General features: G+C 72.5%; 43 protein-coding genes. 17 read left to right on the top strand and 26 right to left on the bottom strand.

Annotation, left to right across the window (positions count from 1 at the left end; translation table 11 throughout):
* The first annotated feature begins 348 nt into the window (after nucleotides 1-348).
* Nucleotides 349-1,557 carry a type ISP restriction/modification enzyme gene (locus KN815_RS04015; protein WP_216340221.1) on the top strand — a complete coding sequence of 403 codons (1,209 nt, stop codon included), beginning with the start codon at nucleotides 349-351 and terminating at the stop codon, nucleotides 1,555-1,557.
* Between the two features lie 246 nt (nucleotides 1,558-1,803).
* On the opposite strand, the gene KN815_RS04010 is transcribed toward KN815_RS04015, so the two are convergent.
* Nucleotides 1,804-2,067, bottom strand: coding sequence for a hypothetical protein (locus tag KN815_RS04010; protein WP_216340220.1), 264 nt, complete (start codon nucleotides 2,065-2,067; stop codon nucleotides 1,804-1,806).
* 222 nt (nucleotides 2,068-2,289) lie between these two features.
* Between KN815_RS04010 and KN815_RS04005 the strand changes: the two genes are divergently transcribed.
* From KN815_RS04005 to KN815_RS03995, 3 genes are read left to right on the top strand one after another with little or no spacing between them, the layout of a single operon-like run.
* Nucleotides 2,290-4,005, top strand: coding sequence for a DUF4331 domain-containing protein (locus tag KN815_RS04005; protein ID WP_253208741.1), 1,716 nt, complete (start codon nucleotides 2,290-2,292; stop codon nucleotides 4,003-4,005).
* Nucleotides 3,978-5,294: a tetratricopeptide repeat protein gene (locus tag KN815_RS04000; RefSeq protein WP_216340218.1), complete on the top strand. Its 1,317-nt coding sequence runs from the start codon at nucleotides 3,978-3,980 to the stop codon at nucleotides 5,292-5,294. Before KN815_RS04005 ends, KN815_RS04000 begins: the two co-directional genes overlap by 28 nt.
* Entirely contained in the window at nucleotides 5,291-6,934 is a 1,644-nt protein-coding gene (locus tag KN815_RS03995) for a HoxN/HupN/NixA family nickel/cobalt transporter (protein ID WP_253208740.1), read from the top strand. Before KN815_RS04000 ends, KN815_RS03995 begins: the two co-directional genes overlap by 4 nt.
* 93 nt (nucleotides 6,935-7,027) lie before the next feature.
* Here KN815_RS03995 and KN815_RS03990 read toward each other — a convergent pair whose 3' ends face one another.
* Complete coding sequence (locus KN815_RS03990) at nucleotides 7,028-7,834, bottom strand: SGNH/GDSL hydrolase family protein (RefSeq protein ID WP_216340216.1); 807 nt, start codon at nucleotides 7,832-7,834, stop codon at nucleotides 7,028-7,030.
* Between the two features lie 426 nt (nucleotides 7,835-8,260).
* Here KN815_RS03990 and KN815_RS03985 point away from each other — a divergent pair, with 426 nt between their 5' ends.
* The gene (locus tag KN815_RS03985) at nucleotides 8,261-8,593 is read left to right on the top strand and encodes a hypothetical protein (RefSeq protein ID WP_216340214.1); all 333 of its coding nucleotides are present in this window, start codon (nucleotides 8,261-8,263) and stop codon (nucleotides 8,591-8,593) included.
* A 70-nt stretch (nucleotides 8,594-8,663) separates the two neighbouring features.
* Here the strand turns inward: KN815_RS03985 and KN815_RS03980 are convergent, their stop codons facing one another.
* Nucleotides 8,664-8,936: a hypothetical protein gene (locus tag KN815_RS03980; protein ID WP_372458246.1), complete on the bottom strand. Its 273-nt coding sequence runs from the start codon at nucleotides 8,934-8,936 to the stop codon at nucleotides 8,664-8,666.
* 369 nt (nucleotides 8,937-9,305) lie between these two features.
* On the opposite strand from KN815_RS03980, the gene KN815_RS03975 reads away from it, so the two are divergent.
* Nucleotides 9,306-10,418, top strand: a complete 1,113-nt coding sequence (locus KN815_RS03975) for a DUF5925 domain-containing protein (protein ID WP_216340258.1) — start codon at nucleotides 9,306-9,308, stop codon at nucleotides 10,416-10,418.
* A 42-nt stretch (nucleotides 10,419-10,460) separates the two neighbouring features.
* On the opposite strand, the gene ddaH is transcribed toward KN815_RS03975, so the two are convergent.
* The 4 genes from ddaH to KN815_RS03955 all read right to left on the bottom strand — a co-directional run bounded on the left by ddaH (nucleotide 10,461) and on the right by KN815_RS03955 (nucleotide 13,540).
* Entirely contained in the window at nucleotides 10,461-11,237 is a 777-nt protein-coding gene (ddaH, locus tag KN815_RS03970; protein ID WP_216340212.1) for a dimethylargininase, read from the bottom strand.
* A gap of 13 nt (nucleotides 11,238-11,250) precedes the next feature.
* A complete protein-coding gene (locus tag KN815_RS03965) occupies nucleotides 11,251-11,655 on the bottom strand; it encodes a GntR family transcriptional regulator (RefSeq protein ID WP_216340210.1) in 405 nt (134 codons plus the stop codon).
* Nucleotides 11,656-11,783: 128 nt separating this feature from the next.
* The gene (locus KN815_RS03960; RefSeq protein WP_216340208.1) at nucleotides 11,784-12,374 is read right to left on the bottom strand and encodes a TetR/AcrR family transcriptional regulator; all 591 of its coding nucleotides are present in this window, start codon (nucleotides 12,372-12,374) and stop codon (nucleotides 11,784-11,786) included.
* Between the two features lie 62 nt (nucleotides 12,375-12,436).
* Entirely contained in the window at nucleotides 12,437-13,540 is a 1,104-nt protein-coding gene (locus tag KN815_RS03955) for a methyltransferase domain-containing protein (protein ID WP_216340206.1), read from the bottom strand.
* 74 nt (nucleotides 13,541-13,614) lie between these two features.
* On the opposite strand from KN815_RS03955, the gene KN815_RS03950 reads away from it, so the two are divergent.
* Together KN815_RS03950 and KN815_RS03945 are read left to right on the top strand one after the other, a co-directional pair.
* Nucleotides 13,615-13,989, top strand: a complete 375-nt coding sequence (locus tag KN815_RS03950) for a type II toxin-antitoxin system RelE/ParE family toxin (RefSeq protein WP_216340204.1) — start codon at nucleotides 13,615-13,617, stop codon at nucleotides 13,987-13,989.
* Nucleotides 13,989-14,324: a helix-turn-helix domain-containing protein gene (locus KN815_RS03945; protein WP_216340201.1), complete on the top strand. Its 336-nt coding sequence runs from the start codon at nucleotides 13,989-13,991 to the stop codon at nucleotides 14,322-14,324. The genes KN815_RS03950 and KN815_RS03945 overlap by 1 nt, the downstream gene beginning before the upstream one ends.
* 19 nt (nucleotides 14,325-14,343) lie before the next feature.
* Here the strand turns inward: KN815_RS03945 and KN815_RS03940 are convergent, their stop codons facing one another.
* A complete protein-coding gene (locus tag KN815_RS03940; RefSeq protein WP_216340199.1) occupies nucleotides 14,344-15,090 on the bottom strand; it encodes an SAM-dependent methyltransferase in 747 nt (248 codons plus the stop codon).
* A gap of 236 nt (nucleotides 15,091-15,326) precedes the next feature.
* Here KN815_RS03940 and KN815_RS03935 point away from each other — a divergent pair, with 236 nt between their 5' ends.
* From KN815_RS03935 to KN815_RS03925, 3 genes are all read left to right on the top strand, one after another.
* Nucleotides 15,327-16,517, top strand: a complete 1,191-nt coding sequence (locus tag KN815_RS03935) for an MFS transporter (RefSeq protein WP_253208744.1) — start codon at nucleotides 15,327-15,329, stop codon at nucleotides 16,515-16,517.
* 218 nt (nucleotides 16,518-16,735) lie between these two features.
* Nucleotides 16,736-18,172, top strand: a complete 1,437-nt coding sequence (locus KN815_RS03930; RefSeq protein WP_216340256.1) for an MFS transporter — start codon at nucleotides 16,736-16,738, stop codon at nucleotides 18,170-18,172.
* Nucleotides 18,169-19,392 (top strand): FAD-dependent monooxygenase, encoded by a 1,224-nt coding sequence (locus KN815_RS03925; protein ID WP_216340196.1) that lies wholly within the window; start codon nucleotides 18,169-18,171, stop codon nucleotides 19,390-19,392. The genes KN815_RS03930 and KN815_RS03925 overlap by 4 nt, the downstream gene beginning before the upstream one ends.
* 7 nt (nucleotides 19,393-19,399) lie before the next feature.
* On the opposite strand, the gene KN815_RS03920 is transcribed toward KN815_RS03925, so the two are convergent.
* The 4 genes from KN815_RS03920 to KN815_RS03905 all read right to left on the bottom strand — a co-directional run bounded on the left by KN815_RS03920 (nucleotide 19,400) and on the right by KN815_RS03905 (nucleotide 37,700).
* Nucleotides 19,400-20,095, bottom strand: a complete 696-nt coding sequence (locus KN815_RS03920) for a response regulator transcription factor (protein ID WP_216340194.1) — start codon at nucleotides 20,093-20,095, stop codon at nucleotides 19,400-19,402.
* Nucleotides 20,092-21,447 (bottom strand): sensor histidine kinase, encoded by a 1,356-nt coding sequence (locus tag KN815_RS03915; protein ID WP_216340192.1) that lies wholly within the window; start codon nucleotides 21,445-21,447, stop codon nucleotides 20,092-20,094. Before KN815_RS03915 ends, KN815_RS03920 begins: the two co-directional genes overlap by 4 nt.
* Before the next feature lie 7 nt (nucleotides 21,448-21,454).
* Nucleotides 21,455-23,713 carry an MMPL family transporter gene (locus KN815_RS03910; RefSeq protein WP_216340190.1) on the bottom strand — a complete coding sequence of 753 codons (2,259 nt, stop codon included), beginning with the start codon at nucleotides 23,711-23,713 and terminating at the stop codon, nucleotides 21,455-21,457.
* A gap of 205 nt (nucleotides 23,714-23,918) precedes the next feature.
* Nucleotides 23,919-37,700 (bottom strand): type I polyketide synthase, encoded by a 13,782-nt coding sequence (locus KN815_RS03905; RefSeq protein WP_216340188.1) that lies wholly within the window; start codon nucleotides 37,698-37,700, stop codon nucleotides 23,919-23,921.
* A gap of 426 nt (nucleotides 37,701-38,126) precedes the next feature.
* Between KN815_RS03905 and KN815_RS03900 the strand changes: the two genes are divergently transcribed.
* A complete protein-coding gene (locus KN815_RS03900; RefSeq protein ID WP_216340186.1) occupies nucleotides 38,127-39,419 on the top strand; it encodes a carboxymuconolactone decarboxylase family protein in 1,293 nt (430 codons plus the stop codon).
* Nucleotides 39,420-39,501: 82 nt separating this feature from the next.
* On the opposite strand, the gene KN815_RS03895 is transcribed toward KN815_RS03900, so the two are convergent.
* The 5 genes from KN815_RS03895 to KN815_RS03875 form a co-directional block, all read right to left on the bottom strand.
* Nucleotides 39,502-40,179, bottom strand: coding sequence for an O-methyltransferase (locus KN815_RS03895; RefSeq protein ID WP_216340184.1), 678 nt, complete (start codon nucleotides 40,177-40,179; stop codon nucleotides 39,502-39,504).
* Nucleotides 40,180-40,250: 71 nt separating this feature from the next.
* On the bottom strand, nucleotides 40,251-41,327 hold the full coding sequence (locus tag KN815_RS03890; RefSeq protein ID WP_216340182.1) for an HAD-IIIC family phosphatase: 1,077 nt from the start codon (nucleotides 41,325-41,327) through the stop codon (nucleotides 40,251-40,253).
* Between the two features lie 27 nt (nucleotides 41,328-41,354).
* Nucleotides 41,355-42,464 (bottom strand): acyl-CoA dehydrogenase family protein, encoded by a 1,110-nt coding sequence (locus KN815_RS03885; RefSeq protein ID WP_216340180.1) that lies wholly within the window; start codon nucleotides 42,462-42,464, stop codon nucleotides 41,355-41,357.
* On the bottom strand, nucleotides 42,457-42,729 hold the full coding sequence (locus tag KN815_RS03880; protein WP_216340178.1) for an acyl carrier protein: 273 nt from the start codon (nucleotides 42,727-42,729) through the stop codon (nucleotides 42,457-42,459). Before KN815_RS03880 ends, KN815_RS03885 begins: the two co-directional genes overlap by 8 nt.
* Before the next feature lie 2 nt (nucleotides 42,730-42,731).
* Nucleotides 42,732-43,595, bottom strand: a complete 864-nt coding sequence (locus KN815_RS03875; RefSeq protein WP_216340176.1) for a 3-hydroxyacyl-CoA dehydrogenase family protein — start codon at nucleotides 43,593-43,595, stop codon at nucleotides 42,732-42,734.
* 343 nt (nucleotides 43,596-43,938) lie between these two features.
* On the opposite strand from KN815_RS03875, the gene KN815_RS03870 reads away from it, so the two are divergent.
* Nucleotides 43,939-44,931 carry a LacI family DNA-binding transcriptional regulator gene (locus tag KN815_RS03870; protein WP_253208739.1) on the top strand — a complete coding sequence of 331 codons (993 nt, stop codon included), beginning with the start codon at nucleotides 43,939-43,941 and terminating at the stop codon, nucleotides 44,929-44,931.
* Between the two features lie 8 nt (nucleotides 44,932-44,939).
* Here the strand turns inward: KN815_RS03870 and KN815_RS03865 are convergent, their stop codons facing one another.
* Genes KN815_RS03865 through KN815_RS03855 form a run of 3 tightly spaced genes read right to left on the bottom strand, consistent with a single transcriptional unit; the run spans nucleotide 44,940 to nucleotide 45,786 of the window.
* Nucleotides 44,940-45,359, bottom strand: coding sequence for a type II toxin-antitoxin system VapC family toxin (locus tag KN815_RS03865; RefSeq protein WP_216340172.1), 420 nt, complete (start codon nucleotides 45,357-45,359; stop codon nucleotides 44,940-44,942).
* Nucleotides 45,356-45,586 carry a FitA-like ribbon-helix-helix domain-containing protein gene (locus KN815_RS03860; protein ID WP_216340170.1) on the bottom strand — a complete coding sequence of 77 codons (231 nt, stop codon included), beginning with the start codon at nucleotides 45,584-45,586 and terminating at the stop codon, nucleotides 45,356-45,358. Before KN815_RS03860 ends, KN815_RS03865 begins: the two co-directional genes overlap by 4 nt.
* 41 nt (nucleotides 45,587-45,627) lie before the next feature.
* The gene (locus tag KN815_RS03855) at nucleotides 45,628-45,786 is read right to left on the bottom strand and encodes a hypothetical protein (RefSeq protein WP_167543243.1); all 159 of its coding nucleotides are present in this window, start codon (nucleotides 45,784-45,786) and stop codon (nucleotides 45,628-45,630) included.
* A gap of 154 nt (nucleotides 45,787-45,940) precedes the next feature.
* Between KN815_RS03855 and KN815_RS03850 the strand changes: the two genes are divergently transcribed.
* Both KN815_RS03850 and KN815_RS03845 read left to right on the top strand, forming a co-directional pair.
* A complete protein-coding gene (locus tag KN815_RS03850) occupies nucleotides 45,941-46,807 on the top strand; it encodes a helix-turn-helix domain-containing protein (RefSeq protein ID WP_216340168.1) in 867 nt (288 codons plus the stop codon).
* Complete coding sequence (locus KN815_RS03845; RefSeq protein WP_216340166.1) at nucleotides 46,767-46,979, top strand: DUF397 domain-containing protein; 213 nt, start codon at nucleotides 46,767-46,769, stop codon at nucleotides 46,977-46,979. Before KN815_RS03850 ends, KN815_RS03845 begins: the two co-directional genes overlap by 41 nt.
* On the opposite strand, the gene KN815_RS03840 is transcribed toward KN815_RS03845, so the two are convergent.
* Complete coding sequence (locus KN815_RS03840; protein WP_216340164.1) at nucleotides 46,961-47,728, bottom strand: sulfite exporter TauE/SafE family protein; 768 nt, start codon at nucleotides 47,726-47,728, stop codon at nucleotides 46,961-46,963. The genes KN815_RS03845 and KN815_RS03840 overlap by 19 nt on opposite strands.
* 297 nt (nucleotides 47,729-48,025) lie before the next feature.
* Between KN815_RS03840 and KN815_RS03835 the strand changes: the two genes are divergently transcribed.
* Nucleotides 48,026-48,904: a helix-turn-helix domain-containing protein gene (locus tag KN815_RS03835; protein ID WP_216340162.1), complete on the top strand. Its 879-nt coding sequence runs from the start codon at nucleotides 48,026-48,028 to the stop codon at nucleotides 48,902-48,904.
* A gap of 5 nt (nucleotides 48,905-48,909) precedes the next feature.
* Nucleotides 48,910-49,350, top strand: coding sequence for a VOC family protein (locus KN815_RS03830; protein ID WP_216340159.1), 441 nt, complete (start codon nucleotides 48,910-48,912; stop codon nucleotides 49,348-49,350).
* 13 nt (nucleotides 49,351-49,363) lie between these two features.
* Here the strand turns inward: KN815_RS03830 and KN815_RS03825 are convergent, their stop codons facing one another.
* From KN815_RS03825 to KN815_RS03805, 5 genes are all read right to left on the bottom strand, one after another.
* Nucleotides 49,364-50,575 carry a type III PLP-dependent enzyme gene (locus tag KN815_RS03825; protein ID WP_216340157.1) on the bottom strand — a complete coding sequence of 404 codons (1,212 nt, stop codon included), beginning with the start codon at nucleotides 50,573-50,575 and terminating at the stop codon, nucleotides 49,364-49,366.
* Complete coding sequence (locus KN815_RS03820; RefSeq protein ID WP_216340155.1) at nucleotides 50,572-52,446, bottom strand: IucA/IucC family protein; 1,875 nt, start codon at nucleotides 52,444-52,446, stop codon at nucleotides 50,572-50,574. The genes KN815_RS03825 and KN815_RS03820 overlap by 4 nt, the downstream gene beginning before the upstream one ends.
* A gap of 107 nt (nucleotides 52,447-52,553) precedes the next feature.
* Entirely contained in the window at nucleotides 52,554-54,380 is a 1,827-nt protein-coding gene (locus tag KN815_RS03815; protein ID WP_372458248.1) for an IucA/IucC family protein, read from the bottom strand.
* Nucleotides 54,381-55,105: 725 nt separating this feature from the next.
* Complete coding sequence (locus KN815_RS03810) at nucleotides 55,106-56,389, bottom strand: ATP-grasp domain-containing protein (protein ID WP_216340253.1); 1,284 nt, start codon at nucleotides 56,387-56,389, stop codon at nucleotides 55,106-55,108.
* 241 nt (nucleotides 56,390-56,630) lie between these two features.
* A partial coding sequence (locus KN815_RS03805) for a carboxyl transferase domain-containing protein (protein WP_301184545.1) occupies nucleotides 56,631-57,671 on the bottom strand: 1,041 nt, incomplete at its 5' end.

The raw sequence follows: 57,671 nt of genomic DNA, 5'->3' as shown, positions 1-57,671 counted from the left end.
ATTGAGGAGCGGGGTCCAGGGGCAGAGCCCCGGCGGGGTCCGGGGCCGGGCCCCGGTTGTGGGAAGGGGCGGGGAGGGGAAAAATCCGCCGGACACCCGGTACCGGCCCGCACCGCCCCAGGTGCCGTGACCGCCCGTGCCCGCGCCCCCCCCCCCCCCCCCCCCGGGGTCCGGGGCCGGGCCCCGGGTGTGGGAAGGGGCGGGGAGGGGAAAAATCCGCCGGACACCCGGTACCGGCCCGCACCGCCCCAGGTGCCGTGACCGCCCGTGCCCGCGCCCACCCCGCCCGCCCCCGGATGCGCCGTCCCGGCAGGCGGACCCCTGAAGCACCGGGCCGGGATCGATAGCATGCCGACCGTGGGAGAACGTGAGGCACCGCCGCTACGGGATCTGATGCCCTGGGCCGTAGGACCGCTACGGCTCGGGCGGGCATGGGTCATGGCACCGGACGCCACCTCGCTCCAAGCCCGATGGGAACGGCTGACGGGGGCCGAGGACGAGCCCGCGCGGGCCGCCCTGTTCCGGCCGACCCGCGCCCGCACGCTGCACAGCTCCGTACCCCAGTTGCCCGGCCAGCCCACCTCCACCGCCCGCCTGGCCCGCGAGGACGGCCCGTGCCCCGAACCGGTGCGGATCGCACACGGCCCCTTCGACCAGCTCTGGCTGATACCGGATCACCGCCTGCTCGACGCCGCCCGCCCCGAGCTGTGGCGAGTGGCGGACGACCGCCAGATCCATGTCATCGAGGCCGCCGGACCGGACCCGGACCCGGTGCTCGGCTTCTCCGCGCTGCTGCCGGACGGCCACTCCCCCGCGGGCCGCCCCGGCCGTATCCGTCCGCTCTACCGCCGCCCCGGCGGCCAGGAGCCCAATCTCGCTCCGGGGCTGCTGGACCACCTCACCACGCGGCTCGGCCGCCCGGTGACCGCCGAGGACTTCCTGGCGTGGACGGCGGCCACGGCGCGCGGAGCCCCATGCGCCGTACCTCTGACCGCCGACCCCGAGGCGTGGGAGTCGGGCGTGGAGCTGGGCCGCCGTGCGCTGTGGCTCCATACGCGCGGGGCGCACAGTGGTGAACGCCCGCGTATGCCAGGTGGCCAGCGCCCCTACGTTCGTGCCGCGCTTGCGTCGAGCGGGCTGCCGGACTCCCTGGACTACGACCCGGACGAGGCGGCCCTGCTGCTGGGCGCGGGCCGTATCTCGCCGGTGCCACGGGCGGCATGGGAGTTCCAGGCGGGCGGGGTGCGGGTGCTGGAGACGTGGTTCGAGCAGCGCACCGCCGCGCGGGAGCCGGGCACGCTGGAGGCGATCGGCCCGGCGGGCTGGCCGCCCGCGTGGACCTCGGAGCTGCTGGAGCTGATCACCGTGCTGGCGCTGCTCGCCGAGCTGCGCCCGGAGCTACGGGCCCTCACCGACCGGCTGGCGGACGGCGCGCTGATCGACGCGGCGGAGCTGCGGGCGGCGGGGGTGCTGCCGGTGCCCGGAGCGGCCCGGCGCCCGGCGTCCGTACTGGACCACCAAGAGGAGGGCCCGGAGGGCCAGTTCGCCCTCCTCTGAGCCCACTGAGCCCACTGAGTCCGCCGAGCCCACTGAGTCCGCTGAGCCCGCACATACGAAAGGCGCGCCCGTCTCCGGACGCGCCTCCCACTGTCCATGGCCGTACGGCCGGCCTGGCCTCTCGTCGGCATCCCACGGCAACATCGGCGTGGGGTGGATCACAGCACGGACTCACCGGCTGGAGCGAACCGGTTGCCCCCGTGCCTGCCCGGGATGACGAACGAAGACGCCTACGGGCCGGCCGGGTCAGCCGTGGTTGCCGAACAACGTGCGGCGCAACCGGCGCAGCGGCGCGAACAGCGACACCCGCGCACCCCGGTTGTTCCTCGCACGCGTGTGATCGCGCGCGGTCAGCTCCTGCATCAGCACCGTCGCGCCCTCCGCCTCCCGCTGGGGGACGGCAGGGCCGCCCATCACCGCGAGGTGGCGCTCGAGCCGCGCGCTGGACGCACCGCTTCCGCAGTTGATCGCAGGCACTCGTGGCCTGCTTCGTACCGTTATCTGCTCCATGACACTCCCCACCCGTACGAGGGCACCCGCCCCGGGCAGAGTAACCCTACCTCCCCGAGCCGTCACCCACGCATCCCATGTTCCGGATTCACCACCGAGTCAAGGGTGTTGACGATACCTATCACCCGCAAACAAATTCCCGGGCCGACCAATCCATCCGTTCGCCGGGCCCGAACAGCCGCTTGAAGGACTGCTCCGACAAGCGTGCGAAGGACCTACAGGATGACCGCAACCACCAAGAGCATGGCCGTGCTGGTGAGCGCCGCACTGGCCGCCGGCGGGCTCACGGCCGCCGGTGTGGCCGTACTTCGGCCCGGGACGGCGCAGGCTTCGAGCCACCGCGAGGCGCCGCTGATCTCCGGTCAGCCGCAGTACGACGCCACGGACGTCTACGCGTTCGTCAGCCCGGACAAGCCGGACACGACCACCATGGTCGTCAATGTGCTGCCGTTCCAGGACCCGGCGGGCGGCCCCAACTTCTACAAGTTCGCCCATGACGCCCGCTACGACCTGCATGTCGACAACAACGGCGACGGCCAGGGCGATCTGCTGTTCCGGTGGACCTTCAAGGACCACCTCAAGAACGGCGACACGTTCCTCTACAACACCGGCCCGGTCAACTCGCTCGAGGACGCGACCCTCAACTTCACCCAGACATACGACCTCGAAGTCATCAAGCTCAAGCATCAGAAGGCCGTCGCCCGTGCCAGGCTCGGCAGCGATCTGCCGGTCGCCCCCTCGAACGTCGGCAAGGCGTCCATGCCCGACTACCAGAAGCTCCGCGATCAGGCGGTGCGGAAGATCGGCTACAGCGGGGGCTCGACCGCCTTCGCGGGCCAGGCCGACGACCCGTTCTTCCTCGATCTGCGCGTCTTCGACCTGCTGTACGGCGGCGACATGTCCGAGGTCGGCAATGACACCCTCAAGGGCTACAACGTCCAGTCGATGTCCCTCCAGGTCCCGACGTCGGCGCTGACCGAGTCCAAGGACCAGCCCGTGATCGGCGTATGGGCCACCACCCACCGCCAGACCGCCGACGGCGACTGGACGCAGGTCTCCCGGCTCGGCAGCCCGCTGGTCAACGAGGTGGTCATCCCGCGCAAGGACAAGGACAAGTTCAACGCCTCCGCGCCGTGGGACGACGGGCAGTTCCTGAAGTTCGTCCAGGAACCCGAACTCCCCAAGCTGGTGGAGCAGATCTACAAGATCAAGGCCCCGGACACCCCGCGCGACGACCTGGTGCAGGCGTTCCTCACCGGGGTGCCGGGGCTCAACCAGCCGCCGAACGTCCGCCCCGCCGAGGAGCTACGGCTCAACACCTCCATCCCGCCCACGGGCAGCCCCAAGCGGCTGGGCGTCCTGGACGGTGACAACGCGGGCTTCCCCAACGGCCGCAGGCTCTCCGACGACGTCCTGGACATCGCGCTCCAGGCCATGGAGGGCGAGCTGCTCGGCAAGAAGAACGACCTGGGCGACGCGGTGGACGCGAACGACCAGAAGTTCGGCGGCTCCTTCCCGTATCTGGCACTGCCCAGCTCCGGCTCGGACGCCAAGGCGGTCCAGAAGAGCGCCGGGCAGTCGCTGCTGAACGGCGGTTCGGGCATCGGCTCCTCCTCCGACGACAACATGGTGCTGGCCGGGTCCGCGGCGGCCGGTGGCGGGGCCGTGCTGCTGCTGGGCCTCGGATTCCTCTGGATGCGGTCGCGCCGGCGGGCTCCCGCATGCGCCGGCACTGAACCACGGGCGCCCTCGGGCCCGTATCACCGGGCGCCGCCCCGCCGACACCCGCGCGGCGGCCGCGCCCACGCCCACCACCCCTTCCGTCCCATCGCGCGTTGGCGCTCATGCGAAAGGCAGCTTTCACCATGGCTCTTCGGCCATTCCTTCCCCATACGGCCAGGACCGCGGCCGTGGTGTTCGCGCTCGCGGCCGGGCTGACCGCCACCTCGGTCGTGATCGGCGCCTCGGCCGGGCCGGGCGGGTCCGGCGGCGGCCAGGACGCCGCCCGCGGGGTGCGCCCGGCCGCCGCGCGGTACGAGCAGCTCAGCGGCGACGGCCTGGCCCGGCAGATCGGCGCCATGCAGACCCATCTGCGCGGCGAGCCGAAGGACGCGGAAAGCTGGGCCGGTCTCGGCGCGGCCTATGTCGAGCAGGCCAGGACCAGCGGCGACCCCACCCGCTATCCGCAGGCCGAGAGGGCGTTCGCCCGGTCCCTGTCCCTCCAGCCGCGCGACAACGACGTGGCGCTCGCCGGGCGCGCCTCGCTCGCCGCCGCCCGCCATGACTTCCGGGGCGCGCTGCGCGACGCCGACCAGGCCCTGAAGGTGAACTCCTACAGCCAGGGGGCGCTGGCCGTCCGGGTGGACGCCCTCGTCGAGCTGGGCCGCTACCAGGACGCGTACCAGGCCGCCAGGAAGGCCGACTCGCTGCGCCCCGGCATCCCCGTCTTCACCCGCCTCGGCTACGTCCTCGAACTGCGCGGCGACCCGGCCGGGGCGCGCCGGGTGCTGCTGCGCGCACAGGACTGCGCGACCTCGCCCAGCGATATCGCCTACGTCTCGACGGCGCTCGGCCAACTCGCCTGGAACCAGGGCGAGTACGACACCGCGCGGCGCGCGTACGCCACCGCGCTGCGCGCCGTGCCCGGCTATCTCCCGGCGCTGGAGGGCCGCGGCCGCACCTCGGTCGCGGACGGCCGCCAGAAGGCGGGGATCCGCGATCTGGCGGCGGTCGTACGGCGTTATCCGCTGCCCGCGGAGCTGGCGGCGCTGGGCGAGGCGTACGAGGCGCGGGGCGACCGCTCCCTGGCGCGGCGGCAGTACTCGGTGGTCGGCACCTGGATCACGCTCGCGCGGGCCAACGGTGTGGCGACCGACCTGGACAGCGCGCTGGTGGCGGCCGACCACGGCGAGGTGAAGGAGGCGCTGAAGGCGGCCCGCGCCGAATGGGCCCGGCGGCGGACCGTGCATACGGCGGACGCGCTGGCCTGGGCCCTGCACCGCGACGGCGAGGACGAGAGGGCCCTGGAGTACGCCGAGCGCGCCGCCGGGCCCGGCTATCGCAACGCGGCGTTCCTCTACCACCGGGGCGTCATCGAGAAGTCCCTCGGCGACGACACGTCGGCGCGCCGCCACCTGAAGGCCGCGCTCGACCTCAACCCGGGCTTCTCCCCGACCGGCGCGCGGGCGGCGAAGGCCGCGCTGAAGGCGCTGGGGGGTGCCCGATGACCCTTGCGCACCCCGCCCCGTCCCGAGCCGCCGCCCGCCCCCGAACCTTCGCGGGGGAAACCCGGGGCACGCCCCCGAGGCGGCGCACCCGTTGGCGGCTGACGGCCGCCGGTGTGCTGATGGCGGCCGTCGCGCTGGTGGTGCTGCCCACCGGGAGCGCGGAGGCGCATCCGCTCGGCAACTTCACCGTCAACCGTTACGACGGGCTGGTGGTCACCCCCGGGACGCTGCGGGTCGACCATGTCGAGGACCTCGCCGAGATCCCCTCCGCGCAGGCGAAGCCGGAGATCGACCGTGACGGCGACGACGCCCTGTCCGGGCGGGAGTTGGACGCATGGGCGGCCCGGCGGTGCGCGAGGGCGGCGGAGGGGGCGCGGCTGACCGTGGACGGGCGCCGGGTGCCCGTACGCGACGGGCACGCCCGGGCCCGCCGGCGCCCCGGCCAGGCCGGGCTGCCGACCCTGCGGGTGGAGTGCGGGCTGACGTCCGCGCTGGGGCACGGCGAACGGACGGCCGTCGCGTACCGCCCACAGGACATCGGTACGGGCCCCGGCTGGCGGGAGGTGACCGCGCAGGGCGACCGTATGACACTCACCGACGCCGACGTCCCCAAGACCTCCGCCTCCCACCGGCTGACCCGCTATCCGGCGGGGCAGCTCTCCTCGCCGCCCGATCAGCGGTCGGCCGCGCTGCGCGTCACAGCGGGCGGGCCCGCGCTCGCCGCCACGGCGGAGTCCGTCCGGGACGACGCGATCGGCTCGTCGGTGCTGCCGCGCGGTGTGGACCGCTGGACGCAGGCGCTCACCTCCATGGTGGCGCGCCATGACATCACCCTCGGCTTCGCCCTTACGGCCTTCGCCACCGCCGTACTGCTGGGGGCGATGCACGCCCTGGCCCCCGGCCACGGCAAGACGATGATGGCGGCGGCGGCCGCGGCGGGCGGGCGCGGCGCGCTGCGCGATGTGCTGGCGCTGGGCGCGTCGGTGACGGTTACGCACACCTTGGGGGTGTTCGCGCTGGGGCTGCTGGTCACGGCGGGGTCGGCGGCGGCCCCATCGGTGATCTCATGGCTGGGCATCGCGAGCGGTGTGCTGGTGGCGGTGGCCGGGGCGGGGCTGCTCCGCAAGGCACTGCGCCGCCACCGGCAGGCGCGCGCCCATCACCACGGCCACGAGCACGGTCATGACCACACGCACGACCACGACCACGACCACGCACACGACCATGCACACGGTCACACGCATTCGCACGACCACGGCGACGGTCACACCCACACCCATGAGGTGCGGCCCACTCTGCGCGGCACGCTGCTGCTCGGCTTCGCCGGGGGCATGGTGCCCAGTCCCTCCGCCGTCATCGTGCTCGTCGGCGCGGCCGCGCTGGGCCAGGCGTGGTTCGGCTTCGTCCTGGTGGTGGCGTACGGGCTCGGGCTGGCGCTGACGCTCACGCTGGCCGGGTTCGCCGCGGTGCGGCTGGGCGTGCGGGCCACGGAGCGGCTGGCGGCCCGTAAGGCGTCGGGGGGCCGGATCGACCGGCTGCTGGGGGCGGTGCGCCGGGCCTCGCCCGTCGGAACTGCCGCCGTCGTACTCGCGCTCGGGTGTGGACTGGTGCTGAGGGGGGCGGCGACCACGCTCGGCTGAGGTGGATCCGGCCCGGGTCGCCCGGTGACCACGGCCCGCGAGGAGGCCCCGACGGCCGGGGCCTCCTCCTGTGCGTGTGGTGGCGGGCGACGGTCAGGCGGCCGAGCTGAAGACCGGGAGGTAGCCACCGGACTGGCCGGCGGGGGTGGGGTGGTAGGACTCGTCGATGGGGAAGGTGACGCTGTTCAGCCAGGCGTTGCCGGAGCAGATCTCATGTCCGGCGAAGGTCGTGGTGACGTCGCCGAAGCTGAAGCCGTGGTCGGCGGCGCGCTTGGCGGTGACGGAGTTGAGCAGATCGGCACCGCTGTTGATCGCGGCGCGCTCGGTCTCGGTGAGGCCCACGATGCAGGAGCCGCCCAGCTTGTAGAACCGCGGGTAGCCGAGGACGACGACATGCGCCGAGGGGGCCTTGGCGCTGATGGCGTTGTAGACCTGGTCCAGCTTGCCGGGCAGGGTGTTCTGGACGAACGTCTTGGCGCTGTTGACCGCGTTGACGCAGGTGGACTCGGACTGGAGCACACAGGTGGTCATGATGTCGGCGAAGCCGGCGTCATTGCCGCCGATGGAGATGGAGACGAGACCGGTGCCGGAGCCCAGCGGGCCGAGCTGATTGTTCAGCACATCGCCGGTCTTGGCGCCGGAGCAGGCGGTGAAGTTGAAGCTCGAGGGGGCGTGCGCGGCGGCCCAGAGCGCGGGGTACGCCTTGCTGCTGCGCTTACAGCTACCGCTGGCGCTGTCGTAGCTGCCCGAGCCGAGGCCGGATGAGTAGGAGTCGCCCAGCGCCACATAGGCGGGGCCCGCACTGTTCTCGGTGGCATGGGCTGCGCCGGCCCCGGTGAGGGCGAGGACGGCACCGACGACGAACGCACCCATCGTCGCCGTGAGTCTGGACAGTTTCATTCGATCTCCCTAGCAGGATCACTGCTGTGCCGATATGAGGCGCGATGACCCGGTAAAGGGCAATCGCGTTCGAAACCGTCAGCCACGCCGCCAGGGATCGTTTCAGCGGTGTGACATGGCTATGTCATCCCGCGCAAACGGCCGATCTATGCGGGTAGTTGGCAAAAATCTTTCGGTACCGGGCCGATACGTCCCCAGGCCGGACGGAATGACGTCCATAGGCCGGATGGAATGCGGATGAGTCACCACGCCCCACCCCAACTCCTCCGGCGCACGACCGGCGCATAGGGCGCGACCAGCACTGATGGGCACTCAACCCGGCGCCCGCGGGTGGACCGTTCGCACGCTTTCTCCGCCTTGACGGCATCTGGCGACTGCGCGACATCGAGGCCCGGCATCCGGCGCTTTGGGGGGCAAAGAACGCCAATGCATACCATCACTGACAAGAGACCGGCGGGTGGGGACTGGCTGCCGGTGATCGCGGGGGCCGCGGTCGGCATCGCGGGCATCGGGGCGGCACTCGCGCTGACCGACATCCACTCACCGCTGCGGGCACCGTTCACGCTGTTCTTCCTGCTCGCCGCGCCCGCGCTGGCCATCGGCAGCGCACTGCGCGGACTGGACGCGCTGCTCCGCCCGGTGCCGGCGGTGGCGGGCGCGCTCGCGCTGGATCTGCTGGTGGCGCAGGCGATGCTCGCGCTGCGGCTGCTGGTCGTGGTGGTGGCGGCGCTGGCGCAGCGCTTTGTGACGATGGCGTAGCGAGCACCATGGCGTGACGAGGGCGTGGCCACCGAGGCGCACGGTGGCCACGCCCTCGTCCGGCACCGGCTCACCGCTTGAGCCAGCGCACCTCGTATCCGCCCATCCCGAACGACCGGCCGTCGACCTTCGCCTCGATCGGCCGGTCGAGGGAGTTGACGACCAGCACCGCGTCATCGTCGGCGAGCACCTGGACGTTGGGCCGGCCGTCGGCGGCGATGTCCACAGAACGGAAGGCGGTGCCGGGCGGGAACTCCCGGGCGAACCGGCCGAGCAGCGTCATCATGGGCAGCTCACGGCCGCCGCCCTTCATCCAGTCGGGCGCACAGCACAGGGTGAGCACGGGCGCGGTGCCGGTCCCGCGCGGCGCCGGTCTTCCCGCGCGCCGGCTCCGATCCGTTCCGCCCCTCGCCCGCGCCGGGCCCGCCGGAACAGGTGGCCGCCGGCAGCGCCGGCGTGACCATGCCGACGCCGAGCAGAGCGCCGGTCCGCCGGCGCCTCATTTGCCATAACCTGGGCAACCCGCCCCGTTCTCTTCCCTGACGCCCCGCAACGGGTAAGAGTATCCATGAACGCCCCCATTCCAGTGGGGTTCCGTGGAACAGCTCGGTAAACGGCCACAAACCTTGGTGCGCCCTCGCCCCCGGTCCTGGATCATGGGGCCGGGTGCGCTGACCGACGCACCGGCCCCCCCGTTCTCAGGAGGCAGACCCTGCCTACGACACCCGCCGAAGAGTCCCTTCCCATCCGGCTCAACGTTGACGACAGCGATTCGCCGTCCGATGTCGTCGACGCGCTCTTCCTGGGGCGCTTCGCGACCGGCGAGCAGCCGTACGCCCGCAGTCACTCCGTCGACCGGGTGCGGTCGGGCGTGACGCTGCTGCCGCCGTCCGCGACCGTGCTGCGCGCGGCCTGCGACGACGACCGCAGCGCGACGCTCGCCGAGGGCGACGGCTGGACCCTGCTGATCTCCCGGTGGAACCGAGGGGCCGATGTGACCGTGACCGCCGTGGACGACGCCCTGGCCGAGAAGGTGCTCCACCAGGCAGTCGACGGCGCGGAGGACGAGCCGGAACCCCAGCCGGAGAACGTGTCGATGGGCTTTTGGTACGTCTCGCCGCGCCGCGGACCGCATCGCACCTCGCGGCAGATCTCGGCCGGGACCTGGGAGGAGATCCGCGGCAACTACACGGCGCCGGTCGCGGAGGCCATGGACGGGCTGATGAAGGTCACCCCGGACGACATCGCCGGCCGCCTCCTGCTGCTGCACGGCCCGCCCGGCACCGGCAAGACCTCGGCGCTGCGCACGCTGGCCCGGTCCTGGCGGGAGTGGTGCCAGGTGGACTGTGTCCTGGACCCGGAGCGGCTCTTCACCGACGTCGGCTATCTGATGGACATCGCCATCGGCGAGGACGACGGCACGGCCAAGGGCCGCTGGCGGCTGCTGCTCCTGGAGGACTGCGACGAGCTGATCCGCGGCGAGGCCAAGCACACCGCGGGCCAGGCGCTGTCCCGGCTGCTGAACCTGACGGACGGTCTGCTCGGCCAGGGGCGCAATGTGCTGGTCGGGGTGACCACCAACGAGGACCTGGAGCGGCTCCATCCGGCGGTGGTCCGCCCCGGCCGGTGTCTGGCCCGGATCGAGGTCGGCAAGCTGACCCGGACGGAGGCGGTCGGCTGGCTCGGCGGGGAGGTGGACGACCGGGACGGTGTGATCGGACGGGACGGGGCGACGCTCGCGGAGCTGTACGCGCTGCGGCGCGGCACCCGGCCGCCTGCCGTGCCCTCGCAGCCGGGGGACGCGAACGCGGGGCTCTATCTGTGAACCGGGGCCTGAGAGCCGGGCCCCCGGGTCCCGGCTCCCAGGTCAGGCGTAAAGCTCCCGCAGCCGCACCGACAGGCAGGTCACACAGCCCTCCAGCTTCTCGAACTCGCTGATGTCCACCGGCACCGGTTCATAGCCGAGGTCGGCGAACAGCTCGGCACTGCGCGGCGCGCTCCGAGCCATCAGCAGCTTGCCGCCGCCGAGCAGCACCACATGGGCGCCGGACTCCTCGGGGACGGGGAGGAAGCGGTCGAACGCGTCGGGGTCGTCGACCAGCGGCGGATAGCCGATGACGGTGCCGTCCGGCAGCGCGGTGACCGCCGACTTGAGGTGGAGCACCTTGCTGACCGGTACGGCCACCACCCGTGTGCCCAGCGGCTCCAGCGCGGCGCGCAACTGGCGGATACCCTCGCCGTTGGTGCGTCCGCCGCGTCCCACGTAGACGGTGTCGCCGATCTTCAGGACGTCGCCGCCCTCCAGCGTGCCCGGCTCGCGGATCCGGTTCAGCGAGCAGCCGAGCCCGGTCACGGCCTCCTCGGTCGTCGCCGTCTCGGGCCTGCGGGACTCGGCTCCGGGGCGGGCGATCACCGCGACGTTCCGGTGGACGACCATGGTGTCCTCCACGAACACCCCGTCCGGGCAGTCGTCCAGCGGCGGCAGCTCCACCGTCTCCCAGCCGTGCGCACGCAGCGCCACGACATAGACCTCCCACTGCCGCAGCGCCAGCGCGGCGTCGACCGGCGTGCGGTCGATATGGGTGACAAGCCCCTCGGCGAGGCGGGGGCTGGGGCGTCGGACGAGGGCTTTGCGGCTGGTCATGGGGGACAGCATGTCAGGCGGAGCCGGCGGCGGAACTCGCAGTGGGGTCTCCGTAGGCGGCGCGCAGGGCGTCCTCGACGGCGGCGAGGGCGGCGGCGCGGTCCAGACCCAGGCGGCGTGCCCGCTGGACATAGGTCTGGGCGGCCTCGGCGGCCTGGCGCCGGGCCGCGTCGCCCGCCGCCGCGATGAAGGTGCCGTGGCGGCCACGGGTCTCGATCACACCGTCCGCCTCCAGCGCCCGGTACGCCTTGGCGACGGTGTTCGCCGCCAGCCCCAGCTCCTCGGCGAAGCCGCGTACGGTCGGCAGTTTGTAGCCCACGGGAAGCGCGCCGGAGCGGGCCAGCTCGGCGATCTGCGCACGGATCTGCTCGAAGGGGGCGGTCGCCGCGTCCTGGTCGACGGTGATCTGCAAGGCCACGTTGGGGCTCCTGGGGCGTGGGCGGGGTGGTTTGTGGCCCCCATTGTGTGCCAGGGCGGGCACTGCCCGGCCGATGGCCGATCGCCGATGACCTTATGGCCGATGACCTTATGGCTGATCGCCGATGGTCAGTGCGGTCGGCGCAGTCCCGCGATGAGCAGCTCGACCAGATGGCGTGTGTTGTAGCGGGGGTCGGCGCCGGCCCCGGCGCAGAGGCTGCCGACGCCGCGCATCAGCTCGTAGGCGTCCTGGCCGGTGCGGATCTCGCCCGCGGCGACCGCGGCGTCCAGGAGCTGGGTGCATACGGGCAGGAGCCGGTCGAGGAAGTAGGAGTGCAGGGGGTCGAAGCAGGGGTCGTCGGACTGGAGCACGGCCGCGAGCCCGTGCTTGGTGACCAGGAAGTCGACAAAGAGATCGATCCAGCGCCCCAGGGCGGCGTGCGGAGTCTCGCTGGTCGCGCGCAGGGCCGGACCGGCCTCGGCGAGGGCCTCGACCTGGTGCCGGTAGACGGCGACGATCAGATCCGCCCGCGTCGGGAAGTGACGGTAGATCGTGGCCGTGCCGACCCCGGCCTTGGCCGCGATATCGCGTATCGGCGCTTCCACGCCCGAGGCGACGAAGACCGCCGCGGCCGCTTCGAGCAGGGCCTGCTCATTGCGCCGCGCGTCCGCCCGCTTGGGCCGGGCCGCGCGCCCCGCGTCTCGATCGTTGTCGTTCACCGCACCCTTCCCTTCGCCGCCGAGTCTAACTAAACGGGACAGCGTCCCGTAACCTCTGATCGTCAGAGCGGGGTCAGCCGGCCGGGACCCTGCGGGGCATACGCGATCGGGTCGTCCGGCTCATGCCAGTGGACGGCGAAGCGGTGGCCCGCGCGATACGCCTCGAGGCCCGCGCGGCAGTACGCCACCATGTCGTCCGGCAGCGCGTCCAGCGGGAACCAGCCGAGCTCGGAGCACTTCTCCGGCTCCCGATTGACGGGCTCCTGCCCGCCCTCCCCCAGCTCCGCCTCGAAGAACCACCCCGTACGGGCCGCCCCCGTGGGCGCCTTGTGCTGGAGCACGAGGACCGCCCGCACCGCGTCCGGGCCCAGGGTGAGGCCGATCTCCTCGGCCGTCTCGCGGAGCATCGCGGTGCGGACGTCCTCGCCGTCCTCGACATGCCCGGACGGGGCGTGCAGCAGCCCATCCGCATAGCCGGTGTTGGCACGGCGGGCGAGCAGGACCTCATCCCCGCGACGCAGGATCAGATGGACGTCCACGATCTCGGTATGGCGCCGGGCCGGTGCCAGGTCGGCCACCAGGGCATACCGCTCGTCGTGCACGGCCCGCCCCCACAGCGCCGCATCCGGCGCGAGCTGCTCGACCGACAGCCGCTCCGTCAGCGGCCCGACCAGCGCGGACAGCTCGGCGGCGGGCAGCCCGACGGGATCGGACTCGCCCCACCGCCCCTCGATCAGCACCAGCCGCCCACCCGGCCGCAGCAGCCGGACCAGGCGGCGCAGCACCGCCTCCCGGTCCGGCAGCATCCACAGCAGATGCCGGACCAGGACGACATCGAAGCTCCCCTCTCCCACGGGCGGCTCCGCCGCGTCCCCGACCAGCACGGTGGCCCCCGTCCCGGCCAGCTTCGCCCGCGCCAGCTCGACCATCCGCGGCGAGCGATCGATCCCCGTCACCCGGTGCCCCCGCTCGGCCGCGAGCAGCGCGAGGCTCCCCGTGCCACATCCGAGATCGAGCACATCCCCGGCCCGCCCGGGCAGCCACCCCGACAACCGCGCGGCCCACGCCTCCCGCACGGCCGGATCCCGCAGCCCATGATCCGGCTCGTCGTCGAAGTCCGCTGCGGCGGCGTCCCAGTAAGCGGTGGTCGAGCTGTCGGCGCACATGCCGCGATGGTCGCACCCCCCACTGACAACGCCCCGCGTTGCTCATGTCGTGTACGACATATATCGTGCACGACATGAACGACGCGTTGTACGTCATCGAGGTCGAGCCCGAGGTCAGGGCCTGGCTTGAGCTCTTACCTGGCAGGCTCTACCGCAAGGTCGAGGCCTACGCCGAATTGCTGGCCGAGCTGGGACCGCAGACCCCGATGCCATATGCCCGCCGACTGCGCGAGGGGGTGGCGGAATTGCGCCCCAGCCTCGACGGCATCCAGACGCGAGTGACCTACTGGATCACGAATGACCGCCGTGTCGTACTGCTGACCGTGTTCCACAAGACCAGGGCGCATGAGGAAGCCCAGATCAACAGGGCTGTATTGGCGAAGAAGGAGTGCGAGGCCGAACACGGCCCGGCGCATACTGATTTCACTCGCGGAAAAGGGGAGCAGTGATGGAGCACAGCCGCTGGAAGCGGGCGGGCGAACGTAAGCTCGCGGAGGGGTACCAGGAGTCCGCCGAGATCGAGCAGGAGCGCCAGGAGCACCGTCTGTCCATGGCGCTGGCCAAGGTCGTCTACGACCGCCGCACGGAGCTGGGCCTGTCCCAGACCGAACTGGCCGCCCGGTCCGGGCTGACCCAGGCCAAGATCTCCCGGATCGAGGGTTCCGACTCCGTGCCCACGCTGCCTCTCCTCGCGAAGCTGGCCAAGGGGCTGAACGCGTCGCTGAACATCGCCATCGACGAGGCCGACGCACATGTGACACTCACCGCCCACGAAGCCGCCTAGGCCGGCGTCACCGTGGGGCTCAGGGGCTCTGCCGCAGGACGAGGGTGACGAAGCCGAGGGTGCCGCGGTAGCCGTTCAGCCACTGGGAGCGGTGTTCGGCGGCGACCTTGTGGGTGTCCAGGGCGTCGGGTTCGTCGGGGTGGTCCAGGGCCCAGCGGGACAGTGAGCCGGTCCAGGACCACTCGTAGTCGTCCCACTCCCCCGCCGTGCTGACGTGGCCGTAGACGGGTGTCCAGCCGTCGGCGGTGACGCGGTCCACGGTGGTGGCGAGGTCGGCGTAGTCGTCCCAGGTGGCGCCCAGGGCGGAGAGGGCGGCGGCGTCGGGTTCGCGCTCCCAGAAGCCGTCGCCCACCAGGACGTGGCCGTCCGGGGTGAGGAGTTCACGCGCCGCCGCGAGGGTGGGCAGCAGCCCGCCGAAGGCGTGCGCGGCGCCGACACTCAGCACCAGGTCGAAGCGGTGCGCCGAGGCGAAGACCGAGGCGTCCATGTCATGGAGGACCAGCCGGTCCGCGACGCCGGCTTCCTCCGCGCCCTCGCGTGCCTGCTCCAGGGCCGCGGTGTGGATGTCCACCCCCTCGGCCCGCATCCACGGATAGCGGACCAGGAGCCGCCGCAGCCAGGCGCCGCCTCCACAGCCGAGGTCGAGGGCGCGGTCGGCCTCGTCCGACACCGCCCGGTCGAGCAGTCGGGCCACCGACTCGTCGGCGAGCGGGGCGGCGATCGGGTGGTCGGCGTGCGCGAGGTGGGATCTGCGTTGACGGTCCATCCGGCACAGCCTGGCAAGGTCCGGCCCGAAGCGCACGGGATTTTGTTCGAAGTGCGATGCGCCGCCGAGGCACCGAGGCGCCGAGCACAGTGGTCGACGGTGGCCAAACTCCCTTGACGGTCCCGATGTTAGCGGTAACACTCCTCTTCGTGGACGCCGTGGAAAAGCCATCGAGCACCTCGTCGAGCACCCCTCCTCCTCCGCACCGCCCTCCTCAACTCCCCTCCCCCGCACCCCTGTTCAGCCGCGCCGCCGTGGCCGCCTCCTGTGTCGGCTTCGTTCTCATCGGCGCGTTGCAGGCGCTCTACGGGCCGTCGATCCCCGCCCTGCGCGACACCTACGGGCTTTCGCCCTCGGCCGCCGGGCTCGGCCTGAGCGCGCATTTCATCGGCGGCGTCGCGGGGGTGCTCGTCTTCGACCGGCTCTTCGGCCGGATCGGCAACCGACGGCTGCTGGGCTGGTCCTACCTGCTGATGGCGGGTGGCGCGGCCGGGTTCGCGCTCGCGCCCGCCTGGCCGCTCGCCCTGGTCATGGCGCTCCTGGCGGGGCTGGGCTTCGGCGGGATCGACTACGGGCTGAACCAGTTGTTCGCCGTCGGCTTCGGACGCAGCGGCGCCGCCATGCTCAACATCCTCAACGCCCACTTCGGCATCGGCGCCGTCCTCGGCCCGGCCCTCATCGGCCTGGTCGGGGCCGCGCACTACCCCGCCGTCTTCCTCGGCTTCGCCGCGCTCACGCTCCCGCTGGTGCTGTGTCTGGCCGGGGTGCGCGACGAGGCCCCGGCGCGCGGCGGCGACGCCGGGGCGGAAGGGGGCGCGGGGGCGGGAGAGGACGCCTGCGACGACACGGGCGCGCGCGGGCGGGTCCGCGCCCGCGGCCTGGCCACCGTGCTGGGCGCTTTCGTCGTCCTGTACGTCCTCCACGTCGCCATCGAGTCCGGCGTCGGCGGCTGGGAGCCGACCCATCTGGAGACCATCGGTTACGGGGCGACCGCCGCCGCCTCCGCGACCTCCGCCTTCTGGCTGATGATGACGGTCGGCCGCTTCCTGGTCGCCCCGCTCGCCCTGCGCTGGTCCGCTCCGGCGATCATCCTGGTGAGCTGCGCGGGGATGACCGGGTGTCTGCTGCTGGCCGGGATCCCGGCCGCGGCCCCGTACGCGTACGCGGGTGCCGGGCTGTTCATCGCGCCGATCTTCCCCACCGGACTGCCCTGGCTGCTCCGGACGGCGCCGCGCGCCCACCGGGCCGGAGCACTGGTCATGGCGGCCTCGATGGTCGGCGGGGTCGCCGCACCGCCCGCGCTCGGCATGGCGCTCGAACTCGCGGGCGTCCGCGCCGTACCGCTGATCCTCTGTGCCATCTCCACGGTGTGCCTGCTCACCACCGGGTGGTTGATCCGCGCGACCCGCCCCTTAGGGCCCTTCTGACGGATCTCCGCCAGAAGGACCCTTGGGGCCGCGGCCGAGCGCGACAACCCGCGTCGGTCTGTGGTGCGTAGGCACCAGGACGGGTGAGTGGCTGGTCCGGGTGCACCAGGGGAAGACGGCGGCGGGAGACGATGCCCTGCGGGGCGCCGGAAGGGAGGGTTGGAATGCGCGTGAATCTCGCGCATCCCCCCTGTCCGACGGTGTCTGGAAGGACGTCCATGTCCCTAGCTGTAGCTTCCCCGGTTCGCATCGGGAAGCTGTCGATCGGCGCCCTCGGCGTCTTGGCGCTCGCCCTCGGCACTCTCCAGTCAGTGGTGGAGCCCGCGCTCCCGCAGTTGCAACGTGAGCTGGGGGTCAGCCCATCCGAAGGGGCGTTGATCGGCAACACCCTGCTCATCACCGGCGCGGTCATCACACCCGTCGCGGGCAAACTCGGCGACCGCTTCGGCGGCAAGCGGGTGCTGGTCTGGCTGATGGCCGTGGTCTCGGCCGGTGGTCTGCTGGCGAGCCTGGCCCCGGATCTACCGGTGTTGTTGCTCGGTCAGATTTTGCAGGGCGTCATGGTGGGCGCGCTGCCCCTCTCCTTCATCCTGGTGCGCAAAAACCTCCCCGCGCGCGAGTCACAGGTGGCGATCGGGGTGGTCATGGCGCTGTTCACGGGCGGCGGCATGGTGGGAACGCTGATCGCCGGGCCGCTCTCGGAAAAGCTGTCCTGGCATTGGATGTTCGCGCTGCCGACGATCGCGATCATCGCCACGACGTTGGTCCTGATGCGGCTGATGCCGCATGATCCGCCGATCGCGTCGGACAGGATCGACTGGCCGGGCGTGGCGCTGCTGAGCGGCACGTTGCTCGTGTTCATGATCGGGCTCGTCAGGGTGATGGGCGATGGTCTGCCGCCCCTCGCGGTCGTTGCCCTCATCCTTCTCGTGGCCGCCCTCGCGACCGCGTGGGTCACCGTCGAGCGCCGGGCGGCCTCGCCGATGGTCGATCTGCGCATGCTGGCCAAGCCCGCGATGTGGCATTCGTCCGTGCTCACCTTGATCGTCACCACCAGCTTCGGGATGGTGGCCTTTCTGCTGCCGCAGATGTTCGCGATACCGGCCGACGGATACGGCTTCGGGCTCAGCACCACCGACATCGGACTGCTCCTGCTGCCCGGCGCCATCGCCGGGGCGGTGAGCGACTCGGTGGGCGGGGTCGTGGCGCGGCGTTTCGGTCTGCGTGCCGTGCTCGTCGGGGGTGCCGTCGTCACGACGGCCACGGCGATCGCCCTGGCGTCGCTGCACACCGCGGAATGGCAGCTCGTCGTCGCGAAGGCGCTGGCCGCGATCGCCGCGGGCGTCGCCAGTACGGCGTTGCTCACCCGCGCAGCCGCCGCCGTCGACACCGGGGACACCGGCATCGCCACCAGCCTGCTCGTGGTGACACGCGTGATCGGCGTCGCCCTGGGCTCTCAGGTCGGCGGCGCGATCCTCGACTCCGGGGCCGACTCGAGGACGGGCCTGCCGACCGAATCGGCCTTCGTCACAGGTTTCGTCACCGCCGGTCTCGTCGCCGCGTTGGCACTGCTCATTGTCCCCATCACGAAGATCCGCAGCACGCAGATCCGTAACACGCAGATCCGTAACACGCAGAATGGAGTCCAGGCATGACATCCACCGGTCCGTCGATGGACGTACGTACCACCGCGAAGCGCACCGTTCTGATCTCCGGGGCCAGTATCGCCGGGCCCGCGCTGGCGTACTGGCTGCACCGGTCCGGATGCGCGGTCACCGTCGTGGAGAAGGCAGGCGCACTGCGCGCCGGTGGCTACCCGATCGACATCCGCGGTACCGCGATCGAGGTGGTCCGGCGGATGGGGATACTGCCGCGGCTGCGGGACGCGCATATCGACTCGCGCCGCTGCACCTTCCTCGACGCCGATGGCGGCGAAGTGGCCTCGCTCAACCCGAGCGCCGTTGCCGGCGGTGTCGAGGGGCAGGACCTGGAAGTGCGTCGTGGGGATCTGGCGGCGAGCCTGTACGCGCTCGTCCGCGACGATGTGGAATTCCTGTTCGGCGACTCCATCGACACCCTCGACGAGTCCGGACAAGGGGTCGACGTCACGTTCCGCAGTGGGCAACGGCGCACGTTCGACCTGGTGGTCGGCGCCGACGGGATGCACTCGGCCACCCGGGAGGCCCTGTTCGGCCCCGAGGAACAGTTCCACCGCTACCTCGGCTACTGCTTCGCCATCTTCACCATGCCGAACACCTTCGGGCTCTCCCGCGAGGTCATGATGTGGAACACCCCGGGGAAGGCCGCGGCCCTCTACGCCGTCGGGGACGACGACGAGGTGCACGCCTTCCTCAACTTTCACCAGCCGGAACCGCCGCTGGACGCCCTCCGGAGCCCCGACGCCCAGCGGGACCTGGTGGCCACGGTCTTCGCGGGCGCGGGCTGGGAGGTCCCTCGTATGGTCGAGGCCCTGCGCGACGCGGATGACCTGTTCTTCGACACGGTCGGTCAGATCCGCATGCCCCACTGGTCCCGCGGCCGGGTCGCGCTCGTCGGCGACGCCGCGTACGCACCCTCGTTCCTCACCGGACAAGGGTCGAGCCTCGCGCTGGTCGGTGCCTATATGCTCGCGGGCACCCTGGCCACGCACCGGGATCACACCGCGGCGTTCGCCGCCTACGAACGCGACGTTCACGACTTCGTCGCCATGAATCAGGCACTGGTCGACACCGGTGGGGCCACGCTCTTCCCCACCACCGCGCAGGCGCTGGAGCAGCGCAACACCAGGCTGCGTGGCCTCGCCACCCTGCCCTCCGCGCCGCCGCGTCCGGCCCATTCGGCCCTTACGCTGCCCGCGTTCGCCACGATGCCGTGACCTCGGACTACGACAGGGGGTCGGCCCCGTCGCCGTCGGGGGCGGCGTGGGCCAGGCCCGTCCGGTAGGCGATGACGACGAGTTGGGCCCGGTCGCGGGCCTCCAGCTTCGTCATGGCGCGCTGCACATGGGCGCGGACGGTGAAGGGGCTGAGGAACATCTGCTCGGCGATCTCCTGGTTGGACAGGCCGGTGGCCACCAGCGCCACCATCTCGCGTTCGCGCGGGGTGAGCACGGCGAGCCGTTCGGCGTGGCGCGGCGGGGCGTCGGCCGGTGTGGCCAGGAAACGGGCGACCAGGGAGCGGGTCGCGGCGGGGGACAGCAGCGTGTCGCCGTCGGCGATCGTCCGCACGGCGGCCAGCAGATCCTCGGCCCCGATGCCCTTGCCGATGAAGCCGCCGGCCCCCGCGCGCAGCGCCTGCGCCACGTACTCGTCGGTCTCGTAGGTGGTGAGGATGAGGATGCGGCTGGCGCGCAGTTCCGGGTCCGCGCAGATCTCCGTGGTGGCGGCGAGACCGTCCACCTCGGGCATGCGGATGTCCATGAGCACCACGTCCGGGCGCAGTTGCCGGGTGAGTCTGACCGCCTCCCTGCCGTCGGCGGCCTCGCCGATCACGGTGATGTCGTCGGCGGAGTCGAGAAGCAGCCGGAAGGCCCCGCGCAGCAGGGCCTGATCGTCGGCGAGCAGCACTCGGAGCGTCACGGCGCATTCCCCGCCTCTCCGTAGCCGGTCCGTACGTCGTCTGTCCGCACGTCGCCGGTGCGTCCGTCGTCTGTCGCCGCGTCGGCCATCCGTCCCTCGATGGTGGTCGCTCCGTCCGTCGTCCGCGTCGGGTCCTTGGCGGGCGGGAGGGGCAGCTCGGTGGAGACGAGGAACCCGCCCTCCGGGCGCTTGCCCGCGAAGAGGTGTCCCCCGACCGCGGTGGCGCGCTCCCGCATCCCGATCAGACCGTAACCGGGCGGACGCTCCGGCATCGCGGGCACACCTCGTCCCGTGACCGCGTTCGGTCCCGTACGGGCGTCCCTTCCGTCATCGGCGACGGTGATGGTCACGCGATCGCGGTTCCAGGCCAGGCCCACCCGGGCGCTGCCGCTACCGGCGTGCTTGGTCACGTTGGTCAACGCCTCCTGGACGATGCGGTAGGCGGTGAGGTCCACTCCCGGCGACAGCGGCCTGGCCGTGCCCTCCTGGTGCACCGACACCTCCAGACCCGCGCGGCGGAAGGACTCGAGGAGGGTGGGAAGCCGGGACAGCCCGGGCGCCGGGTCGCCGGGCGTGGGCGCGTCCCCGGACTGGCGCAACAGGCCGACCGTGGCCCGCAGTTCGTCCAGTGCGTGGCCGGTGGTCTCGACGAGCTCCGTCAGGCTCTTACGGGTCTGCTCCGGGCGGGCGTCGAAGAGGTGGGCGGCGACCGATGCCTGCGCGTTGGCCAGGGTGATCTGATGGGCCACCAGGTCGTGCAGTTCCCGGGCGATGCGCACCCGCTCGTCGGCCACTCTCCGGCGCGCCTCGCTCTCCCGGCTCTTCTCGGCCCGCTGGGCCCGCTCCTCCATGGCCGCCAGATAGGCCCGCCGGCTGTACACCGCGTGCCCGAGTACGGCGGCCACCAGCGGGAACGCCGCCACCGCCGCCACCCTGCTCGCGTCCTTCCACGAGAGGGCCCCGAACAGAGGGACGGAGGCGACCAGCAGCGCCAGGGAGGTGAGCGACACCGCGCTCGTCGCGTGCCGTTCGGTGCGCGCGGTGAGCGAGTAGGCGGTGATCACGGCGGGGGCCACGATGAGCGGGCTCAGCAGCAGGCCCGAGAACGGCACCAGCACACCGCTCGCGGTGGTGACCGCCATGGCGGCCAGGGGCGCCCGGTGCCGCACCGGCAGCACGGCACAGGACACCACGGCGATGAGATAGGCGGCGGCGGGCGGCAGTGACAGCGTGCTGCCGTCTTCCTTCAGCGCGCCGCCGAGCAGACAGAGCGCGAACGCCGCCGCGGTGATCGCTCCCTCCCGCCACCACATGCCGCGTGATCGCGGGCCACCGCCACCTGTGTTCGTCATGGCCGGCTCAGCCCTGGTACCGGCCGGCGGGGAGCGGCGGAACCGCTGTGTCCGGCACGGTCGCGGAGGCCGGGACATGCTTGGTCAGGGCCTCACCCTCGATATCCACATTCGGCAGCACACGGTCGAGGATACGGGGCAGCCACCAGGCCCGGTGGCCGAGCAGTGCCAGAACCGCGGGCACGATCGCCATCCGGACCACGAAGGCGTCGAAGAGGACGGCGGCGGCCAGGCCGACGCCCATCGTCTGGATGGTCGGGCTGCTCATCCCGACGAATCCGGCGAACACGCTGATCATGATGATCGCCGCCGCGGCCACCACCCGTCCGCTGTGCCGGAAACCGCCCACGATCGCCTCGCCGGGGGACGCGCCATGGACATGCGCCTCCCGCATCCGGGTGAGGAGGAAGACCTCGTAGTCCATGGCGAGGCCGAACACGATGCCGATGATGAGGATCGGCATCAGCGACATGACCGGTCCGGTCTGCTCGATGCCGAGCAGGTCCGCCGCCCAGCCCCACTGGAAGACGGCGACGAGGACACCGAAGGCGGCACCCACCGACAGCAGGAAGCCGAGCGCGGCCTTGACCGGGACCAGGACCGAGCGGAAGACCACCAGCAGCAGAAGCACCGCCAGGCCGATGACCACGGTCAGATAGGGGATGAGGGCGTCGGACATGGCTTCGGAGATGTCGATGTTCATCGCGGTGTTGCCGGTCACCAGGATGGTGGCGCCCGTGTCCGCCTCGACGCCGGAGACCGCGCCCCGGATCGCGTTCACCAGATCCTTGGTCTCGCCGCTGTTCGGCGCGGTCTTGGGGACGGCGGTGAGGACGGCGGTGTCCTTGGTCCGGCTGAGCACCGGATCACCGACCGAGGCGACCCCGTCCAGTCCCCGTACGGTCTTGACGACCTGGTTGGTGACGGCCCGGGTGTCCGCGGACTTCGAGGTGTCCACGACCACGGTCAACGGGCCGTTGAAGCCGGGGCCGAAGCCTTCCGACAGCAGGTCGTAGGCGCGGCGCTGGGTGGTCTCCACCGACTTGGACTCGTCTCCGGGCAGCCCGAGTTCGAGGCTCAGGGCCGGCAGGGCGACGGCGCCGAGCCCGAGTCCGGCGACCATCAGCACGGCCACCGGCCGGCGCAGTACGAACCGCGCCCAGCGGGTGCTGAGCCCGGCCCGGCCGGCCGCGGTGGGCGCCGCGTGCTGGCGCTCGCTTCCCGACCAGCGATCCGAGGTGGCCTTGCGCAGGGCGCGGGGCAGGATCCGGCGGCCGAAGAGGCCGAACAGCGCGGGGACCAGGGTCAGTGCGACGAGTACGGCCAGGGCCACGGCGCCCGCGCCGCCCATGCCCATCTTGGTGAGTTCGGGGATTCCGACGACCCCCAGCCCGACCAGGGCGATGAAGACGGTCGCCCCGGCGAAGACGACGGCGGATCCGGCCGTGCCCACCGCCCGGCCGGCGGCCTCCTCCGGCTCGCTGCCCTGGGCGCATTCGTCGCGGAAGCGGGAGGTGATGAAGAGTGCGTAGTCGATGCCGACCGCCAGGCCCAGCATCAGCGCCAGGATGGCGACGGTGGACGTCAGGCCCAGCGGCGCGGCCAGCGCGGAGACCAGTCCGAAGGCGATGGCCACGCCCAAGAGGGCGGTCAGCAGCGAGAGTCCGGCCGCGACCAGCGACCCGAGGGCGAGGACCAGCACCACGGCCGCCACCGCCACGCCGATGAGTTCCGTCGTACCGCCCGGTTCCTCTTCCGAGTCCAGGGCCGAGCCGCCGACCTCGACGGTCAGCCCGGCGTCCCGGGCCTTGTCCGCGGCGTCCTCGAGGGCGCTCTTGGTCGACTCGGTCAGGTCGACTGCGCCCTCGGTGTAGGTGATCGTGGAGAAGGCGATGGTGCCGTCCTCGCTGACCTCGCCGCTCTCAAAGGGGTCGGTGGCCGAGGCGACCTGGTCGCCCCCGTCCAGCGAGCCGAGCGTGTCCTGGACGGCCGCCTTGTTCTCCCTGGCCGTCACCCGCTGCCCGTCCGGGGCCCGGAAGACCAAACGGGCCTCGGCGCCCTGGGAGTTGCTCTCCGGGAAGCGCTCGTCCAGCAGGTCGAACGCCTTCTGTGATTCGGTGCCGGGCATGGAGAGGTCCTCTTCCTCCCCTTCCGGTGCCATCGCGGCGGCGGCCAGGGCCAGCACCAGGGCGCCCAGCCACAGACCGCCTACGAGCCGGCGCCGCCGGAAGGCCCACCGTCCGATCCGGTAAAGAAATGTCGCCACCTGTAGATCACTCCAGACACCGTCAGGCAAGGGGAATGCGCGGGATTCGCGCGCATTCCAACCCTCCCTTCCGGCGCCCCGCCGGGCATCGTCTCCCGCCGCCGTCTTCGCCTGGTGCACCCGGACCAGCCACGCGCCTGTCCTGGTGCGTACGCACCACAGGCGGGGACGGGGGCCGGCCCCCGTCCCCGCCCGGAGAGGCCGTTCACCCCAGTTCGGTGAGCCAGTCGGTGATGTGGCCCGCGGCTGTGGGTGCGTGCTGGTTGACGAGGGTGAAGTGATTGCCCTCAGTGGTGCGGGTGGTGGTGATGTGGGGAAGGTCCGTCTGCCAGTCGGGCGGCACCGGGTCCGCCCCGGGCGCCGCGGTGAGCGGGTCCGAGGCGCGCAGCAGCAGGGTCGGGAAGGGCGTGGGCGCGGGGGTCCAGGTGTGGATGAGCCGTTCCGTCCAGGCGTAGGCGGACAGGTCGGTGGCGGTGAAGCCGTCGGTGTGCTGCTCGCGCTCGTACAGGCCGTGCCACAGGTGGGGTTGGAGGGCGAGGGCGGCGGGGGATTCCAGGATGTAGGTGTCCAGGAGGATGACGGCCCGTACGGGCACCCCCTGGTCCGCGAGACGGCGGGCGGTCTCATGAGCGAGGATGCCGCCGGATGAGGTGCCCAGGAGAATCAGGGGGTCGGTGGTGCTCGCGGTCACCGCTTGGGCCAGCCCTTCGACGAGGGCATCGCGGGTGGCGGGCAGTGGCTCGTCGGTGCCGAAGCCGGGTGGCGTCAGGCAGGAGACGTCCCAGGTGTCGGGGAGCGCCCCGGCCAGGGCGAAGTAGGTGTCGGGCCCGGTCAGGGGCACGATGGGGGCCACGCACACCAGACGCGTGCCCGAGGTGCCGGTGGTGAGCCGGTCCAGGGTGGACGGCATGGGCCCGGTGCTCTTGGGCCGGAGGGCGGCGAGGTCGAGGAGCAGGGTTTCGGCCTCGTTCCTACGGCCCGTCCGCACGGCGTCGCGGTGGAGGCGGGTGACCAGGTCGGTCGTCGGGGCCGCGCCGGTGTCATGGTCCCGCGTCGGCGCCGCGGCGAGGTGGTCGAGGAGATGACCGGCCAGGTCGGCGGGGGTGGGATGGGTGAGGACGACGGTGCTGGGCAGTGTCGTGCCCAGCGCGGCGGCGAGCCGGTTGCGCAGGTCGATGGCGGCGAGCGAGTCCATGCCGTGGTCGCGGAAGGCGGAGTGTTCCTCGATGGCCTCGCCGGATGAGTGGCCGAGGGCCACCGCGGCCTCGCCGCGCACCAGGTCGAGGAGGAGCCGCCGCGCTTCCGCGGGCGGCAGGCTCCGCAGCCGTGCGGTGAAGTCGCCGGGTCCGCCGGTGGGTTCGGGCTCGGTGAGCCCCGCCGCCTCCGGCAGCTCGCTGAAGAACGGGCGGGGGGCGGCCTCGGTGATGACGGGGAGATAGCGGTCCCAGTCGATGTCGGCGACCGTCAGCGCGGTCTCCTGTTCATGCAGCGCCTGGGCGAGCCCGGCCAGGGCCAGGTCGCCGTCGAGGAAGGACATTCCGCTGCGCAGGAGTTGCTCGCGGTCGTGCTCGCTCATCGGCCCGCGCGCCTCCTCCCAGGGGCTGAAGGCGATCGCGGTCGCGTGGGCGCCCCGGGCGCGGCGCTGGGATGCCAGCGCTTCCGGATACGCGTTGGCCGCCGCCTGTGCCGCGTGCCGGCCGATGCCCCAGACGCCGGAGATCGAGGAGAACAGCACAAAGGCGTCCAGGCCGGTGTCGTCGAGCAGTTGGTCGAGGTGTGCGGCACCCACCACCTTCGTACGCAGCGCCTCGGCGAAGTGGTCGGGGCTCGCCGTGTCGAGCGGGCCCAGCGGGCTCGTCCCGGCCGTGTGCACCACCGCGCGCACCGGATGGCCGTCCGCCGAGAGCCGGTCGAGTACGTCGGCCACGGCCGCCCTGTCGGTCAGCTCGCACCCCACCACCTCGACGGTCGTCCCCCGGGCGGTCAGCTCCGCCACCAGTTCGGCCGCGCCCGGTGCCTCGAGGCCACGCCGGTTCATCAGCACCAGGTGCTCGGCGCCCTGGCGGGCCAGCCATCGGGCGACCCGGCTGCCCAGCGCGCCGGTGCCGCCGGTGATCAGGGTCGTGCCGCGGGGCGCCCAGGTGCCGGGCGAGTCGGCTCGGGCCGGTGCCCGCACCAGTCGCCGGACGAGAACGCCCGAGGGGCGCACCGCCGCCTGGTCCTCCCCCGGTTCCGCCGCAAGCAGCGCGGCGAACCGCCCTGCCGTCTCGGGGTCGAGGCGCTCCGGGAGGTCGGCCAGGCCGCCGCGCAGCGACGGTGCCTCCAGGGCCGCGGTCGTGGCGAGTCCGAGGACCATCGCCTGCCGCGGATTACGGACCGGGTCGGCCGGGCCGGTGGAGACCGCGCCGCGGGTCACCGTCCACAGCGGCACCTCGGCCCCGGCCGCCATCAGCGCCTGGACCAGCGACACGCTGAGGGCCAGACCGGCGGGCAGCGCGGGTTCGCCGCACTCCGTGTCCTCGGCCGCCGCGAGCAGCGACACCACTGCGGCCACCCGGTCGAGGCCGACGTCGGCGAGCTGTGCGGCCATCGCCTCCGGGCCGGTAAGGGTCCCGTCGAGGACCACACGGCGCGCCTGGGCGCCGTGTGCGGTCAGCGCGGCCACCACATCCGTGTCGTCGATGGAGCCGGTGGTGAGGACCAGCCAGGTTCCGGTCAGTGCGGGGCCGGTGGGAACGCGCAGGGGTGTCCAGACCGTCCGGTAGCGCCGCCGGCCGGCCAGCGTGTGCTCGTCCTGCCGCCTGCGCCACGCCGACAGCGCGGGGAGCACCGAGTCGAGCGCGCCCTTGCTCTCGGGTTCGAGGCCGATCAGCGTGGCGACGGCGGCGCTGTCCCCCTGGTCCACGGCGGTCCACAGCGGCTCGTCGGCCGCTGCGGCGGTGCCGGTCGGCGAGGTGGCGGGGGCGGGCGGGGCGATCCAGTACGACTCGTGCTGGAAGGCGTAGGTGGGCAGGTCCACCGTACGGCCGCCGGGCAGCGCCCTGGTCCAGTCGACGGGCACGCCGTGGGCGTGCGCCTCCCCGAGCGAGCGCAGGACCCGGTCCCAGCCGCCGTCGTCCCGGCGCAGGGTGCCCAGGGTGACCGCCGGGCTGCCCGCGGTCTCGATGAGTTCGCTGGTGCCGACGGCGAGCACCGGATGGGGGCCGACCTCGATCATGACGCCGTAGCCCTCGCGCAGGAGACCGGTCATCGTCTCGGCGTAGGACACGGTCTGCCGCAGGTTCCGGCACCAGTACTCGGCGTCCAGCTTCTCGGTGTCGAGGCGGCCCCCGGTCACCGTGGAGTAGAACGGCACCTCCGACGGCCGGGGCCGCACCGGAGCCAGCAGCTCCAGCAACTCGGCCTCGATCTCGTCGATATGCGCCGAGTGGGCGGCGAAGTCCACCCCGGCCAGCCGCCAGCGCATGATCCTGGCGGCGGACAGACCGCGCTCGACCTGGTCGAGGGCGGCCGGATCGCCGGAGAGCGTCACCGTCTTCGGTCCGTTGACCGCCGCGATGGACACCGCGCCGGACACCTCGTCCAGCAACTCCCGGATCCGTTCCGGCGATGCCATCGCCGACATCATCGCGCCGCGTCCGGACAGCCGCTCATGGATGAGCCGGCTGCGCAGCGCCACCACGCGGGCGCCGTCGTCCAGCGACAGGCCGCCGCTGACGCAGGCGGCGGCCACCTCGCCCTGGGAGTGGCCGACGACGGCGGCGGGTTCGACGCCGAACGAGCGCCACAGCGCGGCGAGCGAGACCATGACCGTCCACAGCACGGGCTGGAGCACATCGGGGCGCCGCTCGATCGGCGGCGCGCCGGGCTCACCGCGGAGCACATCGGTGGGCGACCAGTCGAGATACGGGGCCAGGGCCGCCTCGCAGTCGGCGACGCGCGCGGCGAAGACGGGCGAGACATCGAGCAGTTCGGCCGCCATCCGGGCCCATGCCGCGTCCTGTCCGGGAAAGACGAAGACCACCGGGCCGCGCTCGGGCGCCGTGCCGCGCACCGCCGCGGGATCCGAGCTGCCCTCGGCCAGGGCCGCCAGGCCGCCGCGCAGTGCCACGGGGTCCTGGCCGACCAGCACCGCCCGATGCTCGAAGGCGGCACGGGTCGTGGCCAGGGAATGCCCGATGTCCACCGGGCGCGCCCCCGGGTGGGCGTCCAGATGTGCGAGCAGTTTCGCGGCCTGGGCGCGCAGCGCCGCGGCCGACTTGCCCGCCAGCGGCCAGGCCACCGGCCCGTCCCACTCCGGATCCGGGACCGGGGAGGTCACCGGGTCCGGGACCGGGGAGGTCACCGGGTCCGGGACCGGGGAGGTCACCGGATCCGGGACCGGACCGGTGGGCGCCGGGGCCTGCTCCAGTACGGCGTGGGCGTTGGTCCCGCTCATGCCGAACGCGGAGACCGCGGCCCGCCGCGGACGGCCGAGCTCGGGCCACGGTGCCGCCTCGGTCAGCAGCTCGACCGCGCCCGAGTCCCAGGCGATACGGGAGGACGGCTCGGCGGCGTGCAGGGTCTTCGGCAGTTGGCCGTGGCGCAGCGCCATCACCATCTTGATGACGCCCGCGACACCGGCGGCCACCTGTGTGTGCCCGATGTTGGACTTGACCGAGCCGACCAGCAGCGGCGGGCTGTCGCCCCGGTCCTGGCCGTAGGTGGCCAGCAGCGCGTGTGCTTCGATCGGATCGCCCAGTGCGGTGCCGGTGCCGTGTGCCTCGACCACGTCGACGTCGGACGCCGCGAGACCGCTGTTGGCCAGGGCCTGCCGGATGACCCGCTGCTGCGCGGGCCCGCTCGGCGCGGTGAGCCCGTTGGAGGCGCCGTCGGAGTTCACCGCCGACCCGCGGACGACCGCCAGCACCTGGTGGCCGTTGCGGACCGCGTCCGAGAGCCGCTCCAGCACGAGGAGACCGGCGCCCTCCGCGATGCCCATGCCGTCCGCCGACTCGGCGAACGCCTTGCTCCGCCCATCGGGCGCCATCACCCGGTGCCTGCTCAGCGAGACCAGCAGGTCCGGGCCGGTCAGCACGGTGGCACCACCCGCCAGGGCCAGGGTGCTCTCCCCCGAGCGCAGCGACTGGCACGCCATATGCAGCGCGACCAGGGACGCCGAACAGGCGGTGTCCACCGTCACGGTCGGCCCGTGGAGGTCGAACAGATAGGCCAGACGGCCCGAGAGCACGCTGGGGAGCGTGCCGGTGAGCTGGTAGCCGTCGGAGTCCGCCGACACCCCCGTGCCGTAACTCTGGGCGGTCGCCGAGACGAACGTGCCGGTCATGCTGGACCGCAGGGACGCGGGGTCGATCCCGGCGCGTTCGAACGCCTCCCAGGTCAGCTCCAGCAGCATCCGCTGCTGCGGGTCCATCGAGACCGCCTCACGCGGGGAGATGCCGAAGAACGCCGCGTCGAACTCGCCCACGCCGTCGACAAAGCCACCCGCCGCCGAGTACGTCGTGCCCGTCCGCTCCGGGTCGGGGTGGTACGCGCCCGCGTCCCAGCCACGGTCGGCGGGCAGCGGGGAGATGGCGTCCGTGCCCTCGGTCAGCAACTCCCACAGTTGCTCGGGCGAACGCACCCCGCCGGGAAAACGGCAGCTCATTCCGATGATCGCGATCGGCTCCGGATCGCCCATCCCGGCTGCCGGACCGCCCGCCGTGATCGCGGCCGGTGCGGCGCTCCCCCGCCGCTCGTCGGCCTCGCCGCCCAGCTCGGCCCACAGATGACCGGCGAGGGCCTCCGGTGTCGGATGGTCGTAGATCAGGGTCGAGGGCAGGCTCAGGCCGGTCCGCTTGCGCAGGCTGTTGCGCAACTGACCGGCGGTCAGGGAATCGAAGCCCATGTCCTTGAACGTCCGCCCGCCCCCGGCCGCCGCCGGACCCGCGAGCCCGAGCACCGCACCCACCTGCTCACGGACGAGCTGGAGCAGGGTGTCCCGGGCCCGGTCGGCCGTCAGCCCGGTCAGCGGACCGGCCGTCGGACCGGAGCCGCCACCGGTGGCGGCGGCCCGGCGGACGGCGCCGACCGGGACCAGGCCGCGCAGGACGGCGGGCACGGTGTCACGCGCCCGCAGGGCGGCCCGGTCGACGCGGGTGGCGACGAGGGACGCCTCGCCCACCGCAGCCGCGGCATCGAAGCAGGCCAGCCCCTCCTCGACGGTGAGCGTCGGCAGCCCGGCCGCGGCGATCCTGCGAAGCTGCGCGGCGCTCAGCCCGGCGGACATACCGCCGCTCCGCGGCCAGAGCCCCCAGCCGATGGACAGACCCGCGAGCCCCTCCGCGGTCCGCCGCCGCGCCAGCGCGTCCAGGAACGCGTTGGCGGCGGTGTAGGCGGCCTGGCCCGCGTTGCCGAGGACGCCGAACACCGAGGAGAACACCACGAAGGCGGTCAGGCCGTGGTCACGCGTCAGCTCATGCAGATGCCAGGCGCCGTCCAGTTTCGGGCGGAACACCGTGTCCAGCCGGTCCGGGGTCAGCGCCCCGATCAACCCGTCGTCCAGCACACCGGCGGCGTGCACCACACCGGTCAGCGGGTGTTCGGCCGGGATCGCCGCCAGCAGGGCGGCCACGGCCGCGCGGTCGGAGACATCGCAGGCGGCGGCGGTCACCCGCGCGCCCTGCCCGGTCAGCTCGGCCACCAGCGCGTCCGCGCCCTCGGTGTCGGCGCCGCGACGACCGGCCAGCACCAGATGGCGCACCCCGTGCGCGGCGACCAGGTGCCGGGCCATCAGCGCGCCGAGACCGCCCAGACCGCCGGTGATCAGCACGGTGCCGTCACCGCCCCATACGGTGCCCGGCGCGGACGGGTCCGGGGCGCCGACGGAAGCCAGCCGAGGGATCAGCAACTCCCCGGCGCGCACGGCCAGTTCGGGCTCGTCGCAGTCCAGCGCCGCGCGGAGGGTCCCGGCGGCGGCCGACACCGGATCCCCGGTCTCCGCGGGGTCCAGATCGAGCAGGACGAACCGGTCGGGGCTCTCCTGCCGGGCCGACCGCACCAGCCCCCACACCGCGGCCGCCACCGCGTCAGGGGCCGTGTCGGGGGTCGTGGCCACCGCGCCACGGGTCACGAACACCACCCGGGCGGGCCGACTCCCGCCGGTCCCATCCGTGTCGTCGTCGTTCAGGTGGTGCCGCAGCGTGTCGAGCACGGACGCGGTGACGATACGGACCGCCTCCGGCACCGGCACACCGTCCGGCGCGGCGACCGCGACCAGCAGCGCCTCCCCGGCGCTCACGGGGTCGCCGTGCCCACTGGTGTCCGGCACCGGGGCGGGCAGCCAGTCCAGGCGCAGCAGTGGCCGCGACGCCATGGCCTCCGAGGTGTGGACGTCCGGCGTACGCAGCGTCAGCGTGCGCGCCGACACCACCGGATGGCCCTCGGTGTCCACCGCGCCGAGTGTGACCGTGTCCTCGCCCGTGGCGCGCAGCCGCACCCGCAGCACCGACGCGCCCACGGCGTGCAGGGACACCCCGGACCAGGTCGACACCTCCGAGCGAGCGGGCGCCGACCGCCCGTCGTCCGGCCCTGCCGACGACGCGATGTGCAGCGCGGCGTCCAGCAGCGCGGGATGGAGGCGGAAGGCATCGGCCTCGTCGGCGAGGTGCTCGGGGAGGACGACCTCGGCCAGCACCTCGTCCCCGGCCCGCCAGACCGCCCGGACGGCCCGGAACGACGGCCCGTGGGCGAGCCCGGCCTCGCGCCGCCGCTCGTGGAAGTCATCGAGGTCGACGGGTACGGCGTCGGCGGGCGGCCACGCCGACGCGGCACCGACATCGGCACCGGTACCGGGCGTGCCCGGCGCGAGTGTGCCGGTGGCGTGCCGCGTCCAGGGCGCGTCCGGCGTGTCGGCGGGCCGCGCGTAGATGGCCAGGGTGCGCCGGCCGCCGTCGCCGGGGCCGCCGAGCGCGACCTGGATCCGTACGCCGTCGTCGTCCTGCCCGGGCAGCACCAGCGGCGCGTCCAGGGTGAGTTCCTCGATGAGACCACAGCCGACCTCGTCGCCCGCGCGCACCGCCAGCTCGATGAATCCGGCGCCGGGGAAGGTCACGCGCCCGGCCACCACATGGTCGGCCAGCCACGGCTGCGCCGCCACCGACAGCAGACCGGTGCACAGCAGACCACCGGTCTCGGGCAGCTCCACGACCGCGCCGAGCAGCGGATGGTCCACGCCGCCGAGCCCGGCCGGGACCGCGCCCGCCGAGGTGTTGCCGATGGGCGCGGTCCAGTACCGCTCCCGCTGGAACGCGTAGGTGGGCAGCGCGACCCGGCGCGCGCCGGTCCCGGTGAACAGTTCGGCCCACCGGACCGGTACGCCCCGCACATACAGCCGGGCCGCCGCCGCAAGCGCGGTGGATTCCTCGCCGCGGTCCTTGCCCAGCAGCGGCACGGCCTCCACACCTACCGCATCGGGCAGGGCGTCCTGCGCCAGCACCGACAGGGTGGCGTCCGGGCCCAGTTCGAGGAAGGTGTGCGCACCGGCCCGCGCCGCGGCGCCGACCGCGTCGGCGAACCGCACCGTCATCCTGACGTGCCGCACCCAGTAGTCGGGGGTACGGATCCGCTCCGCGGCGATCCGCTCGCCGGTGACGGTCGAGACGATCGGGATGCGCGGCTCGCCGAAGGCCAAGCCCTCCACGACCGCGCGGAAGCCGTCCAGCATCGGTGCCATCAGCGGGGAGTGGAAGGCGTGGCTGACCCGCAGCCGGGTGGCCTTGCGGCCGTCGGCCGCGAACCGGTCCGCGATGGCCTCGACCGCGTCGGCCGCCCCGGACACCACCACCGCCTCGGGGCCGTTGACCGCGGCGAGGCCCACGCGGTCCTCGGCGCCGGTGAGCAGCGCCGCCACCTCGTCCTCGGTGGCCCGCAGCGCGACCATGGCGCCGCCCTCGGGCAGCGCCTGCATCAGCCGGCCGCGGGCGGCGACGAGGGTGCACGCGTCGGGCAGGGACAGCACTCCGGCCACATGGGCCGCCGCGATCTCGCCGACCGAATGCCCGAGCAGCAGATCCGGTGCCGTCCCCCATGACTCCACCAGCCGGTAGAGGGCCACTTCCAGGGCGAACAGCGCGGGCTGGGCGTACTCGGTGCGGTTCAGCAGCTCCGCGTCGTCGCCGAACACCGCCTCGCGCAGCGGCCGTTCCAGCTCGCCGTCCAGCAGCGCGCAGATCTCGTCCCACGCCGCCGCGAACACCGGGAACCGGCCGTGCAGTTCGCGTCCCATGCCCAGCCGCTGGGCGCCCTGACCGGCGAAGAGCAGCGCCAGCGGGCCGGGGTCGCCCGCCATGCCCTCGGCCACCTTCACGGGCCGCGCGTCGGGCCGCGCGTCGCCGTCTGATGTACGGTCCGTGGCGGCCAGGAGGACCGCTCGATGCTCCAGCTCGGAGCGGGTCGTCGCCAGCGAGTAGCCGATGTCGGCCGCCGCCGCGCCGGTGTCGGCCACGAACGCGGCCAGCCGCTCCAGTTGCGCCTCAAGCGCCGCCTCGCCACGAGCCGACACCGGCCATGGCACCACCTCCGGCACCACGTCCGGCCCGGTCTGCGACCGCGGCCCGGCCTGCGACGGCGGCGCGCCCGAGGGCCGCTCGGCGGTCTCCTCGGTACGGTCCCGCGGTGGCTGCTCGATGATCACATGCGCGTTGGTGCCGCTGATCCCGAACGATGACACGCCCGCGCGGCGGGGCCGCTCGGCCGGTGGCCACAGGGTGGGCCCGGTGAGCAGCTCCACCGCCCCGGCCGACCAGTCCACCTGCGACGACGGCGCGTCGACATGCAAGGTGCGCGGCAGTACACCGTGCCGTATCGCCAGGATCATCTTGATGACGCCCGCGACACCGGCGGCGGCCTGCGTATGCCCGATGTTGGACTTGAGCGACCCCAGCAGCAGCGGGCGGTCCGGGTCCCGGTCCTGTCCGTAGGCGGCGAGCAGCGCCTGGGCCTCGATCGGGTCGCCCAGCCGGGTGCCGGTGCCGTGCCCCTCCACCGCGTCCACGTCCGACGGGGTCAGTCCGGCGCCGGCCAGGGCCTGGCCGATCACCTGCCGCTGCGCGATTCCGCTGGGCGCGGTCAGACCGTTCGACGCGCCGTCGGAGTTGACCGCGGAGCCGCGCAGGACGGCCAGCACCCGGTGACCGGCCCGGGTCGCGTCCGAGAGCCGTTCCAGCACCAGGACGCCCACGCCCTCGGACCAGCCGGTGCCGTCCGCCGCCTCCGCGTACGCCTTGCAGCGGCCGTCGGGCGACAGGCCGCCCTGCCGGGCGAACTCCACGAAGATGCCGGGCTCCGACATGACGGTGACACCACCGGCGAGCGCCAGAGCGCACTCGCCATTGCGCAGCGCCTGCGCCGCCAGGTGCATCGCCACCAGCGACGACGAGCACGCCGTGTCGACGGTCAGCGCGGGTCCGCGCAGCCCCAGGGCGTAGGCGATCCGGCCGGACAGCACGCTCGGCGAGGTGCCGGTGAGCAGATATCCCTCCGCGGCGCCGGAGCCGTCCTTGAGCCGCGGACCGTAGTCCTGGGCCATCGCGCCCATGAACACGCCGGTGCGGCTGCCGTGCAGGGACGACGGGGCGATCTCGGCCCGTTCGACCGCCTCCCAGCTCATCTCCAGCGCCAGCCGCTGCTGGGGGTCCATGGCTGCCGCCTCACGCGGCGAGATCCCGAACAGCGTCGCGTCGAAACGGTCCGCGTCGTAGAGGAATCCGCCCGCCCTGCCGGTGGCCGCCGGCTCGGGCGCCCATCCCCGGTCGGCGGGCAGGTCGGAGACGGCGTCGACTTCGCCCGACACCAGGTCCCACAGTCCCTCGGGCGAGTTCACGCCGCCCGGGTAGCGGCAGGCCATGCCCACGATGACCACCGGGTCGTCCGCCGGGACGGCGTGGGGCGCCGGGGACGCGTCGCCGGTCGGCGGGGTGGTGAGTTCCGTGGCCAGATGGTCGGCGCAGGCGTCGGGCGTGGGATGGTCGAACAGCACGGTGTTGGGCACCCGCAGCCCGGTCGCGGCCTTCAGCCGGGTCGCCAGTTCCACCGTCATCGCCGAGTCGAAGCCCAGCTCCTTGAACGACCGGGCCGGGTTCACCCGCTCCGCGGAGGCGAATCCCAGCACGACCGCGGTCTCCGTGCGCACCAGGCGTCCCAGGTCGGGGCGGGTCCACGAGGCGCCGGATTCCGCACGCTCCGGCTCGGGTTCCGACTCCGGTTCCGGGTCGGTGACGTGTTCCGCTACGGCCGCCGGAACGGCATCCGGCACCGCGCCGCCCCCGGCGGGCTCCGGCAGCCAGTACCGCTCCCGCTGGAATCCATACGTCGGCAGGGCCACCCGACGGGCGTCGGCCCCGGCGAACGACCGCGCCCAGTCGACCGGCACCCCGCGCACGTACGCCTCGGCCAGACAGCTCAGGAACCGGTCCATCCCGCCCAGTTCGCGCCGCAGTGTGCCGACGGCGAGCGCCCGGACGTCGGCCGCGTCGATGGCCTCCTGCACCGCGGAGGTCAGCACCGGGTGGGAGCTGACCTCGACGAACGCCCGGTGACCCTGGCCGAGCAGCGCCCGGACGGCCGGTTCGAAGGCGACGGTCTGCCGCAGATTGCGGTACCAGTACCCGGCGTCCATGCCGGTGGTGTCCAGCCACTCGCCGGTCACCGTGGAGAAGAACGGCACGTCGGCCCGGCGCGGGGCGATGCCCTCCAACGCGGCCGACAGCTCCTCACGCACCCGCTCCACCTGCGCCGAGTGCGACGCGTAGTCCACCGCGATCCGCCGCACCCGCACATCCGCGCCCGCGAGTTCCTTCAGCAGCTCGTCCAGCGCCGCCAGTTCGCCGGAGACCACCACCGAGCCGGGCCCGTTCACCGCCGCGATCGACACCCGGCCGTCCCAGCGGCCCAGCCGTGCCTCGGCCTCGGCGCGCGGCAGCGCCACCGACAGCATGCCGCCCGCCCCCGAGAGGCGGCGCGCGATGGCCTGGCTGCGCAGCGCCACCACGCGGGCCGCGTCCTCGAGCGACAGCGCACCGGCCACGCACGCCGCCGCGATCTCGCCCTGCGAATGGCCCAGCACCGCGTCCGGGACCACCCCGTGCGCCCGCCACACCGCCGCGAGAGAGACCATCACCGCCCAGGAGGCGGGCTGGACCACATCGACCCGTTCCAGCGACGGGGCGCCCTCGGCCTGTCGCAGCACGTCGGCCAGCGACCAGTCCACATGGGGCGCGAGCGCGGCGGCGCATTCGGCCAACCGCTCGGCGAAGACCGGGGACTCGGCCATCAACCGGACGCCCATGCCCGCCCATTGGGAACCCTGGCCGGGGAAGACGAACACCGTCCGGCCCTCGACGTCGGCCACTCCCCGCACCACGCCCGGTGCGGACTCGCCGTCGGCCAGTGCCGCCAGCGCGCCCAGGGCCTTAGGCCGGTCCGGTGCGAGGACGACGGCACGGTGGTCGAACGCGGTTCGGGTGGTGGCCAGGGAGAAGCCCACGCCCACCGGATCGAGCCGCTCGTGCTCCGTCAGATGGGCGGCGAGGCGGGCGGCCTGCGCGCGCAGCGCGTCCCGGGTCCGGCCCGACAGCGGCCACGGCACGGCGCCACCCGCCACCGGAGAGCCGTCCGCCGCTTCCGAACCCATGTCGGCCGGCTCGGTGGCGGACACCACCAGATGGCAGTTGGTGCCGCCCATGCCGAACGACGACACTCCGGCCAGGGCGCGGCCGTCGCGGTAGGGCCATGGGCGGGTCGCCGAGACCACGTCCAGATGCCACTCGTCGAAGCGGATCCGCGGATTGGGGTGTTCGAAGTTCAGGCTGGCCGGAAGCTCGCCGTTCCGCAGCGACAGCACGACCTTCAGGAGGCCCACGATGCCCGCGGCGCCCTCCAGATGGCCCACGTTGGTCTTCGCCGAGCCGACCAGCAGGGGGCTGTCCGCGGCACGGTCGGCTCCGTACACCGCGCCGAGCGCCGCCGCCTCCACCGGATCGCCCACCCGGGTGCCGGTCCCGTGCAGCTCCACATACTGGACCGCCGCCGGGTCGACGCCCGCACGTCGGCACGCCGCCGCCAGCACCGCGCCCTGCCCCTCGGGATCGGGGGTGGTCAGGGCCGCGCCCGGGCCGTCGTTGCCCACCGCACTGCCCTCGATGACGCAAATGATCTCGTCCCCGTCGGCCAGCGCGCTCGCCAGTGGCTTGAGCAGCACCATCCCCGCGCCCTCGCCACGGACGTATCCGTTGGCGCGCTCGTCGAAGGTGAAGCAGCGGCCGTCCGGGGACAGTGCGCCGAGCCGGGCCGCCGCCAGCGCGCTGTCGCGCACCAGGTTGAGCTGGACACCGCCGGCCAGTGCCGTGGCCGACTCCCCGCGCCGCAGGCTCTCGCAGGCCAGATGCACCGCGACCAGCGACGACGACTGTCCGGTGTCCACCACCAGGCTCGGCCCGCGCAGGCCCAGGAAGTAGGACACCCGGTTCGCGATCACACTGCGGTTCAGTCCGGTCAGGGTGTGATGCGCGATGGCCGCGGGTCCCCTGCGCCGGTCCAGTACGCCGTAGTCGTCCGCGGTCACACCGATGAACACGCCGGTGTCCTGGCCACGTACCTCGGCCGGCAGGACGCCCGCGTCCTCCAGGACCTCCCAGCCCAGCTCCAGCGCGAGCCGCTGCTGTGGGTCCATCGCCCGCGCCTCACGCGGCGAGATCCCGAAGAACTCGGGGTCGAAACGGTCGACTTCGTCCAGGAAGGCGCCCCACCCGGTCTCGCCGGAGTCCGCCGCCCCGTCGTCGCTCCAGCGGCCCGGCGGCACCTGTGACACCGCGCTCTGCCCGCCGGTCAGCAACTGCCAGAAGCGCGCGGGATCCTGCGCGGACGGCAGTCGGCAGGACACCCCCACTACCGCGATGGCCGCGTCCCGCGGCTGGATTCGGCCGGCGGATATGGACTCAGGTCGGCTCACTGTGCGCTCCCCCACTCGTCGTCCTCACGGGCTCGGCAGGAGAGGCAAGTGCTGGCACACGCCGGGTCTCCGCGAATCCGGCGGCACCGGACTGCCGTTCAAGTCGTGATCAACAATGTGCGAAATAGTACATGTATGGTCGGCAGAAATCCCTGCGGCTCCGGCGCACGGTGTCACTCTCTTTGGGCTATTCGTCGCACTTTTTCCCTGCCATGGATGCATTCCGTGTCATTGCCACCACCTTAGGCATGCGAAGGTTGCTGGAAATTCACCTAGAGCTCCGGTGTTTGAAAGTCCGTACGATCGCCTATCGTTGGGCGGGGTCGGCCGAAAAGAGCTGCCGAACGTCAAGCTGCCCGCTGCCCGACAGCCGACAGCGCGTCCGTCGAGACGCCGACGTGACAACACAAGCGCGAGGGTGAGGAAATGCGGCCCAGGATCGATCCGCAGGACGCGGACGACTTCGCCGTCACACCGGCCGGCCAGGTCTACCTCCAGGAGGTCAGCCGGTCATTGAACGGGATCCTCGCGGACCGGCCGCCGCCGAACGTCCACCGGACCATCGCCAACCACCCGACGCTGCTGCCCGCGATGCAGCCGCTGATGTCTCATGTGGCGGGCGACATCCTCCCGCCGCGCGAGCGCGAGCTGGTCATCCTGCGGACGGCCTGGCGTTCACAGGCCACGTACGTCTGGGCGCATCACCATGCCGCGGGGCTCTTCGTCGGGCTGACCGAGACGGAGATCGCCCGCGCCGCCTCGGAGGACGCCACCGGCTGGACGCCCTTCGAGGCCGCCCTCCTCGCGGCGGTCGACGAGCTGCACACCAAGTCGGCGATCTCGGACAGCACTTGGAAGCAGCTCGCCGAGCAGTACAGCGAGGAGCAGATCCTCGAACTGCTGGCGCTGGCCGGAACCTACAAAACCCTGGCCTTCATCCTCAATTCCTGCCTGGTCCCGGTCGACAACTGGATGGAGCGTCCGGCGCTGCTGCCGGTGGACCCGGGGCAACTGTCCTCCGGCAGGCACGCCCGCCCGCGCGAGTCGCTTCCGGGATCGGGCGCCGAGACCTGGAACCGGCGCATCGTGCTCCAGAACGACAGCGGGCTCTCGCAGCTCACGCCCTCGGCGGCCCACCCGGAGCCGCCACTTCATGAGATCCTCGTCCGCTATCCGGACCTGATGTCCACGGCCGCGCAGGCCCGCGAGTCCGGCTCGCCGCTCCTGCTGATCCGCCGGAACTCCTCGGACATCATGCCGGACACGGACGGCTACTCCTTCAGCGCCACCCATCTGTTCGCCGATTCCACGGGTGTGCCGATTCTCGCCGAAGTGGTGGAACCGCACGACACCTGGAACGCGCACAGCGCCCTGTCGAAAATTCTCGACTACGCGGGCAGCGGGGCCCGGCACTGGCCGCTCCACATACTCCAGCGCTCGCTCGACTACACCGCGCAATTGCAGGACACCGACGCGGATGGTTTGCTGGCGGAGATGGGCTATCCGATCGACCAGGGCTCGTTCCTGCGTACGATCGAGGGGAATCTGGCCCTGGGCAGGCTCCGTATGGTCATTGTGGCCAGTCAATTCCCGCCCGAATTCAACCGGGTCATCTCGTTTCTCGGCCAGCAGCTCCGCCCCGCCGAGGTGTACGGCGTCGAACTGCGCCGCTTCTCCGACGGGGCCCACGCGGCGTACATACCGAGGGTGGTCACCTGAGCGGGCCTGAGCGGGAAAGCCGCCGCCGACGGCTGAGGCGGACCGGAGCCGATGCCCCGGCCCGCCTCAGCCGTCGCTCCGCTCACGCACCCGCGGGCGATTTCTTGCGGATCAGCGTGATGCCGTCCGCCATCGGGACCAGCGACATCTCCACCCGCGGATCGTCATGGACCAGCTTGTTGAACGCCCGGATCCCGGCGGTGTCGACGTCCTGTGCCTCGGGATCCACCACCTTGCCGAAGAACAGGGTGTTGTCGACCACGATCAGGCCGCGGTCGCCGAGGAGCGTCAGCGCCATCTCGTAGTAGTGCGGATAGCCCTGCTTGTCGGCGTCGATGAACACGAAGTCGAAGGTGCCGGGGCCCTCCTCCGCGAGGATGGCCTCGAGGGTGTCGGTCGCGTCACCGACCCGCAGGTCGATCCGCCCCTCGACGCCCGCCCTGGCCCAGTAGTCGGCGCCGATGCTCGCCCAGCGGTCGGTGATGTCACAGGTGATGAGCCGTCCGCCGGGCGCGAGGGCACGGGCCAGGCACAGGGTGCTGTACCCGGTGAACGTGCCGATCTCCAGGATCCTGTTCGCCGGGGTGAGTCCGGCCAGCAGTGTCAGAAGCTGGCCCTCCTCGGCCATGACCTGCATCGCGGTGCCCGCGGGAAGCTGCGCCGTCGTCTCGCGCAGCTCCCGCAGGACCGCGTCCTCCCGCAGGGAGACCTCCCGGATGTACTCCGAGAGCGCGGCCGGGAGACCTACCTGGTTCGCCATGCGTCATCCATCTTCTCTGGTCTTCTCACATCGGAACCGGCCGGGAGGCGGGCCTCCCGGCCGGTGCGGGCTCAGACGTCCTGGAGGCTGACGGCGTGCAGCTCCATCGTGGGCGGCGGGTCGGAGGGCGCCGGGGACAGATGCAGCCGCTGGATCTCCTCCTGTGCGGGCGCGGGTAGTTCGGCCCGGCAGTCGCACGGCTCGTCGGTGAAACCGGCGAAGCGGTAGGCGATCTCCATCATCCGGTTGCGCTCGGTCTGCCGGAAGTCGGCGGCCAGATGGACCCCCGCCCGGGCGGCCTGGTCGCCGAGCCAGCGCAGGATCGCCGAACCGGCGCCGAACGACACCACCCGGCACGAGGTGGCCAGCAGCTTGAGATGCCAGACGCCTTCGTGCTTCTCCAGCAGTTGGAGACCGACCGCGCCATGCGGCCCGAACCGGTCGGTGAGCGTGGTCACCAGCACCTCATGGCGCGGATCGGCCAGCAGCGCCCGCAGATCGGTGATGGAGTAGTGCACACCGGTGGCGTTCATCTGGCTGGTGCGCAGGGTCAGCTCCTCGACCCGGGACAGCTCCTCCTCGGTGGCGCGGCCGATGCGCATCACGAGTTCCAGCGAGCGCAGGAAGTCCTCGCTCGGCCCCTGGAACTCCGCCTCGGCCGCCTTCCGTTCGAATCCGGCCTGGTACATCTGGCGACGGCGGCGCGCGTCCACGGTCACCGTCGCCGGGTTGAACTCCGGGAGGGCGGACAGCTCGGACAGTTGCCCGGCGTCATAGCAGCGGACCTCGGGCAGATGGAACTGGACCTCCGCCCGCTCGGTCGGCTGGTCGTCGATGAAGGCGATCGTGCCGAGCGCGAAGTTCAGCTCGGTGGCGATCTCCCGTACCGAATCGGACTTCGGACCCCAGCCGATGCGCGGCAGTACGAAGTACTCGGCGACGCCCAGCGCCGCCAACTGCTTCCAGGCCAGGTCGTGGTCGTTCTTGCTGGCCACCGACTGGAGGATGCCGCGGCTGTCCAATTCGACGATGAGTTCTCTGACCGGTGCGGGGAGCGTCACCGCCCCGTCCTCCAGCAACGTGCCCTGCCACAGGGTGTTGTCGAGGTCCCACACCAGACACTTCACGATCGCGGTCTGTTCAGCCACGGCTCTTCCTTGTCTCGGTTCGCCGACTCATGTCGCGGGCATCGATACGGCGTGGTCGGCGAGGATCAGCTCACAGATCTCCGTACTGCCCTCGATGAGTTCCATGAGTTTCGCGTCGCGGTACGCGCGCTCGACCACATGGCCCTCGTGGGCCGCCGCCGAGCCCAGCACCTGCACCGCCGTGGCGGCGCCCTGCGCGGCCTGGACCGCGCCCACCTGCTTGGCGAGCACGGTGGCCACGACCATCTCGGGAGAGCCCTGGTCCCAGCACCGGCTGGCGTGTTCGCACACCCGGGTGGCGATCTGCTCGGAGGTCAGCAGATTCGCCAGATGGCGGGCGACGAGCTGGTGGTCCGCGAGCCGCTTTCCGAACTGGGTCCGGGTGCGGGCATGGCCGCGGGCGGCGTCGAGGCAGGCCCGGAGGATGCCGACGCAGCCCCAGGCGACCGAGATCCGCCCGTACGCCAGCGCGGTGGTCACCAGGAGCATCAGCGGCTGTCCACCGCCGAGCACGGCGGTGGCGGGCAGCCGCACCTCGTCCAGCGTCACGTTCGCATGACCCGCGGCCCGGCAGCCGGACGGCTGCGCCACCCTGGTCACGGTGACGCCCGGAGCCGAGGCGGGCACCACGACGGCGGCCGCCCCGGAGCCATAGCGGCCGACGACCACGATCATGTCGGCGTAGTGGGCCGCGGTCGTCCAGACCTTCTGGCCGCGGACGACGACGGTGTCGTCGTCCTGCTCGATGGTCGTGGTCATCGCCGACAGATCGCTGCCCGCCTCCGGCTCGCTGAACGCGACGGCGGCGAGCTGACCCCCGGCCAGTTTCGGCAGGTACTCGGCGTGCTGCTGTGCGCTGCCCAGGCGCTGGATGGTCCACGCGGCCATGCCCTGCGAGGTCATCACGCTCCGCAGGGAGCTGCACCGGCTGCCCACGAACGCGGTGAACTCGCCGTTCGCCGCGCTGCTCGCGCCGAGTCCGCCGGACGCCTCCGGCACCCCGGCGCACAGCAGACCGCGCGCGGACAGCGTGCGCAGTACGTCGTCGGGGATCAGCCCGGTGCGGTCCCACTCCGCGGCCCGGTCGCCGACGAGGTCGTCGACGATCTCACGGGCGCCGGCGAGCGGCTCAGACATCGGCGGGCTTCTCGCCGCCGCGCAACCGCACCACCAGAGCGGTCATGGCCGCGATGGTGCGGAAGTTGTCCCGCTTGAGGTCGTCCCCCAGGATCTGCACGGAGAATGCCTGTTCCAGATGGACGACGAGCTCCATCGCGAACATCGACGACACCAGCCCGGACCCGAAGAGGTCCTGGTCGGCGGGGACCTCCGCCTTCACCCGCTCCGAGACGAACGCCGTGATCGCCTGCTCGGTCGCCTCGGCGGTGACTGCCTGGTCCATACTCACGAAAGCACCTCTCCATAGTTGTAGAACCCGCGCCCTGTCTTACGCCCCAGATCACCGGCGCGCACCTTCTCCAGCAGAAGTTCACAGGGCTCGAAGGCGGAATTTCCGGTCCGCTCGGCGAGTAGCCGAAGAGCGTCCGCGAGATTGTCGAGTCCGATCAGATCGGCGGTGCGCAGCGGGCCGGTCGGATGGCCGAGGCAGCCGTGCATGAGCTGGTCCACGGCCTCGACGCTCGCGGTGCCCTCGGCCACGATGCGCGCCGCCTCATTGATCATGGGGTGCAGCAGCCTGCTGGTGACGAACCCCGGCGCGTCCCGCACGACGACGGTCTTCCGCCCCAGCTTGCCCAGCAGGGCCAGGATCGCGGCCATGGCGTCCTCGCCGGTCTGCGGGCCGCGCACCACTTCCACCATCTCGATGAGATAGGACGGATTCATGAAGTGCACCCCGGCCAGTTCGGCGGGCCGCCGCACCGACTTCGCCAGTTCGGCGATGGGAATTCCCGAGGTGTTGGTGATCAGCGGGACCCCGGCGGGGACCGTGCCGGAGAGCTCCGCCATGACCCGCGCCTTGAGCGCGGCGTCCTCGGTGATCGCCTCGATCACCACATCCGCGCCCGCGACATCGCCGCTGGAGAGCGTGGTGGTGAGGGTCCCGGTGGCCTGGGAGTCGGGGAAGGCGCCCATGAACTGCCCGTGCCGCAGCAGTTGGGCGATTTCCGCCCGGGCGCTCTCCAGCACCTCATCCGAGACATCGACCAGCACGACATCGGCCCCACGGCCCAGCGCGAGTGCGGTGATGTTGCGTCCCATTACCCCGGCGCCGACGACAGCGATCGTGTCCGATGCGGAACCCGCCATCCCCTGCCTCCAATCGTCACTCAGATGAGCGCACCCCCGGTAGGGCACACAACAAGTGAATGCCAACAGGAACGGCAGGCCCCTGTCTCTATGGCACTTTCAGGTAAAAATACTAGGAGAACGCGGCCGGTGTCGATGGGGCGCAACCACCGCCGCCACCTCGGCGTCTGTCCATTAATCGATGATGAGTTGTGCCGGGATGCGGCGAGACGTACAAGACGTGGGAGCACCAGGACATAAGGGTAAGAGGAGGAAGCGCATCCGCATGGGCGAACCGGAGGATGATACGGGCGGGCCCCAGCGGGTCCGGCGGCGCCGGGCCACGGCGGGTGGCGGACCGGTGATGGCCGACGTCGCCCGGCGCGCCGGGGTCTCCGGGCAGACGGTCTCCCGCGTCCTCAACGACCACCCCCGGGTACGGCCCGAGACCCGGGAGCGGGTCCGGGAGGCCATGCGGGAGCTGGGCTACCGCCCGACCGCCAGCGCCCGCACCCTGGCCAGCGGCCGCAGCCGGACGCTCGGCGTGATCTCCTTCGACGCGGCCCGCTTCGGCCCGGCCGCCACACTGGCAGGCATCAACGAGGCCGCGCAGGAGGCGGGTTACCTCGTCAGCACGATCGCGCTCACCGCCACCGACCAGAAGGCGGTACGGGGCGCCGTCGACCGGCTGCTCGGCCAGGGCGCGGACGGCATCATCGCCATCGCCCCGCAGCGCTCGGTGGGCGAGGCCCTGGTCGAGGCGGACCACGGCATGCCCATGGTTACGCTGGACAAGAGCTTCGGCGCCCGCTTCCCGGTGGTCGCGGGCGACTCCGCGTCCGGCGCCCGCCAGGCCACGGAACACCTGCTGCGCCTCGGCCACCGCACCGTCCGCCATATCGCGGGCCCGGTGGGCTGGATTGCCGCCGAGGCGCGGCTGGACGGCTGGCGGGCCGCTCTGGAGGACGCGGGGGCGCAGGCGCACGAGCCGCTGTACGGCGACTGGAGCGCGGACTCGGGCCATGAACTGGGCCGCGGAATCGCCGACGACCCCGATGTCACGGCGGTGTTCGTCTCCAACGACCAGATGGCGGTGGGCGTCCTCCGCGCCCTGCACGAGGCGGGCCGCCGGGTCCCCGAGGACGTCAGCGTGATCGGCTACGACGACATCCCGGAGGCGGCCCATCTGCTCCCGCCGCTCACCACGGTCCGTACGGACTTCACGGAGATCGGCCGCCGTTGCCTGAGCCTGATGCTGGACCAGTTGGAACGCACCCCCGAGCCGGGGGTGCGAGTGATCATCCCCACGGAGCTGGTCGTCCGCGCGAGCTGTGGCCCCGCCCCAGGGTTTCGATGACCCCGTGGTCAGGAACACGCGTCGAACGTCTCGATCTCACAGCGCGCCGCCCCGGCCTTGCCGATCTTGGCATCGCTGGTGATCAACGGCATGCCCAGGCTTTCAGCAAGCGCGACGTACTGGGCGTCATAGGCGGACAGGTTGCTCGACAGGCCCTTGACCCGCTCCCACAGGATCAGCGTTTCATGCCGGTCGATCGCCAGGTCGCGATACCTCGCCACGGCCTTTCGTAGCTGCTTATCGCTCAACTTGGGATCGCCACCACGTCGCCCACGCGCCAGGCCGAGCAATGCCGACATGATCTCGTAATCGAGCAGATGAGGTGCGGCGAGCCGATCCTCCTTCGCGACACGTTGACGTACCCCATGCCCTGTGGGGCCCTCGTCCGTCAAGAAGAAGACGAGCGCGGAGCAATCAATGACGATCAACGGCCCGCCCTTGCGTCGTGGATCGCGGCCAGCACGTCCGATGTACTCAGGCTCGCGCTGGCCTCGGCTTCCGCACGGGCTGCGACCTCGGCAAGCGTGGGCCTGGACGCCTCACCGACGAGTACGTCCAGCGCATACGCCTGAAGCGACTTGCCGGCCCGCGCGGCGCGGGCCTTCAGCGTGGCGAGGGCGTCATCCGGTACGTCGCGAATGGTCAGAGCAGTCATGAGCTGCATTTTAGCAGCATCGCATGCATAATGCAGCTTCATCACAGGTCCGCACGGTCGCGGTGGCGCGGGCAGCGGCAGGGCGGGAACTGGCTGGACCGCAAGGGTTCGAGCTTGTCCTTGACCACCACGACGACCCTGCCCAGCTCCTGCGTCACGACCGCGCCGTCCGGCGAGACGCGGTAGACGCGCATCGTCATCCGTGGAGCGTTGGATTCGGGGTGTGAGAACACGTTGACCTGTCTTTCCGGTTCGGCCAATTACGTTGTGTGCACACACCGTTGCGTTCTGGCGCGTAGGCTGGAAAGAGGCGACAAGTCCCAGCCAAGATCGCGGGACAAGAGGGGATGCACCATGCCGTTCCAGCCACGCGAACTCTTTCCCGACCGCTCCGCACGCGACCTCTTCGGCGCGGAGATCCGCCGCCACCGCGAGAAGGCGGACATGTCGTTACGGCGGCTGTCCGAGGTGCTGAACTACAGCAAATCGCATCTGGCCCGGATCGAGGCGGCGGAGTCCCTGCCGTACGACGACCTTCCGGCGAAGTTGGACGCGTGCTTCGGGACGGACGGGATGTTCGCGCGCATCTATGCGCTGGCGAAGAACGAGCCGTTTCCGGGGAAGTACCGGCGGGTCACTGAGGTCGAGAGCCGGGCGATGGTGATCGAGGAGTACTCGTGCGCCACCATCCCCGGGCTGCTCCAGACCGCCGAACTCGCGAGGGAGTCACTGCGGATCGGACACCGCCACGCTCCGGACGCGGAAATCGAGGCACTGCTCAAGGCTCGGCTCGACCGACAGGCACGGCTGGACCAGCCTCATCCGCCGGAGTGCTGGTTCATCGTGGATGAAGCAGCGTTGCGCCGCCCGGCGGGAGGGCCGGAGGTGATGCAGCGCCAGATGGAGTCCCTGCTTGAGCACGGGACACATCCATACGTGACCCTTCAGGTGCTGCCGTTCAGCGCGGGCCACCATGTGGAAGCGGGCAACTCCCTCGTGCTCTACACGGTGCCGGACGCGCCGATGCTGGCCTACAAGGAAGGCAGTCGCTTCGGGACGATCATCGAAGATAAGGACGTAGTCGCAAAGCTCCGGAAGAACTACGATCTGCTCCGGGCCATGGCCCTCTCACCCCGGGACTCCGAGGCGATGATCCGAGCTGCGATGAAGGACTGGACTCATGACGACGACACCGGGCCTGACCACCGCCGCCTGGCGTAAGAGCAGCTACAGCAACAACGACGGCGGAATATGCGTCGAGGTCGCCGACAACCTCCCCGGCATCGTCCCCGTCCGCGACTCCAAGGACCCCGACGGGCCCGTCCTCATATTCCCCAACGGCTCGTGGAGCGCCTTCATATCGAGCCTGAAGGATCAGCGCAGCAGCAACTGAAGTCCACCCAGCACCGTAGCCCCGATGACCAGGCGCTCGAAGAGCCGCTGATTGATCCGGTCCACGCACGCCTTACCGATGTACGCACCCGGCAGGACGAAAAGCGCGAGCAGCGCGTCCAGGAGCAGGGAGCGGGCGTCGATCAGGCCGAGGCCGACGCTGAAGGGCACCTTGGCGACGTTCACGATGAGGAAGAACCAGGCCGAGGTGCCCAGGAAACCCAGCTTCCGGAAGCCGGCGGAGAGCAGATAGAGCGACATCACGGGGCCGCCCGCATTGGCCACCATCGTGGTGAAGCCGCCGAGCACTCCGTACGAACCGGCCTTGAGCCGGGCGCCCGCCCCGTCCGCGTCGGGCGTCGTCGCGGGGGCCTCGGCCCGGGCCGCCGTACGCCGCCGCCAGACCGTGACCCCGGCCATCAGCAGCAGGATCGCCCCGATGGATGTGCGCACCTCCGCGTCCCCGGCCCAGAGCAGGAACACCGTGCCCACCACGACCCCGGCCGTGACCGCCGGGAACAGCCGCACCAGGGTCCCCCAGTGGGCGTGCCGCCGATAGGTCCGGACGGCGAGCAGATCGCCGACGATCAGCAGGGGCAGCAGCACACCGGTCGACTCCCGGGCCGGAAGTACGGCCGCGAAGATCGCGAGGCTGACGGTATTGGCGCCGCTGACGGCGGTCTTCGAGAAGCCGACGAGTATGGATGCCGCCGCGAGCGCGGCGAACTCCCAGAGGGTAACGGTGTACATGCCACCGGATGATTCCAGGCCACCGCGCGCCTGCCGGAGGCAGGGACCTCAGCGCACCCAGCTCTTTCCCCGTACCAGGGGCTCCGCCCCTGGATCCCGAGATCTGGGGCGAAGCCCCGCCTTCCAGCCCCGCCGGCGATCCTTCCAGCCGCTCCGGCGATTGAGGAGCGGGGCCTGGGGCGGAGCCCCAGTTGAGGGAAGGGGCGGGGAGGGGAACAGCCCGCCGCAGGCGACGCGGAGCATGACCGGCGTCTGCGGGCCGGGCCCGCTGTCCGATGGGCGGGTGATACTGGCCGCATGAGCAGCCACGAGTTCGTGCGGGCCGGGGCCGGGCTCGGGCATGGGCTCGGGGGGATGGTGGTGACCGCCGTCGGCTATCGGTCCGAGGGGATACCGCCGACGCTGCATCGAGGGCTGCCCTCTCCCTACCTGACGCTGATCTTCTCGCTGGAGGGCCCCGTCGTCGGCGGGGTCACGCCCGAGCAGGCGCGGGGGCCCGGCGCCTCGCGGACCGAGATCGTCGTGGGTGGTCTGCATCAGCAGCCCGCGTATATCGCCCAGAGTGGGAGCGAGGCCGGAGTGCAGCTCGCGGTGCATCCGCTCGCGGCGCGCGCACTGCTGGGGCTTCCGGCCGGGGCGCTCACCTCCGACGACGAGCTGGTCACCTCCGGGGCGGAGGTGCTGGGCAAGCGGGCCGCCGAGGTGCGGGAGCGGCTGTGCGAGCAGCGGTCGTGGGCGGACCGGTTCGCCGTGCTGGGCGCGTATCTGCGGGAGCGCGCGGCGGCGGGCGAGGCCGGGGCTCCGGTACGGAGCGAGGTCGCCGAGGCGTGGGCTTGGCTGGCCCGGCATCGCGGGGCCGGGACGCTGACGGGTCTTGCCGAGCATGTGGCGCTCAGCCCACGCCGCCTGACCAGCGTGTTCCGCGCCGAGACGGGGCTGAGCCCCAAGCAGGCGGCGCGGCTGATGCGCTTCCAGTACGCCAGGAACACGGTGGTGCGGTCCGTGGCGGTGGGCCGGGCGCCGGATCTGGCCCGGGTCGCCGCCGAGTGCGGCTATTTCGACCACTCCCACCTGGTGCGCGACTTCCGGCAGTACACCGGGGTGAGCCCGACGGCCTGGTTGGCCGAAGAGTGCCGGAATATCCAAGCCGGGGGGCATCTATACGGCGAAGAGTAGGTGCCATGAACACCGCACCGAACCAGCAGAACCAGCAGCAGACGCAATCCCGTGAACCCGCCGTCTGGCCCACGCTCCAGGCCCATGACGCCATCGCCCTGATCGACTTCCTGGTCGACACGGTCGGCTTCCTGCGCACGGCCGTCTACCAGGACGAGGACCGCGTCGCCCATGCCCAGCTCGACTGGCCCGAGGGCGGCGGCATCATGCTCGGCTCGTACGACCCGGCCACCAAGAGCTGGTGCCTGGAGCCGGGCACGTTCGGGGCGTACGTCGTCACCGATCACGTCGACGCGCTGTACGAACGGCTCACGGCGGCCGGAGTGCGGGTGCTCCGGCCGATCGAGGACCAGCCGTACGGCAGCCGTGAGTTCGCCATCGCCGACCCGGAGGGCAACAAGTGGTCCTTCGGCACCTACCGAGGCGAGCCCCGGCCCGCCGAGTGATCGTTTTCCACCCTCATTCCTCCAGGTAGTGGAAGCCCGGCCGGGGGTGCATCAGGAAGTCGTGGTGCGAGATGTTCCACGCGTACGCACCCGCCAGCGCGAAGGCGACGCGGTCCCCGACCCGTAGCTCCTCGACCGGGATCCGGCCGGCCAGCACGTCCTTGGGGGTGCAGAGCTGGCCGACCAGCGTGACCGGCTCCGCCCGTACGGCCGGGCGGGGCCAGGGCCGGGTCCAGGTGTTCCCGGTGTCCATGGGGAGCACCTGGAAGGGCTGGTCGTGCTGTTTGGTGGCGGGGGTACGGAGGTGGTGGGTGCCACCGCGCACCACCGCGAACGCCTCGCCCCCGCTGTGCTTGATGTCCAGCACCTCGGTGACGTACCAGCCGCAGTAGACGGTCAGCGCCCGGCCGGGCTCGATCCGCAGGGTCAGGTCAGGGTGGCGGAGGGCGAGGTCCGCCATGCCCTGGCCGTAGACGGCCCAGTCGAAGCGGCGGTCGGGGTGGGCGTAGTCCACGCCCATCCCGCCGCCGACGTTCACCTCGGTGAGGCCCAGCCCGTGGCGTTCGGACAGCTTCGCCGCCCAGTCGGCGATCGCGGCGGCGACGGCGACCTGGGCGGGGGCGTCCAGGCCGCTGGCGAGATGGGCATGGATGCCGCACAGGCGCAGGCGCAGGGGACTGCCGGAGTCCGCCGAGAACAGCGGAAGGCAGCGTTCCACGGCCTCGGGGTCGAGGCCGAAGGGGCTCGGGCGGCCCCCCATGGCCAGCGCCGCGCCGCCCAGCTCGGCACCGGCCACCGGGAGATTGACGCGCAGGAGGACGTCCACGTCCGGGATTCCCGCGTCCTGTGCCGCCCCGGCCAGCAGCCGCAGCTCCTGCTCGCTCTCCACATGGAACCGCTCCACGCCCAGCGTCAGCGCCCGCCGCAGCTCCCCCTCGGTCTTGCCCGGCCCGCCGAAGGCCAGCGGCGCCCCCGGCACGGCCGCCCGGACATGCTCCACCTCGCCGCCGGAGGCCACCTCGTAGCCGGTGACATGGGGCGCGAGCGCCTGGAGGATGCGCGGCGCAGGGTTGGCCTTCGCGGCGTAGTACAGCTCGAGGCCCGGCGGCAGCGCGTCCCGTACGGCCCGCGCGTGGGCGCGGAGCGCGGTCAGGTCGTAGACGTAGGCGGGCAGGTCGTCGCCGGTCAGCTCCGTGGCGAGGGTACGGACGGCAGAGGTGATCAACGGCTGCTCCCGGGGTGGTGGATGACGTGGGCTTCTTCGGACACATGGGCCACTTCCGACACATGCGCAGTCTCGGAGACATGCGCCGCCTCGGACACGTGCACCGCCTCCGACACGTAGGCCGCCTCGGACACGTGCGCCGCCTCCGACACATGCGCCGCCTCGGACAGCAGGGCGGAGGCGAGCGGGCTGGCGATGCGCACATAGCCCGCGTGGCGGTCGGCCCGACGAGCCCAGCGGGTCAGGAGGTTGGCCTTGGCGGGCAGCGGCACGCCCGCCACGAGGGCGCGCAGCGCGGGCGGATGGTCATGGGCCGCCGAGCGCTCGCACAGCACCCGGCGGACCGCCGACCACAGCGCGGGCTCCAGACGCGGACAGCGGTCGGCGAGGGCGGCCACCATCTCGGCGATGTGGTTGACCAGCAGGCAGTACACCACCCGGTCCCAGCCGCGCTCGCGCTCGTACGTCAGCGGGCGGGCCACCGCCTCGGGCAGCGCGGCGAGCGCGGCGGCGTGCCGCTCGGGCACCAGCTTGGTGCCCTCCAGATCGCGGAAGAGCACCTGGCGGGGGGTGCCGTCGGCGGGGTCGACGCCGATGACGACGTTCTGGAGGTGGGGTTCCAGGACCACCCCGTGGTCGAAGTAGGCGGCCAGCACGGGCGGTACGAGAAGGTTGAGATACGCCTGCCACCACGCGGAGAGCCGCTCGGGGCCGACATCGGGGAGGAGCCGGGAGATCTGGGCGCCGCTGGTCGGATACTCATCGGCGACGGCCGCCGCGAGCAGCGCGGTCAGCCCCGGCCGCAGCCGGGCGGCCAGCCCCTCGCGCACGATCACCCCGAAGCCCTCGATGAGCTGCTGGTCGCCGCCGAGGTCCAGCGTCCGGTAGGCGGGTTCGCGCAGCAGCTCACAGCCGGGGAAGCGGGCGGCGAGATCGGCGGCGACCGGCTCCAGGAGGCGGGTGAGGGCGACGGCGCCGGACAGCTCGTAGTCGGCGTTCTTGCGCAGACAGTTGGTGATCCGCACATTGAGGCTGAACTTGAGGAAGTCCCGGCCGTCGTAGAGCGTACGGACCGACGCGGTCGGCGCGAACTCCGCGCCGCCGGGCCCGATGTCCAGCACGTCGCCCCGGGCGATGGCCGCCCGCAGCAGACGGTGCTCGCGCAGCATCGCGTACTGCCAGGGGTGGGCGGGCAACAGTCGGTAGCCGTCGGGGACGGCGCGCTGCCGGTCGAGCGCGGCGAGGGCGCCGGGCTCTTGGCCGACCCGCTCCTCGCGTACGTACTCCTGGCGTACGTACTCCTGGCGTACGTACTCGTGGCGTACGGCGAGGTGGTGCAGCGGGAAGCGCGCCCCGGCCTCGGGGGCGAACCGCGCCCAGGAGTCGGCGCTGCCGGTGCGGGCCTTGGGGGTGGGGTGGAAGCGGTGGCCGAAGAGGAGGGACTGCTCGGAGGCGAGGTAGGGGTCCGCGACGACACCGTCCCGGTCCTCCAGGGCCCCCAAGGCCGCCGTCATGCCCGCGTGGCTGGAGGCGACCTGGTCCAGGAACTCATCGTTGTGCACCCCCGTGCGCAGTTGCAGCTCCCGGCGGATGCGCTCGGCAAGTTCCCGCCAGGACACCTCCGTCCAGCCGCCCTCGCGCTGTTCGCTGACCGGCCCGGTGAAGCGGTGCGCCCCGATGAGGGAGGTGCGCCGCAGCCCGACGCGCAACAGCACCCCGCAGCGCGGCAGCCTCAGCCGCAGCCACCCATCGGCCACGACGGTCTGATGCTCCGGCCCGGACACCTCGCGGAGCAGACAGTTGAGCAGAGTGTGGGCGGTGGCGTGGTCGGCGGAGGCCACGGTCGTGGCGGGCGAGGAGGTCATGGGCATGGGGCGGCTCCAGCGGCTGCGGAGGAGAGAGGGGCAGGAGGGCAAGAGGGCAAGAGGGGCAGGCGGGGCAGGAGGGGCTTGGCGGTAACGGCAGGGGGGCGCGGCGGTCATCTGCCGCTTCCCCGCAGCAGATAGTTGGGCCCGGTGACGTAGTGCTTGTTGATGTCGGCGGCGCCCGAACGCTCCTTGGTGAACAAGGTGCCGGCGGTGACCATCGCCTTGACCGGCAGCCGATCCGCGTCCAGCACCCGCCGCCGCAGCAGCGCGGCGGCGGCACCGGGCCGGGTGACGGCGAGCCGGTCGACGGCGTCGATGAGCCGGTCGCGCAGCCGCCGCAGCAGGGTGTCGAGCGGGGCCCGGCCGAGGCGGGCGAGTTCGAAGACGGGGGCGGCGGCGCAGAGATGGACGGTGATGGTGGTGAACACATCGGCCACCGGCCCGTCGCCGGACGTCAGGATTCTGCGGTCGTCGAATCCGCACAGGTCGGCGGCCGGTCCTCCGCCGACCATGGCGGCGAGCCGTATCGCGTGGACGCGGGGGCCGTCGTGGTCCTTGATGAGCAGCCGCAGCCGGGGCACGGCACCACCGTTGTCACCCCCGCCCTCGAAGACCAGCGAGATGTTCTGCTGATGGGACTCCAGCGCGATGCCGTACGCGAAGAGGGTGGTGTGGAAGTCGAAGAGCAGGGTGAGGTAGTCGTCCAGCAGGGCGAGGACGTCCCCGCCGTAGTGGCGCTCGGCGAGCCCGTCGATGACGAGCGTGCCGTCCGGGGCGGCGGCGAGCAGCCCGGCCAGCGGCACGATCGTGGCGTTCTCCAGACCGGGCGGGTAGCGGCGTACGAGCGTGGCCAGCAGCTCGTGTCCGGCGTGGAGGTGGGTGGTCTCGTCGGCGAGCAGCACGGTCGCGCCGAATCGCGGCTCGCGCGCGATCACCGCCTCCAGCAGGCGCTGCGCCACCTCGCCGTCGATCAGCGTGCCCGGTTTGACCGAGCGGCGGTTGCGCATCCCCAGCGTGGAGGTGGTGAGCGGCAGTTTGAGGTGGACGAGGGGGGCGTCGGCGACGGCCACGGTCCGCATGGAGAGGGTGGGCCGTACGTCCAGCAGGGGGCGGTCGGCGAGCCGGGCCTCGCCGTCCAGCCCCGCCGCGCGGAGCGCCGCCTCCAGCGGGCGGCCGACGGTGAGCGGATGCACGGGGAAGGCCAGTCGCGCCCGTTCGCCGGAGGGCCGCCGCCCGCTGTCGAGGCCGAGCTGTGCGGGCGTCGGCCACCAGTCGGGCAGCCGCGCCGGGGCGCCGCCGACCGCTTCGCGGGGCAGGACGAGCCAGCGCAGCGGGAAGGTGGGGTGGAACTCGGGTGCGTGGGCGCGTAATTGGTCCTCGGTGAAGACGGCCCGGCCCCGGCTGGTGGGGTAGACCGGGTGATCCCGGAAGGCGGCGAGCGTGTCGTACGCGACCGCCCCGGGCATCCCCGCCCACGGCCCCTCGTCGCCGTGGCGCGCGGCCAACTCGGCGACGACGCCGGGCCGGATGCGGGTGTGCAGCCGCATGGCGTCGAGAGCCTGTCGGCACTCGGTCACGAAGACGTCGTACAGCGGCCGGTCCTCATCCGGCACGGCGGCCCGCAGGCACCTGAGGACGGGGCCGAGGCCGGTGAGCGGCCGTTCGGCCGGGGCACGGTCCGTGGACTCGCTGACCGAGCCGGACACGGACGGCGACTCGGCCGGGGCCGATTCGGCCGGGGCCGGTTCGGCGGAGGCCGGTTCGGCCGGGGCCGGTTCAGCGGAGGCCGGTTCGGCCGGGGCTGGTTCAGCGGGGGTTCGTCCGGCACCGCCCGGGTCGGGATCGGCGCCATCGGCGTCGACCGGTCCGGCGGAGGCCCATTCGGCCGGGGCCGGTTCAGCGAGGGTCCGTCCGGCACCGCCCGGTTCGGCATCCACCCGATCAGCACCGCCCGGTTCGGGATCGGCGCCATCGGCATCGGCCGGTCCGGCGGAGGCCCATTCGGCCGGGGCCGGTTCAGCGAGGGTCCGTCCGGCACCGCCCGGTTCGGCATCCACCCGATCAGCACCGCCCGGTTCGGGATCGGCGCCATCGGCATCGGCCGGTCCGGCGGAGGCCCATTCGGCCGGGGCCGGTTCAGCGAGGGTCCGTCCGGCACCGCCCGGTTCGGCGTCCGCCTGATCAGCACCGCCCGGGTCGGGATCGGCGCGATCGGCGTCGACCGGTCCGGCGGAGGTCCGTTCGGCCGGAGCTGGTTCGGCGGAGACCGGTTCGGCGGAGGCCGGTTCAGCGGGGGTTCGTCCGGCACCGCCCGGTTCGGCGGAGGTCCGTTCGGCCGGAGCCGGTTCGGCGGAGACCGGTTCGGCCGGAGCCGGTTCGGCGGGGGTCCGTGCGGCACCGCCCGGTTCGGCGTCGGCCCACTCGGTGGGGGCCCATCCGGCAGTCGCGGGCGCGCATAGCCGCAGGGACTGGCGGCGGGCGCGGATGTCGCACTGGAAGCCCTCGGGTTCCACCGGCAGCAGCACGCTTTCGCCCCCCTCGAGCGCGATGCGCAGCCAGTCGCCGTCGGTGCGCCGTTCCGGGGTGGCGCGGCTGCGCAGCTTGTAGGCGTCCTCCCGGAGGAGCGTGTCGAGCACCCGTCCGAGAAGCTCCTCTTCCTCTGTCACACGATCTCCCATCGGTGGGCCGCGAGGAACTGCGCCACCGCCGCGTCGATCCGCCCCTGGTCGGTGCCGGTGGCCCGGAGTACGCCGAGGAAGTCTCGATTGGTGTGGTGGAGCGGGTGTTCCTCGCCGACCCCGCGCAGCGGCCGGTAGTCCAGTCGTACGCCGTCGCGTTCGGTCGCGCTCGCCGGAGGAGCGGAGGCGAGCCGTCCGGCGCGGTCGGCCAGGACGTACTCCATGCGAACCCTGCCGTCGGTGCGCGCGCCGAGGTCGTCCGGCAGCGGCTCGCCCAGGTGCGTACGGAGGATGTACTCGAAAAGGGGGATGCCGAGGAGTTCTGCGAGGACGAGGTCGCACTGGTCGCCTATGGCACGGTAGTTGACCTCGATGAGGCGGGCCCGGTCACCCTGGACGACGTACTCGGTGTGGCACACACCGAAGCCCACGCCCAGCGCGCGCAGTTGCGCCAGCACCTGATCGGTGTGCGGCTGCGGGGGCGGGGCAGGCAGCAGGTGCAGCCGTTCCTCGATGAAGTGCGGGGGCGGCGAGAGCTCGGTGCGGAAGCCGCCGAGGACGTGGAGGGTGCGGCCGTCGCCGAGGGTTTCGAGGGTGCGCAGCTCGCCGTCCAGGAACTCCTCGACCACCAGGGCCGCTCCGGGTCGCCGGGCCCGTATCTCGACGCAGCGCCGGACGAGTTCGTCGGCGTCGGCGACGAGGACGACGTCCTCGCTGGCCACGCCCTCGCGCGGTTTGACCACGCAGGGGTAGGGCGCGTCGAGTCCGGCGAGGGTGGCGGGTTCCTGTCCGGTGGCGAGTTCGGCGGACCAGACGGGGTCGGCCGACCAGGCGGGGGTGGCGGGGGCGGTGGCGCCCGGGCGCGTGGCGTCTGCGCGCGCGGCGTCCGGGCTCGCGGCGTCCGGGCTCGCGGCGGCGAGGGCGCGGCGCAGCTCGGCCTTGTTCTTGGTGCGCAGTGCGGCGCGCCAGTCCTTGCCGGGGAGGCCGAAGTACTCGGCGGCGAGGGCGGCCTGGGTCTGGAGGTGGTCGCTGTTGGTGAAGACGGCGTCGGGGCGGCCGTCGGCGGCGATACGGCTGATGACCTCGGCGAAGTCCCGTACGTCGCAGGGGACGATGTCGAGCGCGGGGAACGCGTGGTCCCGTCGTCCGTAGCCGTAGGCGCGTTCATGGGCCTCGGGCTGGTCGGTGAGCAGGGTGACCGCCAGGCCGAGCCGGGCCGCCGCGGGGAGGAAGCCCTCGGTGACGGAGTCGGTGGGGTTGAGGGCCAGGAGGTGGAGCCGACGCGGCGGCGGGGAGGCCGCCTGGGCGGCCGAAGGGGCCGGGACCGGCGCGGCCGGGGAGCCCCCGAGGGCAGGGGAAGAGGACGGCCGTGACGCCGCGTCGAGATCATTCTCGTTCACGGCCCGAGATTAGGTTAGGCATGCCTAAGACCGCTAATTCAACGTGTCGGTCCGCCCGTTTGGCCCTGATTAGCCGTCAACAACGGTCAACGATCCACAACGGTCGGCGTCAACGACCCAGCCCGATCCGGCGATGACGAACGCGACGCGCCGCGAGCCGCTCGCCCGGGTCCTGGGCGCGGAGGGCGGCGAGTTCGGCGCCGAGGAGATGGCCGAGACGGCCGAGAAAGGCGTCAGGAGCCCGGGAGCCGTCCCCGAAGCCGGAGGAGTCCTCCTCCACGATGCGGTCGACGATGCCCTGGGCGAGCAGGTCTGCGGAGCGTACGCCCTGGCGGGCGGCGACCTCGTACGCCCGCTCCGTCGTGCGGTGGAGGATCGCGGACGCACCCTCCGGCGCCAGCGGCGACAGCCAGGCGTGGCGCGCGGCCACGACCCGGTCGGCGGGCAGCAGCGCGAGCGCCGCGCCGCCGGCGCCCTGGCCGAGCAGCAGACAGAGGGTGGGCGCGGGCAGGGTCACCATGTCGGCGAGGCACCGCGCTATCTCCGCCGCGAGCCCGCCCTCCTCGGCCTCACGGCTGAGCGCGGCGCCCGCGGTGTCGATGACGGTGAGCAGCGGCAGCCCGAGCTCGGCGGCGATGTGCATCCCGCGCCGCGCGGTCCGCAACCCCGCCGGGCCCAGCGCCTGCCCCTCCCCCGGCCCCTCGGCCGTATCGCCTTCGCGGGCGCTGCGCCGGTTGTGGCCGAGGACGACGCAGGGCGTCCCGCCGACCCGGGCGAGCGCGAGCAACAACCCGGGATCGTGCTCCCCGGCCCCCGTACCGCTGAGCGGACTCACATCCTCGGCGGCTACCCGCAACAGATCCCGCACCCCGGGCCGCTCGGCCCGCCGCGAAGCCCGTATCGACACCTCCGCCGACGGCACAACGGCCTCCGGCCCCGCACCGTCGGACACCCCGCCGAAGTCGGCGGGCCCGGCCTGATCGTGGGCGGACCCCACTCCCCCAGCGCCCTCTGCCGCCTCCGGCGTGGCGACACCGTCCACGCCGCCAGGCGCCATGGACGGGCTGCCCCCGGCCGACGAACCCCTGTGCCGCTCCGGTGTCCCGCCGGGCGCGGGCGCGTCGTCCGGCGCGCCGGGCTTCGCCGCGGC

The organism is Streptomyces niphimycinicus, assembly GCF_018883605.1.
Lineage (GTDB): Bacteria > Actinomycetota > Actinomycetes > Streptomycetales > Streptomycetaceae > Streptomyces > Streptomyces niphimycinicus.
This window is presented reverse-complemented; position numbering and strand designations above follow the sequence as displayed.

Bases quoted from the DNA above. Each gene is read 5' to 3' on its own strand.
- KN815_RS04015 (WP_216340221.1), top strand. From the start codon at position 349: ATGCCGACCGTGGGAGAACGTGAGGCACCGCCGCTACGGGATCTGATG.
- KN815_RS04010 (WP_216340220.1), bottom strand. From the start codon at position 2,067: ATGGAGCAGATAACGGTACGAAGCAGGCCACGAGTGCCTGCGATCAAC.
- KN815_RS04005 (WP_253208741.1), top strand. From the start codon at position 2,290: ATGACCGCAACCACCAAGAGCATGGCCGTGCTGGTGAGCGCCGCACTG.
- KN815_RS03995 (WP_253208740.1), top strand. From the start codon at position 5,291: ATGACCCTTGCGCACCCCGCCCCGTCCCGAGCCGCCGCCCGCCCCCGA.
- KN815_RS03990 (WP_216340216.1), bottom strand. From the start codon at position 7,834: ATGAAACTGTCCAGACTCACGGCGACGATGGGTGCGTTCGTCGTCGGT.
- KN815_RS03985 (WP_216340214.1), top strand. From the start codon at position 8,261: ATGCATACCATCACTGACAAGAGACCGGCGGGTGGGGACTGGCTGCCG.
- ddaH (WP_216340212.1), bottom strand. From the start codon at position 11,237: ATGACCAGCCGCAAAGCCCTCGTCCGACGCCCCAGCCCCCGCCTCGCC.
- KN815_RS03955 (WP_216340206.1), bottom strand. From the start codon at position 13,540: ATGTGCGCCGACAGCTCGACCACCGCTTACTGGGACGCCGCCGCAGCG.
- KN815_RS03950 (WP_216340204.1), top strand. From the start codon at position 13,615: ATGAACGACGCGTTGTACGTCATCGAGGTCGAGCCCGAGGTCAGGGCC.
- KN815_RS03945 (WP_216340201.1), top strand. From the start codon at position 13,989: ATGGAGCACAGCCGCTGGAAGCGGGCGGGCGAACGTAAGCTCGCGGAG.
- KN815_RS03940 (WP_216340199.1), bottom strand. From the start codon at position 15,090: ATGGACCGTCAACGCAGATCCCACCTCGCGCACGCCGACCACCCGATC.
- KN815_RS03930 (WP_216340256.1), top strand. From the start codon at position 16,736: ATGTCCCTAGCTGTAGCTTCCCCGGTTCGCATCGGGAAGCTGTCGATC.
- KN815_RS03925 (WP_216340196.1), top strand. From the start codon at position 18,169: ATGACATCCACCGGTCCGTCGATGGACGTACGTACCACCGCGAAGCGC.
- KN815_RS03915 (WP_216340192.1), bottom strand. From the start codon at position 21,447: ATGACGAACACAGGTGGCGGTGGCCCGCGATCACGCGGCATGTGGTGG.
- KN815_RS03900 (WP_216340186.1), top strand. From the start codon at position 38,127: ATGCGGCCCAGGATCGATCCGCAGGACGCGGACGACTTCGCCGTCACA.
- KN815_RS03895 (WP_216340184.1), bottom strand. From the start codon at position 40,179: ATGGCGAACCAGGTAGGTCTCCCGGCCGCGCTCTCGGAGTACATCCGG.
- KN815_RS03885 (WP_216340180.1), bottom strand. From the start codon at position 42,464: ATGTCTGAGCCGCTCGCCGGCGCCCGTGAGATCGTCGACGACCTCGTC.
- KN815_RS03880 (WP_216340178.1), bottom strand. From the start codon at position 42,729: ATGGACCAGGCAGTCACCGCCGAGGCGACCGAGCAGGCGATCACGGCG.
- KN815_RS03875 (WP_216340176.1), bottom strand. From the start codon at position 43,595: ATGGCGGGTTCCGCATCGGACACGATCGCTGTCGTCGGCGCCGGGGTA.
- KN815_RS03870 (WP_253208739.1), top strand. From the start codon at position 43,939: ATGGCCGACGTCGCCCGGCGCGCCGGGGTCTCCGGGCAGACGGTCTCC.
- KN815_RS03860 (WP_216340170.1), bottom strand. From the start codon at position 45,586: ATGACTGCTCTGACCATTCGCGACGTACCGGATGACGCCCTCGCCACG.
- KN815_RS03855 (WP_167543243.1), bottom strand. From the start codon at position 45,786: ATGACGATGCGCGTCTACCGCGTCTCGCCGGACGGCGCGGTCGTGACG.
- KN815_RS03850 (WP_216340168.1), top strand. From the start codon at position 45,941: ATGCCGTTCCAGCCACGCGAACTCTTTCCCGACCGCTCCGCACGCGAC.
- KN815_RS03845 (WP_216340166.1), top strand. From the start codon at position 46,767: ATGACGACGACACCGGGCCTGACCACCGCCGCCTGGCGTAAGAGCAGC.
- KN815_RS03840 (WP_216340164.1), bottom strand. From the start codon at position 47,728: ATGTACACCGTTACCCTCTGGGAGTTCGCCGCGCTCGCGGCGGCATCC.
- KN815_RS03835 (WP_216340162.1), top strand. From the start codon at position 48,026: ATGAGCAGCCACGAGTTCGTGCGGGCCGGGGCCGGGCTCGGGCATGGG.
- KN815_RS03830 (WP_216340159.1), top strand. From the start codon at position 48,910: ATGAACACCGCACCGAACCAGCAGAACCAGCAGCAGACGCAATCCCGT.
- KN815_RS03820 (WP_216340155.1), bottom strand. From the start codon at position 52,446: ATGCCCATGACCTCCTCGCCCGCCACGACCGTGGCCTCCGCCGACCAC.